The sequence below is a fragment of the Cereibacter sp. Soil_C_27 genome, from assembly GCF_057657095.1.
This window is the reverse complement of sequence record NZ_JBDGJD010000002.1, coordinates 1-54,999: the sequence shown is the minus strand read 5'-3', so window position 1 is coordinate 54,999 and position 54,999 is coordinate 1. Positions and strand designations below refer to the sequence as shown.

The following is a 54,999-nucleotide window of genomic DNA, read 5'->3' as shown; positions in this document are numbered from 1 at the left end:
CTGAAGGCCCGCCACCTCAGGGAAAACTCGCACCCGGCGGCACGGCCCGCCCGCGCAGTCCGCCGATCGCGAGCTCGGGCGTCAGGACCAGCCGGGCCGGAAGCGCCCGCATCTGCCGGAGCCGGCTCCGCCCGACCAGCACCCCGGCCAAGGCGATGAAGAAGACGATGCCCGGGTCGGCCCCGCCCCCGGCAATGGCCGAGGGGATCATGCTGGCGAAGGCGGCGGTGCGCAGGCTGTTGCAGGTCGCCCAGATCTCCCGCGCGCGGGGATCGGCGGCGGGGCGCGGCAGGGGACGGGCGAGATCGGCCAGCAGCAGGATGATCAGCCCGCTGCCGATCACCCCGAGCTGCGACAGGATCGCGATGACCGAGCTCGAGGCGCGCGAACTCCCGAGGCCCACGCCAAGCCCGTAGGTCTCCAGAAAGGCAAGCCAGCTCTTTGCGTTCCAGTAGAACCGCTCGTCCGCCGAGGCCGAGGTGGATTTGCTGATCAGCGTCTCCTCGATCAGCCGCTGCACCGGCTGCATCGCGCTTTCGCTGAACACCAGCACCCCCAGCACCAGCACCGCGCCGATCCCTCCGGCAAGCACTGTCGTCAGGTCGCGCGTGCTGATCCTGTCGCGCAGCAGCCGCACGAACCACGACAGGCCCAGCAGCAGGATCAGCACCGCGAGCCCGGCATAGCCCGTGCTCGAGGTGCAGAGCCCGAGCAGGATCAGGATGACCACCGAGAGCCCCAGCGCCAGCCGGTCATCGGTGGCGCGCCAGTAGCTGAAGCAGAAGGCCAGAACGATGATGCTCGCTCCGCCGAAGGTCGAGGCCTCGGGATAGCCGCCGGTGATGCGCCAGAAGCCCTGCACCTGCACATTCGTCAGCATCGAATAGCTCGCGGTCCGCAGCGGGGCGAGGCTGTCACCGAGCCCCGCCGCCTTGCCCGCCAGATCGATGATCCCCAGCATCGCATGGGCCGTGGCGAAGGCGAAGAAGCCGAGCCGCAGCAGATGGAACCGCCCGTCGCGCGCCAGCTGGCTCGCAATCGCAAAATACGCCAGCACCCCCACGGTGAAATAGGCGCTCTGGTTGATGTTGCCCGAAACCGGCCGCAGCGCCGTCTCCGCGATCCGCCCGCCCATCGGCACGAAGACCGTGGTCGCCCCGGCAAAGAGCCGCGGCATCACGAAGGCGCTGGCGACGGCGTAGAGCATCAGCAGCAGCACGACCGTCGGCGTCCAGTGCAGCTGGAACACCCGTCCCAGATCCCGCCAGAAGGTCCGCCGGAAAACGGCAGCCGCGATCATCAGCCCGGCCAGCGGCACATAGAGCATGAGTGGCGCCCCCCCCAGCATCGTCAGCGAGACGATGGCGGTGGAGCCGAAGGCGAGCGAGGCGAAGAAGGCGACGGCAAGCGGCGCGCCGAAGACATGACCGAGCCCGAGCAGGACCGCCGCCACCAAGATCGCTATGGGCGCAACTTCCATCCGCAGCCGTCCTGTTTGCCGCCTCGAGCCTAGGCCGCGCCGGGTGGCAAAAGGCCTCCTCCTTTCGACAGCGACAGGCGGAAAAGGAGGAGCTGCCGCCTACGCCCCCGACGCCCCGGTGCCGAAGGGCGGTATGGCCGCGCCCCCGCCCCTGCCTAGGCTCGGTGCCACGGGATCGGAAGGAGAGAGACATGCGGCTCGTCGTCATCATCGTCACCGCCGGACGCGCCGGGATCGCGGGCCGGGCGCTGGCGCATCTGGAAGACCAGCGGCGCCGGCCCGATCTCGTGGTGGTCTCCGCCCCCGACGCGAGCCATGTCGAGCCCCCGACCCGGACCTCCTACCCGCTGGCCTTCGCCTTCGGCGCGCAGGGCTGCACCGCCCAGCGCAACAAGGCGCTCGACCACCCGGCGCTTGCGGGCGCCGAGGCCATCGTTTTCTTTGATGACGACTTCCTGCCCGCCGCCGACTACCTCGAACGGGTGGAGCGGGCTTTCGGGCTGCACCCCGACTGGCCTGTCCTGACCGGGCGCCTGATCGCGGACGGGATCAACGGCAAGGGCTTCAGCTTCGACGAGGCGCTGGCCCTGCTCGCGGCCGCAGATCCCGCCGCGCCGCAGGGGCATGAGCCGATCGCCGGGGCTGGTGCCTATGGCTGCAACATGGCCTACCGCGCCGCGGCCATCGGCGCCCAACGCTTCGACGAGCGGCTGCCACTTTACGGCTGGCAGGAGGATACCGATTTCTCGCGCCGCATCGCCCGCGGACGCCCCGTCATTCGCCTGCATGCACTGCGCGGCGTGCATCTGGGGGTGAAGGGCGGGCGGATCAGCGGTGTGCGCTTCGGCTATTCGCAGATCGCCAACCCGCTGTATCTGGTCCGAAAGGGCACCGCCTCAGCCCGCTGGGCAACGCGGTTGATCGCCGGCAACGTTCTGGCCAACGTCGCCCGCAGCCTGCGCCCCGAGGCGCATGTGGACCGTCCGGGCCGGCTGAAGGGCAATCTCATCGCCATCGGCCACGTCCTGCGGGGTCGGATCGAGCCGGAATTCGTCACCCGGCTTCCCTGAAAGCCCCCAACAAAGAGGCACAAATGCCCCCCTCGTCGCACAATGCCGCCCGTTCTACAGCTCTCGACCGCGGAACCATCGTCGGCCTCGATCTGGTCCGCTTCGCCGCCGCGCTCTTCGTGGTGGTCTTTCACTATGCCTTCTTCTCGTGGCACGAGCCTGCCAGCGACACCGGTGTGCGCGCCGCGATCGGCGTGCCGGTGTCCTACCCCCGTCTCGTCTTCGCAAGCTGGTGGGGCTGGGTCGGCGTGCAGATCTTCTTCGTGATCTCCGGGCTCGTCATCTGCCTGTCCGCCGAGCGCCAGTCTGCCATGGCCTTCCTGCGCAGCCGCTTCCTGCGGCTGGCACCGGCGCTCTGGGTCTTCGCCACGCTCAGCCTGATCGTGACGCTGCTCTATGCCTCGAGCCGGACAGAGGAGGTGCTGGCGATGTATGCCCGCTCGCTCGTCCTGATCCCGCGGGGGCCCTGGATCGATGGCGTCTATTGGACGCTGACCATCGAGGCTGTCTTCTACGCCGTCACGCTGCTGCTGATCGCCGCTGGCTGGTTCATCCATCTGCAGGGCATCGCCGCCACGGTCTCGCTCGCGATCTTCGGCTTCTATCTTCTCGTGCTCGTCGCCCGCGTCTGGCCCGAGACCCGCCTGGCCGAGCCGGTGCTCGCCATCCACGGCGCCTACATCTCGCGCGTGCTCCTGCTGACCACCGGCGCCTATTTCCTCGTCGGCGTAAGCCTCTACCTGCTCGACCGGGACGGCTGGAGCCTGACCGCCGCCACGGGGTTCTGCATGAGTCTCCTCTCCGGATCGGTCGGCATCTGGCTCTCTGCCGAGGCGCTGGAGGCCGCCACCCAGCACGGCCGCTCGCCTGCCATCCCCGTGGCTATCTGGCTGGCCGCCGTCGGCCTGCTGGCACTTTCGCTGCGCTGGCACCGTCGCTCGGGCGGTGCACCCCGGCTCCGCTCCTTCGCCCGCTCGCTCGGGCTTGCCACCTACCCGCTCTATCTCGTCCACAACATCGCGGGCGCCTTCGCCTTCGGCCTGCTGCTAAAGGGCGGCATGGGCGCCGGCGCCGCCCTCGTCACCGCCAGCGTGCTCTGCCTCCTCGTCAGCCTCGGTTTCGCCCGCTGGCTGGAGCCCGCCTGCCGCCGCGCCCTCGCGCGGCTCCTCCACCGCCTCGCCAATCTGCGGGGCGCAGTTTCTCTCTCGCACAGCAAAGGAAGGGACCGCACATGACAGCCACATTCCCGATCCATCAGGCAGGCGGCCCGCAGAAGGCGGGTCAGCCGCAGATCGTCCCCGCCATCCTCTGCGGCGGCTCCGGCTCCCGGCTCTGGCCGGTGTCGCGCCGCGACTTCGCCAAGCAGCATGTCCCGATCCTCGATGGCCCCTCGCCCTTCCAGCGCACCCTGTCGCGGCTCGACCCGCAGGTCTTCGCCACCCCGCTCGTGATCAGCGGGGCCGGAGCGCAGTTCATGGTGGCGGATCAGGCGAGCTCCCTCGGCATCGCGGTCGATATCGCGCTGGAACCGGAGGGGCGGGACACCCTCGCCGCCGTCACCCTCGCCGCCTGTCTCGTGGCCCGGCGCGATCCGGAGGCAATCCTCCTCGTGCTGCCCTCCGACCACCTGATCCCCGACGCCGACAGCTTCCACGCCACCGTCACCGAGGCGGCACGGCTTGCCGAAGACGGGCATATCGTGCTGATCGGCCTCGCCGCCACCGGCCCTGCCCCGGGCTTCGGCTATATTGCCCCGGGCGCGGCGCTGACGCCCGGCGCCCACACCGTCGCCCGCTTCATCGAGAAGCCCGAGGCCGACCACGCCGCCCGGCTCGTCGCCGACGGCTGGCTCTGGAACTCGGGCATCTTCTGCTTCCGCGCCAGCGCCGCCCTGGCCGAGATCGAGCGGCACGCGCCCGAGGCACTGATCGCGGTGCGCAAAGCGCTGGAGACGGCCTCGGTCGATCTCGGCGCGCTGCGGCTCGGCGCCGATTTCGCCGCCGCGCCGAAGACGAGCTTCGACCGCGCCGTGCTGGAGCAGACCGACCGCGCCGCCGTAGTGAGGGCGGATCTCGCATGGTCCGATCTGGGCGACTGGAAGGGCATCTGGGACCAGAGCCCGAAGGATGCGCATGGCGTGGCCCGCGAGGGCCGGGTCCATGCCCATGACGTGACCGACAGCTACCTGCGCTCCGATGGCCGTCTGGTCTGCGCGCTCGGCGTCTCGGGGCTCGCGGTGATCGACACGGTGGATGCCGTGCTTGTCGCCCCGCTCGACCGCGCGCAGGAGATCAAGGCGATGGTGCAGGATCTCGAGGCCGCGCGGATGTCCGAGGCGCGCAGCCCCGCGCGGGTGCATCGGCCTTGGGGCTGGTATCAGACGATGGACCTCGGCGAGCGGTTCCGCGTCAAGCGGATCATGGTGAAGCCCGGCAAGAAGCTGTCGCTGCAACGACATCACCACCGCGCGGAGCATTGGGTCGTGGTCCGCGGCACTGCCGAGGTCACCCGCGACCACGAGGTGCTGCTGCTGCGCGAGAACGAATCCGTCTACCTGTCGCTGGGCTGCGTCCACCGGCTTGCCAACCCCGGCAAGATTCCGGTGGAAATCGTCGAGGTCCAGACAGGCGCCTATCTGGAGGAGGACGACATCGTGCGGCTGGAGGATGATTTCGGCCGGGTCTGACACGCCCGGTTTCACGGCAGGGTGGAGGCCGCTGCCCGGCAGACGCAGGCAGCCTTTGCCCCCGCGAATCCTCCATGAGTGCCCCGGGGGAGCCCGGGCATGGCAGACGCTTCCGACCCAAGAGCCTGCGAAGCTTGATGAAACCGGAGGGCAACCGCGCGTCCGGCACAGCAATCTTCGCATTTCGGATAGCCGCATGTTAAATACAACTTAAAGTGTCATTTCGCGACTGCCGGAGCGAATATGCCTTGCCACCCCTCTGCCCCGCCTCTCTCATCCCCGCTCGGCCAAGGTCCTGCTTGGCCTTTCACCAAAGCGGCGGCAATAGGCGTGAGCGAAGCGGCCGAGGTGGCTGATCCCGCTGTCGAGCGCGCTTTCGGTCACGCTGCGCTCGCCCGACAGCAGCCGGACGCGGGCCGCGTCGAGGCGGATCCGCGCCAGAACCTCCTGCGGCGTATCCTTTCCGCACTCCCGGAACGCGACCTGCAGCGAGCGGGTGCTGCAGCCCAGATCGCGGGCAAGCGCGGCGATCGAGATCGGCTCGGCATGATGCGCCTGCATCAAGGCGATGGCCTGCATTACCCGCCGTGCACCGGCAGAGGGGGTGCGACGCTCGGTACCTGCCAGCGCCTGAACCAGATCGGCGGCGAGATCGGCGAAGGCCGCTTCATGCGCGGCCCCCGTCGGCGGCACGCCGTTTTCCGTCCGGGTCAGCAGTTGGCCGATGCCGCTGCGCAGGCGCGCCATGGCCTCGGTCGCTGGGTCCTGCCGTGCGCCGATCCGGCTGATGGCCAGATCCTCGGCCCGCATCATCTGCTGCAGCGCCGCCAGCGGCAGGGTCAGCACATCCGCCTGATAGAGCGGCGCGTGGCGTGGACGCTCCACCACCGTCCGGCGCTGGTTCGGCCCGAAGGCCAGCACGCCCCCCGCCTCGGAGGCGGTCGTCTCCTCGCCCACGCTGCAGCTGATGCGCCCTGCCCAAGGGAACAGCAGCGTCACCCGGTCGGGCTCTTCCAGCGTGATGTCATGCCCGGTGGAGCGCACCCGTGCCAGCACCAGCTCGGCCAGGCCCAGCCGGGTGATGCCGATCCGGCCCTCCGCTGCCAGAAAGCGGAAGCTGTCGGTGCGGTGGAACAGCTGCGGTGCATAGGCATCGGCGCCGCCGCTCCAGCTGATGTTGCGGGGGTGATCCTGCATGGTTCCTTGCCGCTCGCCGCTTTTCATCGCCCAGCCTACCCGCGCCGACGCCCACCGAAAACCGTTTCCTGCATCCGGGACCGCCATCGGCGGGCCACTGCCCGGACCCACCGCTGACTTTGCCCCAGAAAAGGATCAAACCCATGACATTCCGCAGTCTCACACGCATGGCCGCATTGCTTCTGACGATCGCCGGCACCCCCGCCGTCGCCGATGAGATCCGCCGCGAGACCGTGCACTTCGCCCCCGGCACCTCGGGCTCGACCATCAAGAGCCGGGTCAAGGGCTACGACTCGGTGCAATACAGCCTCGGGGTGAAGGCCGGGCAGAGGATGAGCGTGCAGCTCGATTCGAAGAACGCGAGCCTTTACTTCAACATCACCGCCCCGGGCGCCAGCGAGGCGCTCTACAACGGCTCGATCGACGGAAATGGCACCTCGGTTACCATCCCCTCCAGCGGCAAATACATCATCGACGTCTACCTGATGCGCAACGCGGCGCGGCGGGGCGAGACGGCGAATTACACTCTGACCCTTTATGTCGAATAACCCCCAAGACGGAGAAGACCATGAAACATGCAGTCCTGCTACTGTGCGCCCTGACCCTTGCTGCCTGCGACGACACCGGTGTCGGGGGTGTCATGGGGTCTGGCCGTGACGATTTCCCCGAGGATGTCGCAGCCTGTAAACAAGCCATGGCCTTCCGGGAACGGACCACGCCGACCTTCATCGAGGTCGTCAGCGCGGCACCTCTGCGCGACGGGTCGGGTATTCAGATGTTCGTGACGCACAATGGCCAGAACATGACAATCTGCCGCACGAACACCAGCCACCAGGTGAAGGAGCTGTTCCCCTACGGCTGACGCTCTGGCGGGGCATCACGCATGCCCCGCCCCAACCCGCACAAAGGCAGATTTCCCATGCCGGAGAGACCCGACTTCCCGTTCTACGATGGCCAGCCTGTCCGCCTGGGAGGATCGGATTGGCTGATGCTCATGGCCTCGCTGGTGCTGGCGCTCGCGCTGCTGACCCTGATCCCCCTGCGCGATTTCCCGCAGAACCTGATCCCTGCCCTGCTATTCCTGGCCATCCCGCTTCTGGCGCTCCGGCACGTCGCCGGACCGCACTGGACCGCGCTTTTCCGAAGTGTAGGCTTGTGGCAGTGCTGTCAGATGGTTCTCTTCGCGGTCCTGACCTTCGGCGGGTCCATTGCGGTGGGGTTGGTTCTATCACAGTTCCTCACCTTCAACGACAACCCGGTCTCCGACAGCTTCGGCGGCATGACGACCGCGGCGCTGGTGGCCCGGCTGATCCCCACCATCCCGCAGCTGATCGGCGAGGAGCTTTTCGGCATCCTGCCCTTCCTCGCCGTGCTCTGGCTTTGCGTCACCCGACTGCGCCTGTCGAGGCGGGTGGGGATCGTCGCGGGGCTCATCGTCTCGGCGCTTGTCTTCGGAGCGGCACACCTGCCGACCTATGACTGGAACTGGGGTCAGGCGTTGATCGGGATCGGCTCGGCCCGGGTGCTCCTGACACTGGCTTTCATCGCGACCCGCAATCTCTGGGTGTCGGCGGGCGCGCATATCCTGAACGACTGGACGAGTTTCCTCTTTGCCTTCTCCGCGGGCCACGCGCCCATCGGCACCGATCCCTGACCCGAGGACCCCTCCATGGCTCTGTCGCATGACGCCTCCGTTCGCCTGAAGACGCTCGGCTGGGCGCTGGTGCTGCTTCTGTTCGTCATCGGCGCGCCGCTCCTCTGGGCAGCCTCGCCGCTGATCCTCGCAGGCGCGGTCCTTGTCGGCGCCCTGATCGGCCTGATCGCCCACGCCGCCCGCCGCCTGATGCGGCACCCCGCCACGCAACCCGGTACCCGGCTGCGCGCCCTGCCGATCGGCGCAGGCCTCATGACCGGCCTCACTGCGGCGCCGGTCTGGTGGCTGGTGCTGCAGCCCGCGCTGCATCCTCTGGCCGTGCCGCGCGTCACGCTGAGCGACGGCAGGCGGCAGGTGGTGTTTCAGGGGATGGTCCATGTCGGATCCGATCAGTTCTATCGCTCGGTGGTCTACGATCTCATCCGGGCGAAGGACGCGGGCTATGTGCTGTTCTTCGAGGGCGTGAAGCCCGGCACGCCCGAGGCGGACGCCTGGCTCGATGCCGCGACCCAGTCGGGCGGTGACCTGAATGCGCAATATGCCCGGATCGGCGAGGTCTGCGGGCTGACCTTCCAGGGCGATTTCCTCGCCTTCGTGCAGCGCGACGAGGCGCTGGACCCCGAGCATCTGGTCTCCGCCGATGTCTCGGTGACCGAAATGTATGACGAATGGCAACGTCTCGTCGCCAGCGACCCGGGCCTCGCCGCGGCCCTGCCGCAGAACGGGGGCCAGTCGGGCGGGATGTTCGACGTCTCGTCGCTCCTGCAGATGGCGGCGGGGCTGAAGGACAGCCAGAAGGATCTGCTCGCCGCCGCCTGTCGGGGCGTTTTCTCCGTCATCCTCGGCCGGGCCGAAAGCCCCGACGTGTTGAACCGGGTGATCCTCGATTTCCGCAACCGCCGTCTGGCCGAGCGCATCGCCGCCCTTCCCGAGGCAGATATCTACATCACCTATGGCAGCGGCCATTTCCTCGGCCTGTTCCGCACGCTGCAGGCGCAGAGCCCCGACTGGCAGATCGTCGGCACCGCCTGGACGACCGCGATCCTGCCGCCCGACGACGCGGCGGGCCGCCTGCAACTGGACCCACCCTGAGCGTGCTCAGCCAATCGTCACCGGCCCGCTCAGCAGCGACAGCGCGAAGGTGGCGAAGAACGAGACACCGCCCAGCAGGATTGCGAGCACGGTCTGGCCGATCGCGGCAGCCAAGCTGGTGTTGCGGTGGATCATGAAGCCGCGCGTCAGCGCCAGCGCATACCAGCCGAGCCCCACCACCAGAACCGTCAGCGCCACCGGCCCGGCCCAGCCGGTCTCAAGGCTGCTCAGCATCATCGCCAGATCCAAGGCCAGCACGAAGGGCACGGTCACATAGCATTGCGCATAGAACATCGGCCGCAGCGTCTTGCGGCTGAGCACCTGCCCCGAAAGCCGCACATGCTGGATGCCCAGCAACAGCGGGAAGAGGCTGAAGGCGACCGCCCGCAGGATCAGCAGGTTGCGCTGGTCGGCCAACACTCCCTCGAACACCGCGTCATTGTGGAAGATGCCGCTCTGCACCATGTGGGCGATCATCAGCGTTAGGAACAGGAAGATCGGCGGGCTCAGCGCCTCGGCGAACTGGTCCTCGGGCGGGCGGGTCAACTCCTGCTCGGCATAGGCCATCATCGCCATCGGCCGTGTGATGCAGCTCCACAGCGTCAGCGGGAAGAACACCAGCCATGACACCACCTCGTAGAGCAGCAGTTCCGCCGAGCGGAGGAGGTTCATGAAATCCATGGCGGGCCTGTGATCCGGGACGGTCGATCCTAGCGCGGCTCGGCGGCGGAGACCATGCCGCACCCGCCTTCCGGCACCGCCCCGTGGCGCAGTCAGCATGTTGACTAGGAAACACAGCACGGCTAGTTTCCTAGTCAACAACTGGAGCCCGAGTCGCCATGCCCGTTTCCCGCCTCACCGACCACACCGGATACTGGCTGCGCATGGTTTCCAACGCCGTCTCGCAGGATTTCGCCCGCAGGGTCGCGGCAGAGGGCGTGACTGTGGCCGAATGGTCCTTCCTGCGGGCGCTGTTCGAGGCGGAAGCCACAGCTCCCACCGCGCTTGCCGACCAGATGGGCATGACCCGCGGCGCGATCAGCAAGCTGGCCGACCGGCTCGCCGCCAAGGGCCTCGTCGCCCGGACCGAGACCGGCGGGCGCGGCCAGACCCTGTCGCTGACGGAAGAAGGCCGCGCCCGGGTGCCGACCCTCGCGCGCATCGCCGATGAGAACGACGCCGCAGCCTTCGCGGCGCTGAGCGAAGAAGAGCACGACACGCTCCGCCGGATCCTGACAGCCCTGGCCGAGCGGCGCGGGCTGAAAGCCACGCCGGTGGACTGACGCCCCGGCCCCCTCCCCTCACACCTCGAAAGGACCCGCCATGGACGCGGAACGCATCGCCCTTGCCGAAACCTGCCTGACCGCCGCCCATGACGGCAGCCTCGGCTTTCCCGAAATCGTCGGTCGCCTCATGGGGGCAGGCTTCGACGGCTACACGGTCGACTATCGCCGCAACTGCCAGACCTTCTATCTGGCAGACGGCGACAGCGTGACGCTCGACATGCCCCAGGCCCGCACCCCCACGGACCTCGGCTTCGACACCGAAACGGTGGCAGCCCTCGTCCGCTGGGCGCAGGCGAGCCCTGCCGACTACAGCTACGCCGCCTTCTCGACCCGCGCGAAAGCCGCAGGCTGCGCCGGCTACCACGTCTCCTTCCCCGGCCGCCGCGTCCTCTACTTCGGCCGGACGGCTGAGACGCATGTCGAGCATTTTCCGGGGTGAGGACGGCGGTGCGAGCCTCCGACGAAGCGAGGGCCACAGGCGCTGTTCGTGACAGTCGGTCGGGGCATCCCCCGACCGGCCGCGACTGCAGGCGTCACAGCGAGCGTGCATGCTCCAGTGCCGTCATGCAGGCTTCCTCGTCGCCGGCGGCGAGGGCGGTGCGGGCTTTTTCGATCGCGCCTGCCCGGGTGCTGGGCATTTCCTCGGTGCCACCCTCGCCGTCGGCCTCGGCCTGCTCGGCCGCCGTGGGCTCTCCGGCCTGCTGGGCGGCGATGTCCTGGCCGGAGGTTGCGACGGGCGTGCCCTCTCCAGCGGCTTCCAGCGGTGCGGTCGAGCCATCCTTCGCGAGCTTGTTGGCCTCGGCAGCGGCCTGATCGCCCGCCGCATCACCTTCCGCCATTTCCGAGCCAGCCTCGGCGGATGCCGCCGGTGCCGCGCCTGACGCATTTCCGAGCGGCACATGCGTGCCGTCCTTGGCAAACTCGCCCTCCTCGGCTCCGGTCGACAAAGCAGCGAGATCCGAGGCGCAATCGGCTTGTGCGGCCGTGCCGGCAGCCAGCAGGGCGCACGCGATCAGCAGGGTATGGGTCTTCATGGGGTTCTCCTCCTCGACCGCCAGGTTCGTGAGCGGACCGGCCACCAACCGCGATTTCCGCGCGATGTTCCTGCCAAGCCTGCGCGGCCCATGCGTCCGGCGTCCCAGAGCACTGCGCCCGCCCCAGCGATCAGGCCAGTGGCAGGCGGATCCGGACGGTCAGGCCGGGACCCGCGTCCGCCAGTTCCACCGAACCGCCGTGCAGGCGGACGATGGCGAGGGCGAGGCTCAGGCCGAGGCCGCTGCCCTCGCCGCTGCGGCTGCGCTCCAGCCGGTAGAAGCGGCGGAACACGGCCTCCCGCTCGGCCTCCGGTATCCCGGGGCCATTGTCGGTCACCGACAGCAGCGCCTCGGTCGGCAGGCGCTCCAGCGTCACGCTTATGTCGGCGGGGGCCGGGCAATGACGGAAGGCATTTTCGACCAGATTGGTGATCGCCTGCCCCAGGAGATCGCGGTCGCCCGACACCGTCAGCGGCGGGGCGCTGCACCTCAGCCGGTGGCCCAGATCCTCGGCCACGGGTTCGAGCATCTCGTGCAGGTCGCTCAAGAGGGCGCCGAGGTCCAGGGGCGTGAAGCGGGGCCGGGCATTGCCGCCCTCGAGCTGGGCGATGCGCAGGATGGCGTCGAAGATGCGCACCACCCGGTCGCTCTGCTCCATCGCCGCGGCAACCTCCGCCGCCGCATCGGGGGGCAGGTCGCTGCGCAGGGTCAGTGGTTCCAGCCGGGTGCGCAGCCGGGTGACGGGGGTGCGCAGATCATGCGCCACGTCGGAGGACACCTGCCGCAGGCTTTCCACCGTCTGCTCCAACTGGTCGAGCGTCGCGTTTACCGCGCGCGAGATCCGTCCGATGTCGTCGCCGCCCCCCTCGGCGGCGCGCTGCGCCAGATCGCCCACCGCCGCCCGGTCCAGCACCTCGCTCAGCCGTGCGATCCGCCGCTCCGCCCGCCAGGCCAGCACCCCGGCCACCGCGACCGCCAGCGCGATGGCGAGGCCGAGGCCGAGCCCCAGCGTCTGCAGCACGATGCCCTGCACCTCGTCCAGCGCCGATGTCTGCCGCGCCGCCATGATCCAGCCTGCCGGCAGCTTCACCCCATAGGCCGAGAAGCCGAGGCCCGACGGCGCGTCCTGCCCCGGCAGGATCATGTCGCGGCCCGAGACGAGATCCCGCGGGCCGGTGAAGGGTTGGCGCACGCTGAAATTGCCGAAGACGATGCGGCCCGAGTTGTCGATGAAGAGATAGAGGTTGGCAAAATCGCGCGTGGTGGCGATGTTGGTGGCGATCTGGGCGTGCAGGTCGATCAGCCCCGCCACCTGATAGGTCGCCCCGAGAGACTCCGCCATCTGCTGGGCATCCGCCCGGAGCCGCTGCTGCAAGGCGTTGGTCAGCAGCGAGAACGAGACGACGCCCGCCAGCAAGGTCGCACTCACGAAGATCAGCGCCAGCCGCGCCGCCAGCCGCAACGACGACGACCGCAACAGCCTTGTGAGGGGCGCGTCGGTCATGCCTTCAGCATGTAGCCCGCGCCGCGCACCGTGTGCAGCAGCGGCTTGTCGAAGGGCCGGTCGATCTTGGCGCGCAATCGGCTGATATGGGTCTCCACCACGCTGGTGTTGGGATCGAAGTGGAAATCCCAGACAGCCTCCAGCAGCATGGTGCGGGTCTGCACCCGACCCGCGCTGCGCATCAGATGCTCCAGCAGCCGGAACTCGCGCGGCTGCAGGTCGATCTCGGTCTCGCCGCGGGTGACCGAGCGACGCACGAGGTCCATCGACAGGTCGGCGACGCGCAACTGGTCGCGTGCGCCCTCCACCATCACAGGGCGGCGGGCCAGCGCACCGAGCCGGGCCGAGAGTTCGGAGAAGGCGAAAGGCTTCACCAGATAGTCGTCCGCCCCGGCCTGCAGCCCCTCGACCCGGTCGTTCACCCCGCCCATTGCCGTCAGGAACAGGATCGGCACCTTTACCTGCGCCGAGCGCAGCGCCTTGACCAGCGACAGTCCGTCGAGCCCCGGCATCATCCGGTCGATCACCATCATGTCGTAGGGCTGCATCGTTGCCCGCACCAGCGCGTCGCGGCCATCGGGAACGTGATCGACGCTGTAGCCCTCGGCCGTCAGCCCCTGCCGCAGGAACTCCGCGGTCTGGGGATCGTCTTCGGCAAGGAGGATCTTCATGTCAGCTTCCATCATGGCCACAGGTCTGCCAGCACCGTCTTGCCGCCACCTGTCCGCTTTCTCACTGATCGGTAAGGTAGCGCCTCTGCCCGCCTGCCGCATCCCCCGATCACGAGGCCGCGAGGTTACGGAATCGTAAGGCGGCGGTAAACGGCACCACAGGCAACCGCCCCATGTTCACTGCCAAGGCCCGAGCGGCCATCACTGGCAGGAGACCACAGATGTTGCACCCCGTTTTCCGTTCCCCGTTGAAAGCCGCGCTGCTGGCCAGCGCCATCGCCACCGCCGGGATCACCTCGGCAGCCCCGGTTCTCGCCGCCCCCTTCGAAGGCTATGCCGATCTGGTCGAGCAGGTCTCGCCCGCGGTCGTGTTCATCGAGGTGACCGCCAAGTCGTCGAGGCCCGCCGGCCCCGCCGCCGGATCGCAGATGGAAGAGTTCCTGCGCCGCTTCGGCGAGGCGAATCCGCAGTTCCGCATGCCCGAGGCGCCGCAGAACGAGGGCGTGATGCGCGGGCTCGGCTCGGGCTTCCTGATCTCGAAGGACGGGGTGATCGTGACCAACAACCACGTCGTCGCCGATGCCACCTCGATGAAGGTAAAGCTTCAGGACGGACGCGAATATACCGCGGAACTGGTCGGCACCGATCCGATGACCGATATCGCCGTGATCCGGCTGAAGGATGCCAAGGATCTTCCCTTTGTGGAACTCGACGCCGCAAACGACCTGAGGGTCGGCGATGCGGTCGTGGCGGTGGGCAACCCCTTCGGTCTGGGGGGCACCGTGACCTCCGGCATCGTCTCGGCGGTCGGGCGCAACATCAACTCCGGCCCCTATGACGACTACATCCAGACCGATGCCGCCATCAACCGCGGCAACTCCGGCGGCCCGCTGTTCGACACCGAAGGCGCCGTGGTCGGCATGAACACCGCGATCTTCAGCCCCTCCGGCGGCTCGGTCGGCATCGGCTTCTCGATCCCGGCCTCGACGATCAAGACCGTCGTCGCCCAGTTGCAGGAGAAGGGCAGCGTCTCGCGCGGCTGGCTCGGCGTGGAGATCCAGACGATGACACCGGATCTGGCGCAGGCGCTTGGCCTCGACACGCCGGAAGGCGCGCTGGTGGCGGCGGTCCAGCCGGACGGCCCGGCCTCGTCCTCTGACCTCAGGAGCGGCGACGTGATCACCGCGGTCAACGGCACCCGGGTCACCGACAGGAACGGCCTGCCCCTGCTGATCGCCGCGCTCCCGGCGGGCGACACGGCAGAACTCGCCGTGCTGCGCGACGGGTTGGAGCGGACGATCGAGGTGAAGATCGGCGAGCTCTCGCCCGAGAAGCTGCAGACCGCTGCGGCGAGCGACAGTGCCGACACCTCCTCGGCGCCGCTCGGCGTGACGGTGGAGCCGCTGGTGCCGGAACTGGCGCAACAGCTTGGCGTCTCGCCCGAGACCCGGGGCGTGATGATCAGCGCGGTCGCCCCCGACAGCCCCAACGCCGATCGTCTGACCGCGGGCGACGTCATCGAGGAGGTTGCGGGCGAGCCGGTCACCTCGCCGCAGGCGCTGGCCACGGCGATCCGCGAAGCGAAGGGCGACATGGTCCTGCTGAAACTGAACCGTCAGGGCTCTGCGCTCTTCATCGGCGCGGAACTCTCGACCTCCTGACCTCCGGGCCAGGACGACTTGCGGGCGCATCCTCTGGATGCGCCCGTTTTCCTTTCATGCGACCAGTGCTGGCCGCATCGAAAGCGTTTTTCAAAAGCCGGGGGTCAGCACCCCACGCAGCGCAGCCATCCCCGAAGACGTCCTGCCGGGGCCTCCCCTCCCCGGCAGTCCCCCCTCAGCGCAGCGTGTAGTCGATGCGTGAGCCGTCCTCGGCGGTGAAAGCCACATGCACCAGCCGGCTGTCGGCATCGAACCACAGATCGCGCTCCAGTTCGCCGCCGACCCGGTAGTGCGTGGCGGGCACCGTGCCGCTGGCCGTCGTCACCGTCTCGGTGCCGAGGCTCTGCACCGTCACCGCCATCGTCTTGCCGTCGATCGTGTTCACGAGCTTCGACGCCTTGACGATATCCGCATTCCAGAGGCTCGCGGGCAGCACCGCGCTCGGGCCGAGCCGGATCGCCTGATCCTTGCCGTTGTCGTTGGTCGCCGATTGCAGCGCCACCAGCCTGTTGCCTTGCCAGGTCTCGCGGCTGCTCTGGCGGAACACATAGGCGTTCATGCCGAGGATCGGCACCTTCACCTTCACGTCGGTCTCCAGCGAGACGGCCACCGCCTCGCCCTTCTGCTCGAAACGGATCACCTGATCGCCGATATCCTTGCCCTTGCGGATCACGTCGAAGGTCAACCGCCCGCTGGCCGGAACGCTGTCGGGCGCCCCGGCAAGGGCGCCGCCCGCCAGCGAGACGGCAAGCGCGGCGAGAAGGCTGGTGCGGATCATGGTCTTGCTCCTTTTGCGAGGGCTCACAGCGAGCCCATCCCGATGAACAGCTTGCGGTCGGCGTCGGCGATGGCGCGGCGGCCATGCATGACGCGGGTGTTGTCGAGGATGGCGATGTCGCCGTCCTGCCAGTTGATCTCGACGGTCTGCGCCTCGGCCAGATCGCGCAATGCCTCGATCTCCTCCGCCGTGACCGCGCTGCCATCTGCCAGCGTGTAGCGCGGAGGCTCGTAATTGTGCGACGGGCCCAGCACCGCATTGGCAAAGCCGGTCGTCCCGCTGAAGCTGGAAGGGCGCACCGGCGACACCGTCAGCCGGTAGGTCAGAGACCCGTCGTCATGCAGGTCGAACGACTGGCCCGGCACCGCCTGCTGGAACTGCAGCACATGCTCCATCGTCACCTCCTCCGGCTCCGAGATCGCCGGATGCTCGTTGGCGAGATAGCGTTTCCACAGCAGTTCCGGCAGGCGCCGCTCCACCGTCATCGGCTGCGACCAGCGCGCCTTCAGCGGGTCGTCGAAGCTGTCGAACAGCCGCACCCCGTCGCAGATCGTGGTCTGCGACCCCTCGAAGGCGGCGCGCTGCGAGTAGAAGGCGACGATATCGGGGCAGCGCGGGGTGTTGCCGTTCTCGACATGCAGCCCGATGGAGCCAAGCCCCGCATCGACCATCTGGGTCTTGTCGGTGGAATGGACGCGCGCCGGATCGAAGGTCACGGTCCGGCAGAGCCTGCCGACCAGATCGGCGAAGCCCTGCATATCGGGGGCAAAGCCGCGCAGCAGCGTCCAGCCATCGCGGTCGAGATCGGCGCGGATCGAGGTGTCGAGGGCGGCGTCTTCAAGGGCGCCCGCGAAGGCGTCGCGGCGCAGGATGTTGTAGGTCATTGTCTTTCCTCAGGTTTGGATGTCGGTTTGCGCGGCCTTCACCACCAGCGGATCGCCCGCCAGCCTGGAAAGCGCCTTGTCGATCAGCGACGGGGCCACCCGTTGCAGCAGCACGAAGACCCGCTCGCGGGTCGGCGGATATTGCTCGCGCCTGCGCGCCGCGATGGCGAGCCAGGCATGGCGGGCGACGGCCTCGGGCGTGTCCATGGCCATGTCCATCGGCGCGACCAACCGGGCAAAGCGATGCGCGGCCTCGGTCCGCGTCGCGCGCGGGGCAAGGTAGGTCACGGCGATGCCCTGCCCGCCGACCTCGCGGCGCAGCGCGTCGGAAAATCCGCGCAGCGCGAATTTCGTCGCCGAGTAGGCGGCGAAGTAGGGATAGGCGATGTCGCCGAAGACCGAGCCCACGTTGACCACCTGCCCCTCCGGCGCGAGAAGCGGCAGCAGGTCGCGGGTCAGCGCCATCGGGGCCGCGACATTGGTCGCCAGCATCCGCTCCAGCGCCGCATCCTCCAGCGTGGCGACCGGCCCGACCTCCAGCACGCCCGCGTTGTTGATGAGAATGTCGAGCCGCTCCGGCACCGCGGCGCGGATGGCATGCCGCCCCTCCGGCGTGGTCACATCGGCCTGCACGCAGATCGCGTCGGTCGCGGCCAGCCCGTGCCGCGTCATTGTCAGCGCGTCGAGCCGACGCCCGACAAGGATCAGCCTATGGCCGCGCTGGTCGGCTTCATGCGCGAGCGCCCGGCCGATGCCCGAACCTGCACCGGTAATGAGAACAGTCTTGCGGCTCATGCGCTTTTCCTTTCGGGAAGGGGCGGGGTCAGCGGCACCCACCCGCTGCGATCGGCGGCGAGGGTCGCCGCCAGACGACGGTCAGCCGTGCCGGAGGAACGGATCAGCCCGGGGCTGCGCGGGTCCGCGATCAGCAGATGGCTGGGGCGGGCATAGCCGGGCAGCGCGGCGAGCCTCTCCGCCAGCGCCGCCAGATCGGGCGCACGGGCCGGGGCGAGAAGCAGCACCAGCGCCTCCTCCACCGGCACCAGCGCGGCGGCGATCACTGCCGGATCGGCGAGCGCCTCCGCCTCCACCCATTCCGGCGCGATGTTGCGCCCGGCCGAGGTGACGATCGTCGCGTCGCGCCGACCTTCGACAAACAGCAGCCCGCCCTCGATCCGCCCCAGATCGCCGGTGTGCCAGTCGCCCGTCAGCGGCGGCTGGTTCAGATAACCCTGCATCACCGTGGGCCCTGCGACGACGATCTCGCCCTCCTCGATCCGCAGCCTCAGCCCGTCGAGCGGCTGGCCCACGCTGCCCGGACGGTCGTCGCCGATCCGCGACAGCGCAACCACCGAACAGGCCTCCGACAGCCCGTAGCCTTGATGCGCGGGAATGCCCAAGGCCCGCGCCTCGGCCAGCAGCGCGGGCGCCACCGGCGCCCCGCCGACCGCGACATAGCGCAGACTTTCCGGCGCGCGCTGGCCCGAAGCCCTCAGCGCCGCGACCCAGAGCGCGAGCTGCCGCGGCGCAAGCACGGTGGTCGTGGGCTGGATCGCCGCCATGCCCGCGATGAAGGGTTCCACCGGGCCGCCAAACAGCGTGGCAACACCGGCGGGCAGGATGGTCGTCTCGGCGCCGCCGAGGATCGGCAGGAAGATGCCGCAGATCTGCTCCAGAAGCTGCGCCGAAGGCAGCACCGAGGCGTAACGATCGCTCACCTGAGGCGAGATCGCCGCGGCGAGCCCGGTGATCGAGGCGGTCAGCTGCCGGTCGCCGAGGATCACGCCCTTCGGCCGCCCCGTCGTGCCGGAGGTGTAAATCACCCGTTCGGCCCCGCCAGCGTAGCGACCATGGCTGCCGCCCTCGGGCAGTGCAGAAACTTCGGTTGCGCCGGCATCCTGCAGCAGATGCGCGATCTGGCTGTCGGAGAAGAACTCCGGCACCGGCACGATGCGCCGCCCGGCCAGCGTCGCCGCCAGATCGGCGATGACATAGTCGAGCCCGCGAAACCGCAGCGCCACGGTGTGCGGCCCGGCGGCAAAGCCTGCGGCGGCGCCTGTCACCGCCTCGGCCAGCGCCCGCCAGGTAAGGCTGCGGTCGGCCTCGCGGAAGGCCACGGCCTCGGGCCGCTCGGCGGCTTGGCGATGCAGGGCGTCGAAGATCAGGTGCATGGAGAGGCTCCGAAGGTGGTCCGGACACGTCCGGGGGGAAGGAAGGTCAGCGGCACCGCATCGCGGTCGGGCATGGCGCAGACCCAGGGCTCACTGGCGTAGTAGCTGCCCCAGCGCGCAGGATCGGCGACGCGCTCGGGCCGCGCCGGGGCCAGCCGCTCCATCGGCGAGCCGGTGCGGGCCAGCATCGCGACAAGACGGCCGGTGGCGGTGAACACGCCCCAGCTCTTGCCGCGCCGCCGCCCCTCTGCGGTGACCGCCTCGATCAGCGGCATCGTCGCCACCGGACGCGACGCTGCCAGTGAGACCACCTCGATGATCTCGTCCGCCGTGACCGGACCGCGGCCGAGACCGGAAAGCACCCGCTCCACCGGCGCATCGAGATAGACCTGCGAGAAGAACCCGTCCTCGGCGCAGCGCATCCCGGCTGCGGCGATGATCTGGCCGTCTGCCCCGGTGACCACGGCCAGATCCAGCCGCTCCACCGTGATGCGGGCACCGTGGCCTTGGGCGAAGGTAGTGGCGATGAAGGCTGCCGCCTCGTCCCAGCGCCGCATGCCGGGGACCACGAAATCGACCTTCATCGCGGCGTCCGCCCATCCGGCACACCCGCGCCGCCCGCCCGAGCCGTCTGTCTTCTGCCTGCCTGCATCATGCCACCCGCCAGTTTCTTGAGGCCACTCAACCCGGGGAAGCTTGCACCAAGCTGACACCGGGCGAGAAAAGCCGCACGGAGCCGTGAGAATTCGATGTTTTTCCGAGACGGGCTGGCAACGGCCTTCGGGTGGCCGAAGGTCGCCGCGAACAGAGACATCAGCATCCGCTCGTTGCCCCGGCGACACGCCGCAGAGCCCAGAACAACCGCGGCGGGAACACCGGAGGGACTTCTAGGTTCAGTTCACGGCTTTGCGAGGATCAGGGCGGGCATTCGCCCGAACTGCCTTGCTTGGCCAAGGAAGTCGGGCGGCGCTCACCTGCCGATGCCTGCCGCGAAACCGTTTCGGACAATGCGCAGCCGCGCCGATGTCGAAATCGAAGACGACCGCGACGAGACTGCTCGTCCCGCTCGCTGAACTGGACAGCGGCCTCTCCGCGGGCCGCCTCCCCGACCCGGCACCATGGTGGGCCGGGCAAGAATGAGGTTCCGACATGACCGACACCACACTTACCCCCGAGGGCCGTCACCCCACCGCGACCGAGGATGCCCACACCATCATGATCAACCGCGTGTCCTGGGGCGCGATCTTTGCCGGCGTTGTCGTGGCCCTGGTGGTGCAGGTCCTGCTCACCATGCTGGGCGCGGGCATCGGCGCAGCCACGCTCGATCCCGGGACCGCCGACAACCCGCAGGTTTCGACCTTCTCGATCGCCTCGGGCATCTGGTACGCGGTCTCCGGCATCCTTGCCGCCTTCGCCGGCGGCTACATCGCCGCGCGGATGTCGGGCAAGACGGTCGCCACCACCGGCGCCCTGCACGGGCTGACGACTTGGGCCGTGACCACGCTTCTGGTGCTCTATCTCGTCTCCACCTCTGTCGGCAGCATTGTCGGCGGCACCTTCCGCGGCATCGCCGGAGCCGTGGGCGGCATCGGCCAGGCCGCGACCCAGGTCGCCGCGCCCATGCTGCAGGACGCAAATCCGCTGGAAGCGCTGGAGCGTGGCGTGCAGGCGACGGGGACCGACCCGGAAGCGCTGAACGCCGCTGCCGTGAACGCCATGCGCCGCGTCGTCATGGCCGAAGAGGCCGACGCCGCTACCGCGCGGCAGGAGGCGGCTCAGGCGCTGTCGCAAGCCCGCGGCATCCCGCTGCCGGAGGCCGAACAGCAGGTGGCTTCTATGGAGCAGCAATATCGCGAGACCGTCGATCAGGCGCAACAGACCGCCACGGAAGCCGCGGACACTGCGGCGTCCGCCGTGGCGACCGGCGCGCTGGCGGCCTTCGTGGTCCTGCTCCTCGGCGGCATCGCGGGCTGGCTGGGCGGCCGGTCCGGTGTCGTCCACCCGGTGTCCGCCGACCGCTGGCTGCCGAGCCGCCAGCGCCCTTGAGCGGCTTCCAGGGCCCGTGCCCTGGTCGTGATTGACCTTGCCCCTCAGGCACTCGCTGCCTGAGGGGCTTGGGCTTCTGAGCTGTCAGCTTGCAGCATCGGCGCTGCCCGGGGCATGACCTCCCAGGAAGGTTGCAGACCCGGTAGATGGTGGCGGCACCTCGCCTCCCCTTCGCTTCCCGGCAGACGTCAAATCCTCCCACCCCACCCGCAAGCCCTGCTGCGTGAACTTGCCTTGCACAGCGGCGGGTTTGCAGGGACAAAGCCTCCAGGATGACTGCAAGATATTCCCTGGGGCGCTGGATCGCCCGCGCCTTCGGCCCGGCCATTGCCCCCACCCCGCTGCGGGAGGCCACGCGGGCCGGCCTCGGCGCATTGCTTGCCTTGGCAGCCCTCGGCACCTTCGTGCTCGGCCCCGAGAGCAGCCGGCAGCTCGGGCTCTACCTGATCGCCCCCTTCGGCGCGACGGCGGTGCTGCTCTTTGCCGTTCCCAACAGCCCTCTGGCACAGCCCTGGTCCGCCATCGTCGGCAACACCGTGGCGGCGACCGTCGGCGTTGCCGTCTGCCTCGTCCTCGACGATCCGGTGCTCCGCGTCGCCCTGACGGTCGGGCTGGCCATCGCCGCGATGGGGCTGGCGCGGGCGATGCATCCGCCCGGCGGGGCCATCGCCATGACCGCCGCCCTCAGCCCGCTCGAGATCCGCGAGCTCGGCTTCAGCTTCGTCCTCGCCCCCGTCGCCCTTGGCACCGTCGTCCTCGTCCTCGTTGCCATCGCCTATGCGCGGGCCACCGGGCGCCACTACCCGCTCCGCCAGTTCGAGGAGCCAAAGCCGACAGGAACGACCGGGCCCGCCCTTTCAGAACGCCTCGGCCTGAGCGAGGCGGAGTTGAGCGACATCCTGCAGCGCTACAGGCAGTCGCTGAACCTCGGTGTCGAGGATCTCGCCCGGCTGATCGGCGCCGCCGAACTGCAGGCCGCGAGCCACCGGATCGGGCCGCTGACTGCAGGCGATATCATGTCGCGCGATCTCGTCACAGTTGCGCCCGACGCCCCGCTGACGACGGTGGCGGAGCTCTTCCGCCGTCACGGCTTCACCTCGCTGCCTGTGGTGAGGGATGACGGCGCCTATCTGGGGGTGATCTTCCAGATCCACCTCATCCGCCTCGGTCGCGACGATGCGGCCCGGCGGAAGAGCAGCTTCGCATCGGCGATGGCGCGGCTTCTCGACCTGCGCCGCGGCCCCCCTGCCCGCGCCGCCGACATCATGAGCGCCACGACCCCGCGCGCAGAGCCCGCCACCCCGGTCGGCACGCTGCTTCCCCTGCTGTCCGAGGGGGATGGCGATGCCATCCCGGTCCTAACGGACGACCGCCTCGTCGGCATCGTCACGAGGACCGACCTGATCGCCGCATTGGCGCGGGAAAGCCTGAGGTAGCCCCGGCCGACAGGACGCCGGAACGGATGACCGGGCGAGCCGTTGTCCAGATGCCGCCTCAGCGGCGGCTATGGAGGATATCATGGACCATTCGAAGCACACGCCCCTCGCCGCGACCGAACTCGACGGCGCGACCCTGTCGGGCGCCACGATCTACGACAGCAGCGACAGCAGCATCGGCACCGTCTCGCATCTGCATGGCAGCGGAACGATGGCGGAGGTGATCATCGACGTCGGCGGCTTCCTCGGCATGGGTGCCAAGCCGGTCGCGCTTCCGGTATCGCAGTTGAACTTCATGCGCGACGAGGACGGCGTCGTCCACGGCGTCTCGCCGATGAGCAAGGACCAGCTCAAGGAGCTTCCGGCGCACCATCACCACGGCTGACGCCGCCCCTGCCCGCAGCGCCCATCCGGCGGCTGCGGGCGGGACTTCTGGCTGGCTGGGCAGCCGGGCAAGGCCTTTTCCGAAGGCGCGTCACCGATGCCCGGAGGCGCCTTCCGAGCGGGGCACCGCCACCTCATCGAATTCCACAGCAAGCCGATGCAGCGCCGCCGTCATGCCGCGACCACGGGCAGGCCTGCCGTGGCCACTCAGCAGGATGTCGGGCGCAAGCCCAGAAAGCGTGCGGACCGAGGCACCTGCCGCGTGCCAGTCGGGGGTGAAATAGGCCGGCGGCCCATGCATCTCGGCGCGCTGGATCGCGACCGAATAGGCCGACTCCTGCCTCGTGGTGATCACCGCGTCGCCGGAGAGGAGACAACGGTCGGCGTCGCGCCAGAACGAGACATGCCCGGGGCTGTGCCCCGGCGTGTGCAGCCAGCGCCAGCCCGCCGCACCCGGCACCGTGCCATCGCTCGGCAGAGGTTGCAGACGGTCACCGACATCGACCGGCGCAGTGGGATAGAGCGGCGCCAGCGCCGCCATGAGACCGCCGCCGACCGACGGATCGCCCGGCGGATAGGACCGCGTTCCGTTCAGATAGGGCAGCTCCAGCGGATGCGCATAGACCGGGGCATCCCACCTCTGCGCCAGTTCCTCGAGCGCGCCGACATGATCGAAATGGCCGTGGGTCATCAGGATGGCCGCGGGTCTCGCGCCCGGCCCGAAATGCTCCGCCGCGGCTTCCATGATCCGCTCCGCCGTACCGCGCAGGCCCGCGTCCACCAGAACCCAGCGCCGGTCTCCTGCGCCCTCCGGACCGATGAAGCCCACATTCACGATGCCGAGCCGCAGATAGGACACGCCCGGCGCTACAGGCTGCGCCCGATCCGCACCCCGCGGGCGGATGACCGCAGCCGAGGGCAGCGGGATCTGCCGCATCGGTCGCTCCGCCGCCGGCGCCCGCGTCAGGGCCGCGGCTGCCAGGGAAAACGCGCCGTAGCCGGCGAGCGACAGGCGCACCTCGGGCGGGGCCCGCAGCGTCAGCCCTGCCACCAGGAAGCCCAGCCCCTGCGCCGCATCGAGCGCACGGTGCTGATCGAGGCTCAACGCCCCCTCGCTCTCGGCGCTGTAGCGCGTCGCAAGGCTGTAGGCCGCCACCCCCGCACCGGCAGCGAACAGCGGCCCGCGCAGCTCGCGGGGCCAGTTCCGGAGTGTCGGACCAAGGGCCAGCCCGGCGACGGAGAGGCCATCGAGCAGGGCGTGGAGGCGGGGAGAGATCATGACGGGGTTCCGATCTGGAAGCTTCGAGGGCGCGAGGTCGTTGCCCAGCCAACAGGGACTGCACCCGAATGTTCCTGTTGCCTCGGGCAGGCGAAGCCAGCACGGAGCGGTCACGCCGGCGTCAGAAGCTCCGTCACAGGCTTGAACACCTTCCGGACCGGGCTCTTGCCTATCGTGGCACGCAAGCGAGCCACCTCGGCGGCCTGCCCGACAGACGCCCTCTTCCCCAGCAAAACCCCAGCCCCGGGCCTGCTCTGCGCACCCCGGCCGCGCCTCGGCGCCTCGCCCGGAAGGCGCGAATGCTTGCCCATACCGGCCAAAAAGCGTTTACTTTCCGTTCCGACCTGTCACAGGGTCTTTCTTCCCGATGATTGCTGACCAGCGAGGTGACACCCGTGGCGACTCCAGACCAGCCCGGCGGGGGTTACGACTCCCTGCGCAAGGCCATCGACGCGGCGGGCATTTCGATCTGGGAATGGAACGTGGACAGCGGCGCCTTCCACATGGACCCGCAGGGCTATGACCTCTGGCGCCTTCCGACGACGGAGGTTCTCACCTTCGAAGTGCTGAGCGACAGGATCCATCCTGCGGACCGCGATCGGGTGCGCGCCGCCTTCAACGCCACCCGCAGCATCGTCGGCCCGTTCGAGATAGATTTCCGCACCCTGATCGATGGCGACATCCGCTGGATCTCGGCACGCGGCCGCGGCAATGACGAGGATATCTCGCGCCAGATGATGACCGGCGTCTTCCTCAACGTGACCGGCCGGAAACAGGCCGAGGAAAGCAACGAGCTTCTCGCGGGAGAGATGAGCCACCGGGTCAAGAACCTGCTCGCCGTGGCCTCCGGGCTGGCGCAGATCACCTCGCGCTCCTCCTCCTCGGTCGAGGACATGGCCAAGCAGCTCTCGCACCGGCTGATCGCGCTCGGCCGCGCGCAGGATCTCGCGCGCCCCATTCCCGGCAGTCAGAAGGATGCAGCGCTTCTGGGCGATATCTTCTCGGTCCTGCTCGCGCCCTACGATGACCGCAGCGCCTTCGACGGCCGCATCCGCATCGCGGTGCCCAAGCTCGGCGTGGGCGAGGCCGCAGCCTCTGCGCTGGCGCTGATCGTGCATGAGCTTGCGACCAATTCGATCAAATACGGGGCCCTGTCGGTCGCCGAAGGGATGCTCGACGTGTCGGGCGATCTGGAGGGCGACAAGGTGCGGATCGTCTGGACCGAGTTCGGCGGGCCGGAGGTGGCACCGCCGGACAACCACCTCGGCTACGGCACCAGGCTGGTTGCGCACACCATCGAGGACATGCTCAGCGGAACGATCTCCTACGACTGGTCGCGCGGCGGCGCCCTTGTCACCATAGAGGTGGATAGCGAGCTGCTGACGCATTGACGCGCGACGCTCGAGAGTGGCCTCCCGGCATCCGCTCCGTGCGGCTTTGCGCGGCAAGAATCCTCCCCTGCGCCCTCCTCACCCCTCGCGCCGCTGCGCGGCGAAGGCGCCGGGCGGCAGGCCGACACTGCGGGCGAAGGCGACGCTGAAGGCGCTGGCGGAGCCGTAGCCGACCCGGCGGGCGACCTCCTCGGTGCTGCCCTCGCGGCGCAGCAGCAGGGTCTTCGCCAGAGCCATGCGGTCAGACATTCCACCGGCGCCAGACCGGCCCCCGCCCCGAAAGCGGTCGAAGAAGCGCGGGCGACAGTCCCGCCTCCCGCGCAAGCCGCGGCGGGCACGACATGACGCCGGAGAACGCGGCCCGCTTCCCGTGCTTCGACGTCGATTTCGCCCGCCTGACAACACGCAGCCTCGTCGTCTGCGGCGCCGAGGACGATCCGCATTTCACGCCGCGCGGGCCGGAATGGCACGCCGACGCCGATCACGACGGCCCCGGTTCCGCCGCGCTGCGCGGACCCGCCGCGGCGCTTGGGACGGTGGAGCTGCAGGCGGAGGAGGGCGAGGCAGCCGGGCGCAGAGCGGGCGACGGGTGCCGACCGCTCGGGGCGGTCGCCTGCGGGAACAAAGCCCGCCAGCAGCGGTTGCGGACCCCGAGTGCCGGTGGCGCTTGGGCAGTGACGAAGACGGGCGGCGGAAAACTCCTCCCTCGCCCGACCACCGCCCACGAGCGACACTTCCCGCAATCGGACCGGCTGACGCGCCGATCCGCTTCAACCGGCTTTCCGAGGCCACCCTGCCGGACCTCCTCCGGCCCCGGCTGCAAAGGCCGGTCCCCTCGCCCACACGAAGGATACCCGATGACCGATGACACTCCGCAGAACCCCGACCGCCGCAAGATCATGGGAGGTATCGCCGGTGGCGCGACCGCTCTCGGCTTCGCCGGTGCCGCCCGCGCGCAGGAAACCACTGCCGCCCCCGAGGCCGCGCCCCTGACCCGGATGCGCGACCCGCAGACCGCCTATCCGCAACCGCCTTTCGAGGAGCAGCAGCAGGACTGGCCGGGCCTCACCAGCGAGATGACTCCGGTGCCCGATCACGGTGAGGAAAGCTATCGCGGCTCCAACCGCCTGTCCGGGCGCCGCGCGCTGATCACCGGCGGCGACAGCGGCATCGGCGGCGCCGTGGCCATCGCCTTCGCCCGCGAAGGGGCGGATGTGGCGATCAACTACCTGCCCGCCGAAGAAAAGGACGCGCAGGAGGTCGTGGCCCTGATCGAGGAAGCCGGTCGCCGCGCCGTGGCGATCCCCGGCGACATCACCGACCGCGCCTTCTGCGAGCAGCTGGTGCAGCAGGCCGTGGAAGGGCTCGGCGGCCTGGACATCCTGGTGAACAACGCCGGTTTCCAGCAATCCGCCGCATCGATCGAGGAGATCTCGGACGAGACCTTCGACCAGACGATGAAGACCAACGTCTACGCGCCGTTCCGCATCACCAAGGCGGCGCTCTCGCACCTCGAAGCCGGGGCCTCGATCATCATCACCGCCTCGGTCGTGGCCGAGAAGCCGCCGGAGAACCTGTTCGACTACGCCCAGACCAAGGCGGCCAATGTGATCTATGCCCAGATCCTCGCCAAGCAGCTCGCCTCGCGCGGCATCCGCGTCAACGCCGTCGCCCCGGGTCCGTTCTGGACGCCGCTGCAGGTAGTGGGCGGCCAGCCGACCGAGGATATCCCGCAGTTCGGTTCGACCACCGCCATCGGCCGCCCCGGCCAGCCGGTGGAAATCGCGCCGCTCTACGTCCTCTTGGCAAGCGGAGAGTCCAGCTACTCGACCGGCCAGCTGTTCGAAGCGACCGGCGGCTGAGACACGGGGCCTGCAGCTGCGGCCAGCGCCGCCGGCTGAAGGCCCTTACCCCGGCAGGCGTCCCCGCGTGGGGGGCCTGCCGGACGCTTTTTCCGGGTCTTCTGCGCACGGATCCCGCGGTTGCAGGCGTCAACATCCCCTGTGGTTTCATGGAGACGCTGCCGCACGGGGCGAACAGCGGCAGAGACCGCGACCGCTGCCGTCCTCCTCAACGCGAGCACGGCGGCCCCCGCTCAGGCCATCGTCTCCCGCTCCTGCATCCGCGCATTCTCTCCAAGGCGCGCGTGCCGCCGGATCAGCGCCAGAGCCTCAGGCGGCGGGGCACGCTCGATCCGCCGATAGTCGGTGCCGTCGACAGCCCGCCGGAACAGCCCCATGTCGACCAGATCGCGGCGCAGCAGCGCCGGATCGCCGAAGAGATGCAGCGCATTGAGATGCCCATTCACCATGCGCTCGGTCATCGACACGCCCGAGGGCATCCCCGACCACAGCACCCAGAGACAGAGTTCCTGCAGGGCACGCCGCGAAGGCCAGCGCGCCAGCTGCCCGGTCTCCGCAAAGAGCCGCATCGCCCGCTCCACGCGCCTCAGGTCAATTGCCTCTGCCGCAGGGGGCCGTGGCGCCGCCATCTCCGGCTCAAGGAACAGCGCCGTCAGCGCACCGGCGCGCAGGTGCTGGAAGTTGCGATAGCCCGCAGCGCGCGCCAGCATGTTCATCAGCGCCAGATGCGAGGGCGGCCCCTCGGCGGCACGGAGCCGAGTGGCAAGGGCACGGGAAAAGGCGGAAAGATCCGCTATGGAAAGCGGAACGGGGTCTCTGGGCATCGGTCGATCCTCAGGCGCGTCTCGAGATCGTCGGTCGCTGGCTTACGACGGGCGCCGGGAAAAACCGGGGACTGTCATCATGCTTGTGGCAGGTCTAGCTTCCCCTGAGGGACAGCGACGCCTCGGTGAACTGCCGACCGTGCGGGCCAGATAGCACGAATCGCGCCCCCGCTCAAGCCTAGGGCCCTCTCGCGACCGGAGGCCGCAGCGGCCGACCGAGGACTCGCGGTGTTTCAAGCGAGCGGGATGGGACCGAGGGCGCAGGCTCTTTTGCCCGCGTCTGGCCAAGTGGTCGGCCGGCCCGTCATCGCCCAGCCCAGGCCTCACGCCACCCGACACTCCCGGCACGCTCGCCCACCCAGCTCTTGGCTTCCGGCAGCTGACGCATGCGGAAGGTCCGCGCATCCACAGGCATGACCCAGTCGCTGACGTCGATCATGGCCTTCGCCCAGACCGGAGGCTCGACCACCGCATATCTGCGGACCTTGCCCAGCGACAAGACACCGGCCTTCAAGGCCTTCAGATCCACCGCCGCGGCAGGCGTCAGCCCGGTGAACTGCGGCAGAAGCACGAGCATGTCGATTTCATCATACCGCTCGAAGGCGGCAAGCACCGTCGCCGCCATCTCCCGGATCTCCCGCCGTCCCACATGCCCGCCAAGCTCAAACGCCAACACGGATCGCTCGCCGGTATGCAGATGATCGAGCCAACCCTCCGCCCTCCGGCTGCGCGCCAGCCACAGGAGCAGGGCGGCGCCCGCCGCGGTGCCGAAGACTTTCAGAGCCATATTGTTACGCATCGTGTCTCCCAGGGTCGGAACCGCCCAGCGGCGTAATGAACTCGCTCGCTTCAGGAGGTGAAGCCCGCCTGCTTCCGGCGCTGAGGAAGACGCCCCTTGCCTTGCCACTCTCACCGTTCCTGATGCAGCCTTGACCGCGCGCCCTTGCGAGCTCTCACAACGTAGCTAGCGCGGTGACGTCCACCGCCCAGTTGGATGCGATACGCCGCGTCGGCGCCCGCAGCGGCCGTGCAAGGCTGACGCCCTGCTTTATCATTCAGACCAAGCTTCTCAAGACATCAGCGAGCAGTTCCAACGCCTGCTTCGCGACACTGGCCGTCCAGGTAGCCCGACTTTCTTCTTCCTTTGCACCACAGGTCAGATCGAAACAAAGACGATAGTTGCGCGTCAAACAGGCTATTCAACGCTCCCCCCGGGACATCTTCCGCAGGTAGGCGCTCGAGACGAACCCCTTGAGCGCGCGCGCCTGCTTGAGGGAGACCCGGCACCAACTGGTGTTGCCCGACCGCTCGCAGCTTTGCACCCGCAGAACCGTCCCGTTCGGAAAGCCCGCCACGATCCCGTAGTTGACGCCGGGCCCTGTGCGCATTTTCAGCAAGTCCTCGGCCTCGACGCCTGCGACCTCGTAGTCGCCTCTCGCCTGGGCATGCGCGGGAGCCGCGCCGAGAACGGCCCCAAGAGCCGCTGCGGCCAGCAGGTTGAAGTTGACGTTGTGCATCGGCGATCCAGCCCCATGAAGTTCTGCCTCGCCTTGCTTCTAAAGGGCAGCCTGCCTGCTGCGCAACCGAGAGCCGCAACGTGAGACCCGGAACCCGCTCATCCCCTCACGGGCCTCTGTTCCCTAGCCTAGGGCGTTGCGCGGCGGCTTGGCTTCATCGTGCCCCACAAGACGATATTGGGTGCGTAACCTGCCCCACTGGGCTGACCTGCGGAGCGTCAAATGGCGCCGCCGCGAGACCCGGCGACAGATCAAGCACATCCGCCAGAAAGTATCCCTGGCCAGACGCATGAGCATGGACCGCCCGGCCAGCTGCCTTGCTCGACAAGGCGCCTCGGACGACGGGTTTCTCCCGACGGCTCTCAATCCCGCATCAGCTTCCTGAAAACCGGGTCGGGGTCATCGACCTCGATCAGCCTCTTGTCGTCGATCACCCAGATGCGCGTAGCCACAGCCCTGACGAAGGCGCGGTCGTGGCTGACCAGCAGGCTGGCAGCACCCCGGTTGATCAACTCGCCCTCCAACATGTCCTGCCCCTCGATGTCGAGATGGTTCGTCGGTTCGTCCAGCAGATAAAAGTTCGGCTGCGCCAGACGCAGCATCAACAGCGCCAGCCGCGCCCGCTGGCCGCCCGAGAGACGTGAGACAGGGGCCGCCTGAGAATCGATCGCAATGCCTGCTCCTGCGAGAAACGAGCGTGCCTGCTGGTCGGTCACACCACCCGTCTGCTTGACCGCCTCCCAAGGCGTCGGAAAGGCGTCGAGTTGCGACAATGCCTGATTGGAATAGCCGACCCGCAGGCTCGCGGCGCGCCGGATCTCCGGGTCCGCCCCGGAAAGCGCTGCTCGCAGCCGGTCCACCAGAGTGGTCTTGCCGGTGCCGTTCGCGCCCAGAAGCGCGACCCTGTCACCCCTTTCGATCCAGAGCTTGCCGGTGCGGAACAGGCGTCGCCCGTCCGGCGCAGCAATGACAGTTTCCCGGATCGTCACCAGAGCCTGTGCGTGAGTGCCGCTATTGCTCAGCCGGATCGTTCCGGCCGACGCCTCGTTGTGCCCGGGCCGCGCCCTCTCCTCCAGCCTGTCTGCGCGGTCGGACAATTGCTTGGTCTTGACCACAAGCAGATCGGAGCCGGAGTTGATGCCGATATTCTTCAGCTTGGCCGCCTGCTGCCGCAGGCTGCGAACCCTGCGCATGTCATTCTCGAACTGCCGCTCCCGTGCGGCGTCACGCTCCCTGAGGGCGTCGATGGCGCGTGCATATGGCAGCGCGAAATCCGCGCTCTCCTCGGTGCGCAGGAACAGGGTTCGCGTGCAGACATCATCGAGAAAGGCGCGATCATGGCTTGCCGCCACGACGGCGCAATCGCGCGGCAGGGCGCCGAGAAACCTCTGCAGCACGCCGATCCGCCCGAGGTCGAGATGATTGGTCGGCTCGTCGAGCAGGAGCAGATCTGGCTCCACGACCGCGGCCCGCGCCAGCAGCATCGTCCGCTGCCAGCCGCCGGAAAGGTCGCGCACAGCGCGGCTGCGCAGCCCCTCTTCCACGGCGAGATCGTCGAGCAGGACATCGACACGCCAGCCCTCGGTTTCTGCGGTCTCGGCATCCAGGGCGTCGCGCACGGCGTCATGGAGGGTCAGAGGCAGCAGACGGGCGGGTGGATCCTGCGGCGCGATGGCGGCGACAAGGCCACGCGCGCGGATCACGCTGCCGCTCGTGGGCTCTTCCCCACCCGAAAGGACACGGAGCAGCGAGGATTTGCCGCGCCCGTTCGCGGCGACCAAGCCAAGGCGGTCGCCCTTGGCGATGGCGATGTCGAGCCCGGCGAACAGGGCCACACCACGGTTCAGCGACAGGTCTTTGAGGGCGATCAGGGACATGAGGATCTCATCCGGTCAGGAAGGCGCAACAAGGCGCGCCGTAAGAGGCTGACGATGAGACGGCGATGCGTTCCCGGTCAGCCCCGCGAGTCAAGGCGCGGGGCAGAGACAGGTCCTCGGGTGCGATTGCGGAAACGCTGGTGCAACATCAGCCTCCCCTCCCCTGCTGGATCCGAACATTGAGAGCGTAGCTGCTTTGTCCCGCGAGGACAATATCGGCGAGCTGCAGGTCGAAGTCCCTGTTCAACGAAGACAGACTTCCGCACTGAGACCTCGATACCGGTGGAGGCCCCGGCGCTGGGGCTCCGCCCCCCCAGTTGAAACCGCCGGGGAACGGGCCGATCATATATGCCCACCCGCGTGACGGATGGGCGGGCATGGTCATTGCCTGCGGCTGGTCCGAACCCTGACCCGTTGGCACGGGTTCAGATCGCTTGGCCGCCCGAGACCTCGATCCGCTGCGCCGTGACCCAGCGATTGTCGTCCGACAGCAGGGTTGCCACCATCGGGCCGATATCTTCCGGCACGCCCACGCGACCGAGGGCCGTCATTCCCGCATAAAGCGCGTTCACGTCACGGTTGTCGCGCACGATCCCGCCCCCGAAATCGGTCTCGATGGCACCCGGAGCCACGGTGTTGACTGCGATGCCACGGGGGCCGAGCTCCTTTGCCAGATACCGTGTCAACACCTCGATCGCGCCCTTGGCCGAGGCATAGGCCGAGAAGCCCTCGGCCGAAAACCGTGTCAGCCCGGTCGAGAAGTTCACGATCCGCCCGCCGTCCGCGATCAGCGGCAACAATGCTTGGATCAGGAAGTAGACCCCCTTCACATGCACGTCGAAGAGCCCGTCGAACTGCGCCTCGGTGGTCTGGGCGAAGGGCGTGAACTCGCCGTGCCCGGCGTTGTTCACCAGGTGGTCGAAGCTGTCGCGCGCCCAGGCATCGCGCAGGCACTCCTGCAGCGTCGCGGCAAAGGACGGGAGATCCGACACCTTCGACACATCGAGCCGGAGCGCCACGGCCTTGCTGCCAAGCGCTTCGATTTCCCCGACGACCTCGGCGGCCTGGGCGGCATTGCTGCGATAGGCGACGACGACATCTCCACCGCGACGGGCGATGGAAAGGGCGGTATGGCGGCCAAGGCCACGATTGGCGCCGGTGACCAGTGCGATCTTGCTCATGTCATTTTCCTTAGCTTGAGAGGATGAGGGGAGGATGGCTCAGGTCGGCCGGTCCCGGTTGCCTGTTCCTCGGCCTCTCTTGCCTGTTTCCGCGAACTTCGGCGGGAGGCCTTGCGCGAAGGCGGTATTTCTTGCCTGATACTGCAAGTCTCTTTGTCTGGAGTCTGCCGATGCCCAGCCTTCTCGCCCTTGTCCGCCGTCATGCCGATGCCCATGCCGACCGTTTCGGTTATGCGTCGACACCGTTTCGCGGCCTGGGGGTGGTGCGGCAACTGCATCGGGGCGAGCTGCAGGTGGCCGTGCAGAAGCCTCTCATCGCCATCTGCCTTCAGGGCCGCAAGCGCGTGACCATGGGCACGAAGAGCTTCGACTACGGCCCGGGCGAGGCGCTGGTGATCACCGCGGATGTGCCAACGATCAGCGAGATCACCCAAGCGAACCCCGCCGCCCCCTACTATGCGTTGGCCCTGGAACTGGACCCGGCTCTGCTGCGCGCGCTTGCGGTCGAAGCCGATCTGCGCGCAGGCGATGCCGCCCCGGTCAGGATCGAACCTGCCGACCCGGATGTGACGGATGCCGCCTTGCGGCTGATGCGCCTTCTGGACCGGCCCGCCGCGCAACCGGTCCTGAGCGAGGCCCTTCTGCGGGAGATGCACTATTGGCTGCTGACAGGCCGGCATGGCGCAGCGATCCGTGCGCTCGGAGCGGTCGACAGCCATGCGCACCCTATCGCTCGAGCGGTCGCCCTGATCCGCCAGGACTATGCGAGCACGTTGCGCATCGCAGATCTGGCCGCGGTGACCGGGATGAGCGAGTCCTCCTTCCACCTGCATTTCCGCGCGATCACCACCCTGTCGCCCCTGCAGTTCCAGAAGCAGTTGCGGCTCATCGAGGCGCGCCGACTGATGCTGGCGCAAGGGGCCCCGATCAGCCATGCCGCCCATGCCGTAGGATACGAAAGCGTCCCGCAGTTCACCCGCGATTATTCCCGCCTGTTCGGCACGCCGCCGGGCCGAGATATGCGGGATGCCCGGTTGAGCGCGTGAGGGGGCACTGCGGGCCAAGGAAGCCAGAAGGGCCTGCCGCGTGGGGGTGCGGCGGCGACAGGGCCACCCACTGTCCGCCCAGCAGATGCACCTGAGGACTGCCCGCAAGTAAGCTATCATGCATGAGGCGATGATCTCCGCATGGTGGGCCCGGAAGATCTGCCGCTGCATCGCCCGCCAGTGACCGAGCTGGGGGCTGCGGTTGAGCGCGGTTCCTTCGAACCAATGCGCCGACCCACATGCTCAACAAATGCTGCAGCTTGCTGAGCGCGGCGCCAAGGCGAGAAAGACCAGCACCCCCCTACTTTGCATAGGGGAGGAAAGGCCGCCTCGCCCCGTGCCACACACGCAGCCACCCCATCATCTGGATCGTCAGCGAGGATCTTTTGCCTGTGGGCAATTACCGTTTCCACGCGAAATACCACGGCCGCTCCAACGGCCTCTTCAGCAGCAATGCTCTAGACCTTGGTCGAACCGACACAATCGGTTCCTGCGCGGGGCGGCAGCAATCCGCGGCGCGCGGTCGTTCATTCAACGGAGATACAGATGGATCGGATAAAAACCATTGTTTTTCTGCGAGACCCGCTCGGCTGCGGGATCGTTTCGGACATGTTCGGCCAAGCTGGGGGGGCGACACCATGACCGCGCCCGACGAAGACAAGCTGAACACCCTGATCGGCCGCGTATTAGGCGATCTCGGCGGCGCGGTCAGCGTTCCTCTGGTCAGGATCGGCGATCAGCTCGGCCTCTACCGCAAGCTCGCCGAGATCGGGCCGACATCCTCCGAAAGCCTTGCGACGAGCACGGGCTGCGCTCCGCGCTACGTGCGGGAATGGCTTTCTGCGCAAGCGGCGTCCGGCTATGTGACCTATGAGGCCGGGCAGTTCTCCCTCTCACCGGAGCAGGCGCTGATCTTCGCTTCGCCCGACAGCTCGGCCAGCCTTGTCGGCGCCTTCGACACCGCAGCAGCGATGGTGGAGAACCAGCCCAAGGTCCAGGCCGCCTTCAAGACCGGCAAGGGCGTCGCCTGGGGCGACCAGGCGACCTGCCTGTTTTGCGCCGTGGCCCGGATGTTCTGGCCGGGCTACGTCAATGCACTGGTCCAAGATTGGCTGCCCGCGCTCGACGGCGTGGTGGACAAGCTGAAAGCGGGCGCAAACGTGGCGGATGTCGGGTGTGGCCACGGCCTGTCCACCATTCTCATGGCGCAGGCGTTTCCTGCATCTAATTTCGTGGGCTACGACTTCCATCCGGCCTCGATTGCGGCGGCAGAGGCGCATGCCCAGTCGCACGGCCTGACGAACCTCCGTTTCGAGGTGGCGAAGGCGCAGGATTTCGCCGGGCGGGGCTTCGATCTCATCACCTGCTTCGACTGCCTGCATGACATGGGCGACCCCGAGGCCGCCACGGCCCATGTGAAGACCGCGCTCAAGCCGGATGGCACGTTCATGATCGTCGATCCCCGAGCTGGCGACACTCTGGAAGACAATATCAATCCCATCGGCCGTCTCTTCTATTCCGCCTCGACCATGATTTGCCTGCCGACCTCGCTCGCGCAGGAACGGGGGCTTGCGCTTGGCGCGCAGGCCGGAAGCGCCCGATTGACGGAGGTGATCCGGTCGGGTGGCTTTGCCCGGGTGAGGCAGGCCGCGCAGACCCCGCTGAACATGGTGTTCGAAGCAACCGGCTGATCGAGCGTAGCCGCGCCCTATGACGGGGCGCGGCTACAGGCACGCGATGCCCCCCCGCGCGCCGACATCACGGAACACCGGACCGCGATTTCGCCCATAGTCCTCAAAGCCCGTGCTCCTTCAGGAACCTGCGGATCTCCGCCATTGCGACCGACCACGCCGGTTCATGTCCGAGGATGATGTGGCTGCTGCTGTCGAGCACCACGAGCCGGGCTTGCGGGATGCCTATGGCCAGTTCGCGCCCCTGCTCCAGGGTGATGCGCTGGTCGTGGCGCGCGTGCAGCACGAGCGTTGGCACCCTCACCTGCCCCAGCATGTGACGCACGTCGATCTCGCCGAAGGCCTGCTGGAACCGCACCGCATTGGCGGCCGAGGTGGTTTGCCGCTGAAACTCGTCGAACCACGCCAGTTCATCCGGCGTGCCGTCCGGCATGAAAGTCTGCGAGAAGATGTGCCGGTAGGCGGCGTTGTGGGTGCCCCAGCCGAGGCGCGTCAGCGTCAGCACCGCCTCGCGGCGTTCGCGCTCTTCGGCCGAGGCGCCGATCCGCCAGCCAGCCGCATAGCCGCCGATGAAGATCAGCCCGGACACCCTTTCAGGATGCTGCACCGCATAGGCGACCGACACCGCACAGCCTTGCGACAGGCCGATCAGCGGGAACCGCTCCAGCCCCATCGCATCCACGACTGCCTCCAGATCGCGGACAAAGCAGCTCAGGCTGATCTCGTCCACGTCCCAGTCCGACAGGCCGTTGCCGCGTTCGTCGTAGCGGATGAGGGCCCGTCCCTCCGAGAGGGTCTGGAAGGTCTTCGACCAGATCGGGCTCTGCCAGTCCAGCTCCAGATGGTTGAGCCAGTTCGCCGCCTTGACCAGCGGCGGTCCGCTGCCGGTGATGGCATAGGCGATCCTGGCCCCATCCACCGACTGACAGAAGCGAATGGTCTGATGGCGCAGCAAGACGCGCGCCGCCGCATCGTCGCTCTGCCGGCGCGGGTCGGCCATCAGATCGGGAGCGGGCGGCAATCCGGCCTCGATCCGCGCCCTGCGGAAACCACGCACCACCTCTTCTGCCTCGGCGGGCCGGCCGATCTTCTTCAGCGTCCGGGCAAGGATGCCCGCCGCCTCGACCGATAGCGGATCCGAGACATGCCAGGCGCGCACCCAGCGGATCGCTTCCTGATCCGACGTTTCGGGATGGAGGGTGATCCGCTGCAGTACCCGCATGCGCAGCAGGGCGGCCTCCTCGCGCTCCGCTGTCAGCCACTGCTGGTAGCCCTCGCTCTGCGGAAGATCGAGCCCGTCCAGCAACGGCTGTGCCAGCGCCCGCGCCATGCCGTGCATGGCCGATAGCGGCACGTCGGCCTCCGGGTTCTCCAGCCGCTCGCGGATATCCAGGATGTCGACGCGCGCCTGCGCAAGATCCAAGGACACCCGCTCGCGGTCGGCCTGCACCCGTGCCACGTCGTCATTCACCACCCGGCGGAGCTTGCTCAGCGACCAGCGAAGCGAGCCGCGCGGATCGTCCGGAAGATCCCAGAACGTCTCGCACAGCCGTTCACGCCGATGTGGTCGCGCGGTCAGCGCCAGATAGCCAAGCAGGGCACGGGTCTTGCGCGAGGCGGGCAGAGCAACGGCAAGGCCGTCCCGCGACACGCGCAGCTCTCCCAGCAGGTCGATGTTCAACGCTGGTGCCATGCCGCGGCCCCCTCCGGGGCCGGAAAACACACGGTTCATCGGAAATTTACCACGGTCACTACCACGCTCGCAACAACAGCGGCGGGCAATATTCTTCGGACGGGACGCAGCGCCGGATTGATGGCCTGCATCGACCCGCATTTTCACTCGGCATCACGCCTTCATTTCAGATCGTCCTCCGCCACCCGTCTCGACCGGTAGCGGTATTTTAGGGAGAGACCCCCCATGAAATCCTCCGTCATCGCTTCGATCAGCGGTGCTGCAACCCTGTTGCGATCCCTGCGTGACTGGCTCCGCCGCGAGAGGCTGCGGCACAAACAGGTCTGCGAGCTGACCCGCATGGCTCAACTGGACAACCACATGCTGCGCGACATCGGCGTCAGCCGCGACGACGTCCGCTATGCGCTGCACCAGTTGCGTCGTCGGGAGTGACCCCCTCCGCTGAGAAAGACATTGAGCACGAGGGCCATGGCACCTGACCGGCCAAGTGCATCCACAGAGACCCATGCCACGAAGGAAATTCGAAATGCAGTCACTCCGGACTCTACGGCTTGTGGACGCGACAGACTCGGAGCCGCGCGACATCCCTTCGGTCGTCGCCGAGCTCGTGGAGCGCTCCGCCACATCCAACGCCTTGCTGATGCAGGGCGATGTCGAAGGCCATCGCGCCCTCGTGACCTATGCCGATGACTTCACCCTGATGTCCCCCTTCGGCGGCACCCCGACCCACCGCGCCCATTTGACTGACAGCCGGTGGGAAGACATCGGCCGCTTCTTCCGGAATGGGACCTTCGAGCAGGAGGTGGTGCAGACCTATGCGACTGCCGACATGGTCGTCCTCGTTCTGATCGAGCGGCAAAACGTCGAGGTCGGCGGCCTCCCTGCCCAGGACTGGGCGCTGCGGGTCACCCTGGTCTACCGTAAGGATGGCGGTGACTGGCGCCTGGCCCACCGCCACGCCGACCCCCTGTCTGCCCGCATAACCGTGCCCAGGGCCGCCGAACTTGCAGGCGCCGAGACGTAGGGCCGTCTTGCCTGACAACCCTCTGACTTGATGCTGGCATTCGGCAGAGCGAAGCGCGTCCTCGCTCGGGAACCCGGCGCGGCTCACTTTCAGCCCTGAGGAAGGGTCGCACCATAACTGTGAGATCGGCACCCAGTCGAGGCCGCGCCTCAGCCGGTCCCCGGCGAGCCGTTCGCAAGGCGCAGATCCATCAAGACAAGGTCGGGTCGCTCTTCCCTTGCGGCTCTCGACGTCACGCGCGACGCCCGTCACCGCATGGCCCAGTCCTCCACGTGATCCTGCAAATCGAGCGTGATGAAGAACTCTTCCTCCACGATCAGACCGCGCAAGCTCATTCGATCTGGAGCGGCACCCGGATGACCACGCGATGCCCGGGGTCCGCATGGCCTGCCTTCAGGGAGGCGCCGAGCTGCCGCACCAGGCCCTCGATGATGCGCGTGCCCTGGCCCTGTTCGACACCGTCAGCCTTCCCGGCTCCATTGTCGGCCACTTCGAGCACCAGGTCTTCAGCTTCCAGACGCGTTGCGACCTTGATGATCCCATCCGGGACGCCCGCCAGCCCGTGCTTGATCGCGTTCGTCGCCAGCTCGTTCACGATCAACGCGAGTGGAATCGCCATGTCAGCCGGCAAATTCACCTCGGCTGGATCGCAGTGCACATCCACACCGGCGGTCCCGGCATCGCCGGACGCAAGGTTCCTGCACAGCTCGCGGAGATAGTCTCCGAACGCGACGCTTGTCACCTCGTTCGAGCGGTGGAGCATCTCATGCACGGAGGTGACCGCCCGGACCCTCGCCGCCGCCGCTTCGAGCCGTTCGCGCACTTCGCCCGCGCCGGCCCGGCGCGCGTCCGTGTTGAGGATGCTGGCCACGAGCTGAAGGCTGTTCTTGATGCGGTGGTTCACCTCTCCCAGCAGCGTCTCCTTCTGCGCGAGCAGGCGGTCCCTTTCTTCCAGCGTATCCGCCAGTTTTTCCTCGCGCTCCTTCGAGGCGGTGATATCGAGGCTGACGACAACGAAGCGGGGCAGCGCGTCGCGATGATCCCGCACGAGCTCTCCATGCGACGACAACCACCGCGTGGTGCCATTCTCCTGCGCCAGACGGTGCGTGAAAGCCACGGCCGTATGTTCCGGCGCATACATTTCCTGTTCGAATACGGCGTGAAGGTCGGCCCGCTCCTCGACGTGGACGAGCGCGAAGAAGTCGCGTGCCGGCAACGTGCCTTCTCGCTCTGGTAGGCCCAGCATGATCGCAAACGCACGCGAGAGGTAAATGGTCTCCGTGCTGGAGCGACTTGTCGACGCCGGTCAAACCTGTGCGACTTCCGCGCTCGTCTTCCCGTCAACCGCCGCAGGATCGCCTCGACTTCGTCATCGCAGCGCTGATCCGTCTCACCTGAAACGCTTTCTAGGAGCCCATCATGCAGCCGATCGAAACCGAGCGCCTCAGGCTCAGAAACTTCCGTCCCGGCGACGCGGAGGCCCTCTTCGCCTATCTGCAGTCGCCCGTTTCCGGCTGTTTCCTGTCGCTGACCCTGGCGGACATGGATGCAGCCCAGGCCGAGGCGGCACAGCGCAGCCAGGACGATGCGCAGATCGCGGTCAGCCTGAAGGAAACCGATCTGCTGATCGGCGATCTCTTCGCGCATCGCGAAGAGGAGGATACGGTCTCGGTCGGCTGGAACTTCAATCCGGCAGTTTCGGGACAGGGCTACGCGCTTGAGGCGTCGCGGGCGCTCTTCGCGCATCTATTCAAGGACGCGAAGGCGCGTCGGCTCTATGCCTATGTCGAAGATCACAACCTGCCGTCGCAACGGCTTTGCGAGCGGCTCGGCATGCGACGGGAGGGGCTGTTCCTCGAATATATCTCGTTCAAGACGGATTCCTCGGGCGAGCCGATCTACGAGAACACCTTGCAATACGCTCTCCTTCGGCGGGAGTGGGACAGCTGTCCCAGCTGACCCTCCGCGGTCTTCTCGGGACCCTGTCGAATGCTCGAACGCCGCCGGAGTGCGGCCGCGGGCAGCACCGGCTTGACGCAGGGCTTCGTGTTGCTCCGCGCGACGCTCGGCCACTCTGGCTTGCATGTGCTTCCAAATGGCTCGGCTGCGGTGCATGCCGAGCCGCCCTTCCGCAGTCAACTGCCCTGTTCAGCAGCGGGCACGGTTCGAGCCTGAAGACTCAATCCTGCCGTGGCGCAGACCCTGCGGATATGGGCCGCTGATTGCTGGATATAAAGGATGGCCGCATCGACTGGGTGGCGATCAACAAGCACCGCGCCGCCTGGACCGACACGTTCGACCGTATCATCGTCGGCTGACCCTGCACCAAGGATGGCCGCGATGATCCGCAAAGACACGCTTCTTGCCTGGCCCATGATCCTGTTCATGGTGCTGTTCTTCCTGTCGCCGCTGCTGGTCCTGTTCGGGATCAGCCTGCGGGTTGGCGAGGACGGCTGGGGCTTTGGCAATTTCGTAGCCTTCCTGTCCGACCCCTTCGCGCGCGACGTGCTGCTGAACACTCTGCTGCTGGGGGTGAAGGTCACGTTCTGGGTCAGCCTGCTGTCGCTGCCCTTGGTCATGCTCTACTGGCATGGCGGGCGGCGGTTGCGCGGGCTGATTCTGATCTGCACGCTGCTGCCGATGCTGACAGCGAATGTGGTGCGCACCTTCGCATGGGTGGTGATCCTGGGCCGCAACGGCCCGATCAGCCAGTCTGTGCTGGGGCTTGGGCTGACCGAACGACCCATGTCGCTGCTGTTTTCCGAACCGGGGCTGATCATGGCACTGGTGCAGATTGAACTGCCGCTGTTGCTGCTGCCGATATTCTCGGTGCTGAACCGCGCCGACCGCAAGACGCTGGAGGCCGCCGAGGTCCTGGGCGCTGGCCGCTGGCGCGCGTGGTTCAGCGCAATCTTTCCGCAGATCGTGCCCGCCGTGCTGGCAGGCTGGGTGCTGGTCTTCGCCTCTGCGACCACATCCTACGTCACCCACACCGTGATCGGCGGCGCGCGCCTGATCTACCTGCCACAGTTCGTCTACCGCGAGGTGGGTGTGCTGTTCCAATGGCCAATGGCGGCGGCAATCTCGATCATGCTGTTGGCCTCCACGGGTGTCATCATGCTGGGGCTGACGATGCTGGCCCGCCACGAAAGGTTGCAGGGCCATGGCTGATCTCCGCGGCCGCATCTTTACCGGACTGTACTGGGCCTTTGTCTGGGGCGGGGGGCTCTCGGTGCTGGCCTATATGATCGGACCGATCCTGCTGGCGCTGTTGATGTCGTTCAACGATGGGGCGACGCTCGCCTTCCTGCCCAAGGGGTTCTCGCTGCGCTGGTATGCGGCGCTGCTGGACCCGGTGCAGTCCGAACCCATTCACACCGCCGCACGCAATTCGTTTGAAACGGCGCTGGCCGTGGTGGTGGTCACCGTGCTGACAGCCCCTGCCGCCTTTGCGCTGGCCCGCGCGCCCCACCGCTTCGTCGGCACGGTGGAGCCGATCCTGCTGGCGCCCTTGGTCCTGCCCAGCCTCGTCTACGCCCTGTCGGCGCTGCTGGCGCTGAGCTTGCTGGGGCTGGGGCCGTCGTTCTGGGCGGTGCTGATCGGGCACAGTGCGGTGTTTGCCCCCCTGATGTTCCGCACCGTTCTGGGTCTTGCGCAGCGGATGAACCCGTCGCTGGAAGAGGCGTCTTCTACCCTTGGCGCATCCCGCGCCCGCACCTTCCTGCGCATCAGCCTGCCGGGGATCATGCCGGGCATCGTGGCCGGGGCCTTCCTCGTGTTCATGCAGTCGCTGGATAACGTGTCGGTCACGCTGTTTCTGGGCGAGCCGGGGCGGACCATGCTGCCCCTGCGCCTGTTCGCCATGCTGGAGGAAAGCCTCGATGGCCGCGTCGCCGCCGTTTCCGGCCTGCTGATCCTTGCCGCGGCGCTCCTCCTCATCATGCTTCAACGCTTTGGGCCGCGCAGCACCCGCTGACGCCCAAGCCCAAGGAAAGGACTTCCCATGAACGCGCACCAGGGCGCCCCGGCGACGATCGAACGCCTTCTGGGCGATTTCGTCCCGGATTTCGATTTCAGCCCCGCGCCGCCGATTCCGGTGGCGGAATATGCTGAACGGATGCGCAAGTTGAAGCGCGAAGCGGTGGCGGCCGGTCTCGATGCCGTGGTGGTGCATTGCGACACCGTGGGCTGGTTTCACGCCGCCCATGCCTATCTGCGCTATCTGTGCGACTGGATGCGCGAGGGCGTGCTGATCATCCCCATGGACGAAGGGGCTGAGCCGGTGCTGCTGTCCTTCTTCACCCAATCGGTGATCCTGCCCCCGGGGGGGGAGCCCGTGGGCGTCGAGCGCATCCTGCAGATCGGGGCGTTGGGGCGCGAGTATGCCGACATCCCCGGCGATTCCGGGCAGAAAACTGTAGAAGCCACGGCAAAGCTGCTGACCGATGCCGGAGCCCTGCGCGGCAGCATCGGCTTTGTCGGAGACAAACGCTCCGCCGGCTTCCGCGCTGCGCTGACCGCCGCGATGCCGGGCGCCAAGTTCTCGGACCAGCACGGCATCCTCGACCGGATGCAGCGCAACCGCACCCCGGCGGAAATCGCGCTGTTCCGCACGGCCGCCCAGTTGATCAGCATTGCCACGCAAGCCGCTTATCACGTCGCCCGCACCGGCGTGACGGATTACGAGATATTCGGCGCCTTCACGATGGCGCAGATGGCGCGCGGCGGGGAAACCGGCGATGGCTATCAGATCGGCGCAAACGAATGGGGCACCCATTGCGGCAAGCCCTACGGGCGGCGGATGCGAAAGGGTGATCTGGCAAACCTCTATGTCTCCAATGTCACCTATCAGGGCTATACCGCCCAGACCGCCCGCATGTTTGCCTTTGGCGACCTGACCGCCCGGCAGGAGCTGGTGCTGGACGCCTGCACGCGCGGCATCAAGGCGGCGGAAAAGCTGATCCGCCCCGGCACCCTGATCCGCGACCTGAACAACGCGGCTTTTGAGAGCTACATCGGAGCAGGTCTGCTGAAAGACCCCGAGGCGCGGACCATGCCCTACAACTGGAGCACCGCCGATGATGGCGGACCGCGAGAGGTTCCGCGCCAGTATGTGCCGGATGCCGATTACGAGGCACAGGGCCGCCGCCTGATGCACATCTACCCCGCGACCTTTGGCCCGCATAACCCCAATCTCGGCCATTCGGTCGGCATGGCGGGCGGGCAGAACGCCTTCAACATCTCCTCCCACAACTATGACCGGTTGGAGGAGGGGATGGTGTTCGTGCTTCACACCCAATGGCTGGAGCCGATGTCGGCCGGTTGCAACATCGGCGACATGTATGTCGTCACCGCCGACGGGTTCGAAAACCTGTCGCGCCACACGCCGCTTGAAACCTACCGGGTGCCCGCATGACGTCCGTCTCCTTCGACTTCGCCGACCTGAGCCCGAAAGAACGTTACAAGCTGCTGATCGGCACCGTAATCCCGCGCCCCATCGCGCTGATCACGACGATGTCGGCAGATGGCATTCCCAATGCCGGATCGTTCAGCTTCTTCAACATACTGACCCATGATCCGGCAATCATGGCCGTGGGCATCGAATACAAGCCCGACGGCACCCCGAAGGACACGGCAGCGAATATCCTCGCCACCGGCGAATTCACCGTACACATCTCCGACTACGCGCTGGTGGACCAGATGGAGATCTGCTCGATCAAGTTCCCGGCGGATGTGGACGAGCTGTCCATCGCAGGATTGGACACCACCCCTGGCGAAACCGTGCGCAGCCCCCGCATCCTCGCCGCACCTGCCGCCTTCGAGTGTCGCCTTGTGCAGACCGTCCCCATCACGCCCGCCCGCGTCATCGTGCTGGGCGAGGTCAAGCGCATGTTCGTGCGCGAGACGTTGGTGGATCGTGAGACGCTGTATGTCGACCAGATCGGCATCGACGCCGTAGGACGTCTGGGTGGCCACCTCTATTCCCGTCAGCTCGACCAGTTCGAACGTGTGACCCCGACCGTGGAGCAGTTCATCGCAGCGTCGGCAGTGAAGTGAGCAGCATTTTTCCGATACCGTTCTCCAGCGAAGGAGTGGTGCACCGCACATGCGTTCAGCGCGACCAGGGTGGACGAGGGCCATGACACCGACCCGATTGCCTGGCAACGCGGTGCCCTGCCCTGCGGGCATGATCATCCATGTGACCTCCGGCGGGATGCACAGGCTCTACGGCCGTGCCGCGGACAGCTTCCGTCGCGCCCAGTGCATTTCGCGCGGCAAGGGTCGAAACAGCACGGACAGCGCCAAGGCGAGAAGCAGGGTGAAGAGCACCGCAAAGACGGTATCTGACAGGAAATGCCGACCGGCGGCAACGCGCTGCAACGCGACGGCCGGCGGTAAGCACCAGGCGGCAGCCATCAGGAGGATCGACACACTCTTGTGGACCCGGTGCTTGAGGTAGAAGTGTAGGAGCATGAGTGCCACCGCCGTCGCAGTGGCACCCGAGACTTCTCCCGATACGAACGAGCAGTTGCGCGCGCAGACGTCGACCAGTTCGTTCGGTGGGCTGAAGTCGAGGGGTCCGCCGAATTCGGCAACTTGCGCGGGTCTTGCCCGGCCCCAGAGCGGCTTCGTGATCATGTCGACCATAAAGCCCGGGCCAAGGATGTAGAGCGTCAGGATAAAGCCCCAGGCGCGGGGCGGCAGAATAAACGCACGACCAATTATTCCGGTAAAAGTGCCGAATGCGGCCGTGATGCAAAGCAGGATGGCGGCGTTCCAGATGGCCATGCGGAGTGCTTCGGTAGTCGGATTGCCTTCGATTGCGAACCCGCTTGTCGGATCATGGAAGGCTTCTGAGACGCGAAGGTCGATCTCCGGCAAGATCGCGAAGACTGCGAAGCTGAAGAGTATGCACCCAAGGATCCGGGCTGCACTACGGTCGGTGCTGGAGACGGGGAGGCCAAGACCGGCCTCGGCAGCTGCGGCACCGTTTGCCTCAAGCATCCCGTTTCTCGCGGTATGTGACGAGCCCGAGAGCCTTGATCCGGCCCCTTGCCCAAGCTTGCGACACTTCGGATCGACCGCATCGCTCGACGACGGTCTCGCGTGCAGCGGTGGATTCGGGCGCAGCCAAGGGGAGAGCGACAGGAAGTGCCCCTCCCATCCGCCGGTTGTCCAAGACTGGCGCTGGAACCGGCCGGGCAAGAAGGGTGGCGATCGTGGCGTCCACGCTCCTCGCCACCCGGCGCAATGGCCAAGCGGCTCCCAGCAAGGCAGAACGCAGGGGGTTGGTCTGCATCATCGTTCAGGGCACCAAGGCAAATGTGTGGGTGTGGTCCTGCGACCTTTCGCACTGGTGCTGCACGCACTGGCCCGGAGCCAGCCGATCTGCACGAACGGACATCGTGGCTGCATGAACGGCCGATTTGGTGGTTTGAAACCGACAGGTGGTCAGCTAGCTTTCGGGAGGCGCAGATTACCAGTAGGTCACCTTGTCCAGCAGATCACGCTTTCCGTTGCTTGGTGACCTCGCGGTGCACGTGGATCCGCGTCACTCCTGGTCGGGTTACCTGGTTACCGCAGGCACCATTCTATCCTTCGGTCTCGCCCTGAGCGAACCTTCGGCGTCGAGCGGGCTTGGCCCGCCTGCGCGGTTCGTATTCTGGCTTGCCCATGTTGCTTCGGCTTTGATCTTGTATGAGCTGACTCAGATCGCCCTCGGCCGCATTGCCATGTTCGGGCGCTTGCCTCCTGTCTTTTTGGTCACAGTGGTTGGCGTGGTCGGCGCCATCCTGTTTTCGATCTTCAATCTTCTCCTGCTGGACAGGATTGCCTTCCTGATCGGCGATCTGCTGGACCGTGAGCCGATCTCCATTCGCGGTTTGATGGACGAACTGCGTGACAGCGGCGCAGTGTCCGTTTTATTCTGGGTGCTTCTGAACAGCCCGCGTCTGATCATGATCGCGCAGCAGAAGGATGCGGATGAGACGGTGAAGCCACCGCCGGCCGAGGTCGCGTCCACGCCACCCGATGCAGCAGACGCTCCGTCCGAGGCAAGCAGGCTGTTACTCGACCTGCTGTCGCGTCTACCCCGGCGCATCGGGACCGACATCGTCGCAATCTCGGCCGAACTGCACTATCTGCGGGTCTACACGCGGACCGGAGAGGCCCTGATCTTGATGTCCTTCGGCCGTGCCGTCGAAGCGCTTGAAGTGATCCCGGGGCAAGCGATCCACCGCTCGCACTGGATTGCGCTGGCGCATGTTGCGATGCTCGAAAGCGATGGAAACCGTGTCATCTGCCGTCTGGATACAGGTCTGGAACTGCCGGTCAGCCGCACCCACCGTACGAGGTTGCGCGCTGCCCTTGCCAGCCGCGACCATCAACGGGTGCTTCAAGCCGCCCAAAGGATAGCACCGGCGCCGAACCCCAACCGATGATCCAAATGCGTGCCTAACGCGATGGCTTGACTGGGTCAACCGCACACGACCACGACAACCTGAGGATATCTCGAACCCAGAGCCCTTGGTCGCTGATGTGCCAGTCGAGCAAGTCTGCTGAGGTGTGGTGATCTGCCGCGGGCAATGGGGCTGTCAGGCCCGCTGCCCCTGCGCCTGGCCTGTGCCTCCAGCACAGGCTATCGCATGGTTCGAGCAGCGCTTCTGGCACCCGACATGACCCTCTGCCCGAGTGTCTCTATGGTGTCGTCGCGGAGCTTGGGGATGATCCGGTAAGCTGCATTTACAAAGCAGAAGAGCGCGAAGGCCAGAAGTCCGGCCGCCAGTGCCGAGACGAGCCACGTCCCGAACATTTGCTCCCTCAGCCAATCGAAGGCTGCGCCGAGACCGCCAGCCTCATCGGGATTTGATCGCCATGCCGCCAGAATGAAGAGGAAGCCGATCACAGCAATGACCACACCTTGCGCAACAATACCCGCGGTCAGCACCGGCTGAAGGCGGAGTGTGGCGCTGGTTGCCCGGAGTTCCTGCATGTATTTGTGTGTCAGGCCCTTGTGGATGTAGTAGCCACCCGCTCCGATCTGGATGGCGCCTACCAGTCCGACAAGAATTCGCCCGAAAGGCATGGACATCAACCACGCTGTCCCCTTGGCGATCGAAGAACCCTCTCCGCTGCCGGATCCGATGAGGACGATGATCGCAGCAAATGCCAACCCGACATGGATCACGGCAGTGACGATCTGACCCGCCCGGGAGACCATGCCTTTTCCGTCTGATCCGTAGTCTTCAAGATCCCACACAGCCGCCACGCCCCGCCAGACAGCATAGGAAAAGAGGCCCAGGGCGATCAGCAGAAGAAGGGCAACGCCCCACGGCTCCGTCTCGATGGCCTCGAGTGCAGCGGTCGTGCCCTCGGGGGTGCCGCCCCTCCAGATGGCGAATGAAGCCAGGATCGCTATCACGACGTAGATCAGGCCGCGACCGATGTACCCGACGCGCATCACCGGGCCGGCCCATTGGAGATCTTGCTGTGTCATCTTCGGTCCGGTCACTCTGTTGCGGTTTCGGGAAGGTATGCAAGCGTGGGAGAGCCTGACTCGACCCGGACGGAGCTTCAGAACACGCCGAGCAGCCAACGCAAGACGATCAGGACGCCAGGCAATCCGACAAGCCAAAGAAGGACAGGCATGGCGCTTCACTTTCGGAGCGCCCACATCTTCGGACGGCCGAATTGCTGCTCTCCGGGCCAGTGGAAAGCCGCACGGCCCATCGTGTGGAAAGGGCCCTTTGCCACCCGACAGTTGAGCAACGCACGCTTGTCCCCGCAGTTCCCTCTAGGTCGGGCAGCGCATGCAGAGTCAACCGATTGCCGAACTCAGAAACGTCACCAAGCGCTACGGCGTGGTCACGGCGGTCGTGAGGCGACGGCCCTGCCAGCCTGGCAGCGTCCGGTGAACGCGGTGTTCCAGCAATACGCCCTGTTCGCGCATCGTCCGCGGGACAGAACGTCGGCTACGGGCCGAACCAGTGGCGCCCGAAACCGCCCAGTGCCGAGGTCGCCGCAGCGGTCGATGAGGCGCTCGCCATGGTGTGGCTCTCTGGCTTCGCCGCGCGCCGGACCTAGGAGTTGTCGGGTGGCCAGCAGCAGAGGGTCGCGCTGGCCCGTGCCGTCGTCACCAAGCCCGAGATCCTGCTGCTCGACGAGCCGATGGCCGCGCTGGACAAGAAGCTGCGCCACGAAATGCAAATCGCATTGCGATGGTCTAGGAAGACGACGGTCATGCGCTGGACAAACTTCGCAGCCATTAAGGCGGCCCGGCGGGCTTGGCGGGTGCGCTGACCGGATAAGGGCCCGCTAACTGCGGACCCTGTGCAACGGTCGTTGAGTCTGCCCGATCCGGCCCAAGGAGAAGGCGTGAACCGCCCCCCCCCCCCGACCGTCGCCCGTGCCCGGCCCGTCAGAGATCCCAAGTCTCGGTTCCAGCCTGAAGGAACGTCCTGTCCGCGCCGTTGACCTCGCCGTTCAGCCTGACCTCGTCCACGTACAGGTTGCGGTCGCGGCCGGGCCCTGCGTAACGGTCCTCAAGGAACCTGACGCTGACCTGGTCGCTGCCGTCGAGGTCCCAGTCGCCCGTAAAGGTGAGCGTCTGCCACTCCCCCGCCGCGCGGTCCGCCGTGACGATCGTGGACGGGGCAACCGTCACGCCGTTGACGAGGAGCGCGAACGCGGGGTCGCCCTCCCACGCGTCGCCGCTGACCCGGACCGACACGGTGTCGGGGGCCGTGCCGCCCGTCGTCGGGGCCCCGGACCGGACGAGCACGAAGTCGTCGATGAGGGCGCCCAGGCCGTCGCCGCCCTGAGAGGCCACCTCGCGGATGACGAGCCGGTCGGTGCCGGCCGCGCCGGTGACGGTGGTCGTGAACGTGCCCCAGTCCGTCCCCGGCGTGGCCGTGGCCACGACCCGGTCGTTCCACACCACCTCGACGCCCTGGCTCGAGACGGGCGCGCCGGGCCGCGCGCGCAGGTCGAAGCTCAGCGTATGGCCCTGGCCCGTGGCGGCGTCGACGTCCTGGAAGAAACCGTCGCGCGCGCCGTGGAAGTCGAGCTCGGCGAACTGCGAGCCGTTCGTGGCCGTCACGCCGCGGTGGGCGTCCCACACCTCCATGCGCCCGCCCGCGATGGCCGTCCAGCCGGCGGTCGAGCCGAGCTCGGCCCATTTACCGGTCGCGACGGAGGGCCCCTCGAAGGACGCGTCCTTCAGGAGGTTGCCGGCTGCCGGCGGGGGGGGCGTGGGCGTGGGCCCGGGCGCCTCGCCCTTGTCCGGGGCCGTGCCGCCCGTCGTCGGGGCTCCGGACCGGACGAGCACGAAGTCGTCCAAGAGGGCGCCCAGGCCGTCGCCGCCTTGGGAGGCCACCTCGCGGATGATGAGCCGGTCCGTGCCGGCCGCGCCGGTGACGGTGGTCGTGAACGTGCCCCAGTCCGTCCCGGGCGTGGCCGTGGCCACGACCCGGTCATTCCACACCACCTCGACGCCCTGGCTCGAGACGGGCGCGCCGGGGCGCGCGCGCAGGTCGAAGCTCAGCGTGTGCGCTTGGCCCGTGGCGGCGTTGACGTCCTGGAAAAAGCCGTCGCGCGCGCCGTGGAAGTCGAGCTCGGCGAACTGCGAGCCGTCCGTGGCCGTCACGCCGCGGTGGGCGTCCCACACCTCCATGCGCCCGCCCGCGATGGCCGTCCAGCCGGCGGTCGAGCCGAGCTCGGCCCATTTACCGGTCGCGACGGAGGGCCCCTCGAAAGACCCATCCCTCAGGAGGTTGCCGGCTGCCGGCGGTATGGGCGTCGGCGTCGGTGTGGGCGTCGGTGTGGGCGTCGGTGTGGGCGTCGGCGTGGTGGTGGGCGTGGGGGTCGGCGTGGGCGCGTCGCCTTTCAGCCAGTCCAGGCGCGTGGCGAAGTCCGCCAGCCAGGCCGAGCGGTCCTCGTAGACCGTCATGGCGCCGTCGGTGTCGGGCCGGTTGAAGTCGAGCGCGTCGTCGGGGTTGTCGGTGTAGTAGCGCCCCGGGCCGCCCGAGGGCTGCTGGACGAACTCGCCGCCCCAGCTTTCCTTTGTGGGGTCGTTCTGATCGCCGCTGAGGAAGCGGAACACCGTGGGGCTGTCGCCCATCTTCACGCCCGAGACGTTGAAGATGTCGCCCGACAACTCCGAGAAGAAGTCCCCGAGCGCGCCGTGGCCGCGCGCGTTCACCTCATGCCAGCCCTTGATGATGTCCTGCGTCCACTCGCCCCCGGCCGGGCTGGCGTGGGTGCCCTTGAAGGTCGACAGGTTGTCCACCCACATGTCGAAGGCGCCCTTGAAGTTCGCCTTGATGTAGGCGTAGGCAGCCTCGTCCTGGTCGTCGATGCTGAAGAAGCGGATGTGCGGCGCGATGGACGGGTCGTCGTGGAGGGCCTGCGCGAGGTCGGTCTCGCCGCCCCAGGTCAGCACGTTGAGCTTCTCGCCGGCGGCCGCAGCCTTCTTGGCCTCGGCGATGATTGCGCGGGAGGAGTCGGTGGGGTTCGACCAGCCCTGCCCCGGCGCGGTGTCGAGCGCGCCTTGCCAGCTGACGGCCTTCAGCTGCTCGGCGGTCTTGAAGTCGCCGCTGTGCGCCGCGAGCTTGGCGTAATCGAGGCCATAGGTGTCGATGATGCGGTCGATGTCGCCCACGAGGCCGTCCTGGGCGTTCCACTTGGACGGGGTGGCGGCGATGCCGACGATGTTCATCTTGTCCTGGTAGAGCAGTGCATGGATGAGCGACTGGGAGTCGTCCTTCTCCTCGGCGGCGAGCCTGAGGTCGGTCGATATGAAGACTCTGGGAAGTGGCATGGCGGTTGGGTCTCCGTTGTCGGTGCCTAAATCAGACTGCTGGCTTCGCAGCGGCGGCGCCGCGTGCTTCTTCGATGATCGCCTGGGAGGCGTCGGTCGCTTTTAAGTATCCCGCTTCAAGCGCCACTGACGTTGCGCCCCGCCACGAATTATCGCGCAATTCGCCTGCGTCCTTGAGCTTGTCACTTTTCGCCTGATGCTTTGACTGGTAGCTCTCGTGGGCGATGATCCTTCTGACATCACCACCCCGACCATCCTCAATACCCCGCTTCGAGGCAGTGACGGATATTCCGACCATGTCCATCTTGTCCTGGCACAACAAAGCGGGGATCAGCGACTGAGCATCATCCTTCTCCACGGAAGCAATCTTAAGATTGGTGGAGATAAAAACTCTGGGCAAGGGCATTGGGTATTGCCTTCTACAAAGATGCGTCTTGAGTCATCGTTTTCGAGTCAGCTTGCCGTTTGACATGCCTTATTACCTGGCGAGATGCGGATCCAACTCAGCAGCCATAAGGCTTTTGAGCACGGACTTCATCGGTTGGGGTGGGAATTGGACCTGAAGAAGGAGCCTCGGATCGTCTTGGAACAAGGAGCCCCCCGCTATTAAAAGCAGTCAGGAGCCAGTGAAGACCCATCTATACTTTGGTTCCCTCGGATCTCAAGAAAAATCTACCTATGGTAGTATACCGCTAGGCCATTTCGCGCCTAGGTTGCACTTCTTCCTTCTAGGTTTCTCCTTTTGAACAAGGGCAGTAGCATGGCCGCATCGGACAACATGCGCCACCCGCCTGTGTGCTTTGGCGGCAACAAACCGCTCAAATCGCCCATCCGACAGCACTGTGGGGCGCCTCGGAACGGGGCAGAGGCGATCCGGCCGAGCATCTCTCCAAGGATGAAGGAATGGTCGGCCGCGACGTCGCAAGATGCGAGGGAGGTGCCTGAGGCAGGGGTCTGACCGGACCAAGCCGGCGCGATGTGGCACAGCATTCAATTCGGGTGCTTGGGCTCCCTCGGCAACGGCGCTACCTTCTCCTCATGGAACATTCCCCACCGTCGCCGCTTTCACAGAAGCGCGGGTAGCTTCCGTCTCGTCAGGCGTCCCGGCTCACCGCCCCGCGGCTTGAACGGGATGAGGGCAACCGCCCCGCATGGGTGATGTTGAGGGAAGCACGCCTAGCCGCTGCAGACAGAAGGCAACACCTACAGGCGCCGAGGGGGAGCGTGATGATCGACCAGACCCCACCCAGCGATGCCATCAGGGGCCCAAGCTCCGATGTGCAGGCGCTGCTGGACACCGCCACGGCGCAGAGCAGCGCCACCCGCGCGGAACGCCGCAAAGCATCCAGAGCCAGCGCCGATGAAACCTGGCTGACGCGGAAGCGTCGGCACGCGCGTTTCAACCTATGGGCCGACCGCTGGCTCGTCGGCCTTCTCGCGACATGCTGGATCGGAGCAGCGCTGGTCTGTTGCTTCTTATAGCTGGCGCGCCCGACGCTCTCCCCCCGAGACGGATAAAGCAAACGCCTCTTTGACATCCGTGCCGTCCGCATCCTAGCAGTGCGGTGGAAGGAGACGCAGGAGAAACGCGTGTGTTTCGGCATGCAATTTTGATGTGGTGGACGGTCCCTGTCCCAGCCGCGGCGCCGGTAGGCGGCGTGGTATGATCGGGGCAACAATATAGGGAGGTGCCACCATGTCAGATGTCGTGACTGTCGGTCTCGATCCCGCGAAGAACGTCTTCCAGGTTCACGGAGTGGATGGCGGTGGGCGGGTTGTCCTGCGTCGCAGGCTACGACCCGCGGAAGTGTTGAAGCTCTTCAGCTCGCTGTCCCCGTGCCTCGTCGACATCGAAGCCTGCGCTTCCTCGCATTACTGGGCGCGGGAGATCGGTCGGCTCGGCCATGAGGTCAAGATGATGCCGCCAGCTTGCGTCAAACCCTATGTGAAGCGTGGAAAGACAGATGCGTCCGATGCCGCGGCCATCTGCGAGGCGGCTATGCGACCGACGATGCTGTTCGTGGCGGTGAAGACCGAGGACCAGCAGGCGATATTATGCTGCACTAGGCCCGCGAGCTTCTGGTGCGCCAGCGGACGATGCTGACGAATGCGCTGTGTGATTAGGCGTGCAAAATTGACCCCCTTGGCGGGGTGATCGGCGTTCAATTTTGACCCCCCTCGGGTTTCGTCGGACCGTCCGTTGCGAGGCAGCGGACGGAGGGGGAGTTGAAGCGGGTGGATACGATCGGGCGGGTTCGCCGGGCCTTCTTCGTGCAGGGCTGGTCGGTGAAGAAGATCGTTCGGGAGCTGCATGTCTCGCGCAACACGGTGCGCAAGATCCTGCGGTCGGACGAGACGGATTTCAGCTACGAGCGAGAGCGGCAGCCGATGCGGCGGATCGGGCCGTGGCAGGATCTGCTTGAGCAGATGCTGCTGACGAACGAAGGGAAGCCCTCACGGGAGCGGCTGACCCTGATCCGGGTTTTCGAAGAACTCCGGGAGGGCGGCTATGAGGGCGGCTACGACGCGGTTCGCCGCTATGCCCGGAGCTGGTCGAAGACCCGCGGGGCGGTGGCGGCCGAGGCCTATGTGCCGCTCTATTATGCGCCGGGCGAGGCTTACCAGTTCGACTGGAGCCACGAGGTCGTGCGGATTGACGGCGTGACAATCACTGTGAAGGTGGCGCATGTCCGGCTCTGCCACAGCCGAATGATGTTCGTGCGGGCCTACATGCGCGAGAGCCAGGAGATGGTGTTCGATGCGCATGACCGGGCCTTCGCCTTCTTCCACGGCGCCTGCACGCGCGGCATCTACGACAGTGAGGCTTGGCCGCCATGGGTCCGAGGCCAGGCCGAACGAAGACGGCGGTGGAGACGGTCTTCATCGGCAAGGAGCGGCAATACAATCGCCGCTTCCTGCAGATGTGCGGCCACTACCTGGTCGATCCCGTCGCCTGCACCCCGGCCTCGGGCTGGGAGAAGGGCCAGGTCGAGAACCAGGTCGGCCTTGTCCGGGAGCGCTTCTTCACCCCGCGCCTCAAGGTTCGGAGCCTTGATGAGCTCAACGCCTGGCTGCTCGACAAATGCGTCAGCTATGCCAAGGCCCACCGGCATCCGGACGAGACCGATCGGACGATCTGGGAGATGTTCGAAGCCGAACGGCCTCATCTCGTGCGCTATGCCGGACCGTTCGACGGCTTCCACAGCGTGTCGGCCTCCGTCTCGAAGACCTGCACTGTCAGGTTCGACAACAATAAATACTCGGTGCTCTCGACGGCTGTCGGACGCCCTGTCGAGGTCCGCGCCTATGCCGAGCGCATTGTCATCCGGCAGGACGGTGTGATCGTTGGCGAGCATGCTCGGGTCTTCGGGCGCGGCCAGACTGTCTATGACCCCTGGCACTATGTGCCTGTTCTGGCGCGCAAACCGGGGGCGCTGCGCAACGGCGCACCCTTCCGCGACTGGGTGCTGCCGGCGGCGATGAACGCCGTGCGCCGCAAGCTGAAGGCGGTCAGCGATGGCGACCGACAGATGGTGCAGATCCTCAGCCATGTCGCCGCAGATGGATTGGCGGCCGTCGAAGCCGCCTGCCGCGAGGCGATCGACCAGGGCGTTCACTCGGCCCCTGTGATCATCAACATCCTCGCCCGCCGCCAGGACGCGACGCCCCCACCGCTCCTTCTCACCCCGGCCACTCTGCGCCTGGCGCATGAACCGGTGGCCGACTGTGCCCGCTACGACAGCCTCAGGAGGACCAGCCGACA

General features: G+C 67.2%; 51 protein-coding genes and 3 pseudogenes (1 of these 54 only partly in view). 30 read left to right on the top strand and 24 right to left on the bottom strand.

Annotation, left to right across the window (positions count from 1 at the left end; translation table 11 throughout):
• Positions 1-4, top strand: the 3' end of a protein-coding gene (locus AC3A5Z_RS07205) for a glycosyltransferase family 4 protein (protein ID WP_487518704.1). The gene continues 1,094 nt to the left of window position 1, outside the view; 4 of the gene's 1,098 nt are visible here — the last part of the coding sequence; the start codon falls outside the window, past its left edge; the stop codon is at positions 2-4.
• A 12-nt stretch (positions 5-16) separates the two neighbouring features.
• Here AC3A5Z_RS07205 and AC3A5Z_RS07200 read toward each other — a convergent pair whose 3' ends face one another.
• Positions 17-1,480, bottom strand: a complete 1,464-nt coding sequence (locus AC3A5Z_RS07200; RefSeq protein ID WP_487518703.1) for a hypothetical protein — start codon at positions 1,478-1,480, stop codon at positions 17-19.
• A 191-nt stretch (positions 1,481-1,671) separates the two neighbouring features.
• On the opposite strand from AC3A5Z_RS07200, the gene AC3A5Z_RS07195 reads away from it, so the two are divergent.
• The 3 genes from AC3A5Z_RS07195 to AC3A5Z_RS07185 are packed head-to-tail and all read left to right on the top strand — an operon-like array spanning position 1,672 to position 5,236.
• Entirely contained in the window at positions 1,672-2,550 is an 879-nt protein-coding gene (locus AC3A5Z_RS07195) for a glycosyltransferase family 2 protein (protein ID WP_487518702.1), read from the top strand.
• 23 nt (positions 2,551-2,573) lie between these two features.
• Positions 2,574-3,785 (top strand): acyltransferase family protein, encoded by a 1,212-nt coding sequence (locus AC3A5Z_RS07190; protein WP_487518701.1) that lies wholly within the window; start codon positions 2,574-2,576, stop codon positions 3,783-3,785.
• A complete protein-coding gene (locus tag AC3A5Z_RS07185; protein ID WP_487518700.1) occupies positions 3,782-5,236 on the top strand; it encodes a mannose-1-phosphate guanylyltransferase/mannose-6-phosphate isomerase in 1,455 nt (484 codons plus the stop codon). Before AC3A5Z_RS07190 ends, AC3A5Z_RS07185 begins: the two co-directional genes overlap by 4 nt.
• A gap of 273 nt (positions 5,237-5,509) precedes the next feature.
• On the opposite strand, the gene AC3A5Z_RS07180 is transcribed toward AC3A5Z_RS07185, so the two are convergent.
• Entirely contained in the window at positions 5,510-6,433 is a 924-nt protein-coding gene (locus AC3A5Z_RS07180) for a helix-turn-helix transcriptional regulator (protein ID WP_487518699.1), read from the bottom strand.
• Positions 6,434-6,576: 143 nt separating this feature from the next.
• On the opposite strand from AC3A5Z_RS07180, the gene AC3A5Z_RS07175 reads away from it, so the two are divergent.
• Genes AC3A5Z_RS07175 through AC3A5Z_RS07160 form a run of 4 tightly spaced genes read left to right on the top strand, consistent with a single transcriptional unit; the run spans position 6,577 to position 9,179 of the window.
• Positions 6,577-6,981 carry a DNA breaking-rejoining protein gene (locus AC3A5Z_RS07175; protein ID WP_487518698.1) on the top strand — a complete coding sequence of 135 codons (405 nt, stop codon included), beginning with the start codon at positions 6,577-6,579 and terminating at the stop codon, positions 6,979-6,981.
• Between the two features lie 20 nt (positions 6,982-7,001).
• On the top strand, positions 7,002-7,295 hold the full coding sequence (locus AC3A5Z_RS07170; RefSeq protein ID WP_487518697.1) for a hypothetical protein: 294 nt from the start codon (positions 7,002-7,004) through the stop codon (positions 7,293-7,295).
• A gap of 57 nt (positions 7,296-7,352) precedes the next feature.
• Positions 7,353-8,087 carry a CPBP family intramembrane glutamic endopeptidase gene (locus AC3A5Z_RS07165; RefSeq protein ID WP_487518696.1) on the top strand — a complete coding sequence of 245 codons (735 nt, stop codon included), beginning with the start codon at positions 7,353-7,355 and terminating at the stop codon, positions 8,085-8,087.
• Between the two features lie 15 nt (positions 8,088-8,102).
• Positions 8,103-9,179, top strand: coding sequence for a hypothetical protein (locus AC3A5Z_RS07160; protein ID WP_487518695.1), 1,077 nt, complete (start codon positions 8,103-8,105; stop codon positions 9,177-9,179).
• A 6-nt stretch (positions 9,180-9,185) separates the two neighbouring features.
• On the opposite strand, the gene AC3A5Z_RS07155 is transcribed toward AC3A5Z_RS07160, so the two are convergent.
• Positions 9,186-9,851, bottom strand: coding sequence for an MFS transporter permease (locus AC3A5Z_RS07155; RefSeq protein WP_487518694.1), 666 nt, complete (start codon positions 9,849-9,851; stop codon positions 9,186-9,188).
• A 167-nt stretch (positions 9,852-10,018) separates the two neighbouring features.
• Between AC3A5Z_RS07155 and AC3A5Z_RS07150 the strand changes: the two genes are divergently transcribed.
• Positions 10,019-10,462 (top strand): MarR family winged helix-turn-helix transcriptional regulator, encoded by a 444-nt coding sequence (locus AC3A5Z_RS07150; protein WP_487518693.1) that lies wholly within the window; start codon positions 10,019-10,021, stop codon positions 10,460-10,462.
• A 40-nt stretch (positions 10,463-10,502) separates the two neighbouring features.
• Positions 10,503-10,904: a DUF1398 domain-containing protein gene (locus AC3A5Z_RS07145; protein WP_487518692.1), complete on the top strand. Its 402-nt coding sequence runs from the start codon at positions 10,503-10,505 to the stop codon at positions 10,902-10,904.
• A gap of 94 nt (positions 10,905-10,998) precedes the next feature.
• On the opposite strand, the gene AC3A5Z_RS07140 is transcribed toward AC3A5Z_RS07145, so the two are convergent.
• The 3 genes from AC3A5Z_RS07140 to AC3A5Z_RS07130 all read right to left on the bottom strand — a co-directional run bounded on the left by AC3A5Z_RS07140 (position 10,999) and on the right by AC3A5Z_RS07130 (position 13,674).
• Complete coding sequence (locus tag AC3A5Z_RS07140; protein ID WP_487518691.1) at positions 10,999-11,499, bottom strand: hypothetical protein; 501 nt, start codon at positions 11,497-11,499, stop codon at positions 10,999-11,001.
• A 130-nt stretch (positions 11,500-11,629) separates the two neighbouring features.
• Entirely contained in the window at positions 11,630-13,003 is a 1,374-nt protein-coding gene (locus AC3A5Z_RS07135; protein ID WP_487518690.1) for a sensor histidine kinase, read from the bottom strand.
• On the bottom strand, positions 13,000-13,674 hold the full coding sequence (locus AC3A5Z_RS07130) for a response regulator (RefSeq protein ID WP_487518689.1): 675 nt from the start codon (positions 13,672-13,674) through the stop codon (positions 13,000-13,002). The genes AC3A5Z_RS07135 and AC3A5Z_RS07130 overlap by 4 nt, the downstream gene beginning before the upstream one ends.
• A gap of 221 nt (positions 13,675-13,895) precedes the next feature.
• Between AC3A5Z_RS07130 and AC3A5Z_RS07125 the strand changes: the two genes are divergently transcribed.
• Positions 13,896-15,335 (top strand): Do family serine endopeptidase, encoded by a 1,440-nt coding sequence (locus AC3A5Z_RS07125; RefSeq protein ID WP_487518688.1) that lies wholly within the window; start codon positions 13,896-13,898, stop codon positions 15,333-15,335.
• Between the two features lie 175 nt (positions 15,336-15,510).
• Here AC3A5Z_RS07125 and AC3A5Z_RS07120 read toward each other — a convergent pair whose 3' ends face one another.
• From AC3A5Z_RS07120 to AC3A5Z_RS07100, 5 genes are read right to left on the bottom strand one after another with little or no spacing between them, the layout of a single operon-like run.
• Positions 15,511-16,113 (bottom strand): DUF6134 family protein, encoded by a 603-nt coding sequence (locus AC3A5Z_RS07120; protein WP_487518687.1) that lies wholly within the window; start codon positions 16,111-16,113, stop codon positions 15,511-15,513.
• 23 nt (positions 16,114-16,136) lie between these two features.
• Positions 16,137-16,997 (bottom strand): TauD/TfdA family dioxygenase, encoded by an 861-nt coding sequence (locus AC3A5Z_RS07115; RefSeq protein ID WP_487518686.1) that lies wholly within the window; start codon positions 16,995-16,997, stop codon positions 16,137-16,139.
• Between the two features lie 9 nt (positions 16,998-17,006).
• Entirely contained in the window at positions 17,007-17,792 is a 786-nt protein-coding gene (locus AC3A5Z_RS07110; RefSeq protein WP_487518685.1) for an SDR family NAD(P)-dependent oxidoreductase, read from the bottom strand.
• Entirely contained in the window at positions 17,789-19,168 is a 1,380-nt protein-coding gene (locus tag AC3A5Z_RS07105; protein WP_487518684.1) for an AMP-binding protein, read from the bottom strand. The genes AC3A5Z_RS07110 and AC3A5Z_RS07105 overlap by 4 nt, the downstream gene beginning before the upstream one ends.
• Entirely contained in the window at positions 19,159-19,752 is a 594-nt protein-coding gene (locus AC3A5Z_RS07100) for a thermostable hemolysin (RefSeq protein WP_487518683.1), read from the bottom strand. The genes AC3A5Z_RS07105 and AC3A5Z_RS07100 overlap by 10 nt, the downstream gene beginning before the upstream one ends.
• Positions 19,753-20,317: 565 nt before the next feature.
• Between AC3A5Z_RS07100 and AC3A5Z_RS07095 the strand changes: the two genes are divergently transcribed.
• The 3 genes from AC3A5Z_RS07095 (at position 20,318) to AC3A5Z_RS07085 (ending at position 23,035) form a co-directional block, all read left to right on the top strand.
• A complete protein-coding gene (locus AC3A5Z_RS07095) occupies positions 20,318-21,214 on the top strand; it encodes a PhnA-like protein (RefSeq protein ID WP_487518682.1) in 897 nt (298 codons plus the stop codon).
• Between the two features lie 272 nt (positions 21,215-21,486).
• Complete coding sequence (locus AC3A5Z_RS07090) at positions 21,487-22,650, top strand: HPP family protein (protein ID WP_487518681.1); 1,164 nt, start codon at positions 21,487-21,489, stop codon at positions 22,648-22,650.
• Between the two features lie 82 nt (positions 22,651-22,732).
• On the top strand, positions 22,733-23,035 hold the full coding sequence (locus AC3A5Z_RS07085) for a PRC-barrel domain-containing protein (RefSeq protein WP_487518680.1): 303 nt from the start codon (positions 22,733-22,735) through the stop codon (positions 23,033-23,035).
• A 90-nt stretch (positions 23,036-23,125) separates the two neighbouring features.
• On the opposite strand, the gene AC3A5Z_RS07080 is transcribed toward AC3A5Z_RS07085, so the two are convergent.
• Entirely contained in the window at positions 23,126-24,313 is a 1,188-nt protein-coding gene (locus AC3A5Z_RS07080; RefSeq protein WP_487518679.1) for an MBL fold metallo-hydrolase, read from the bottom strand.
• A 395-nt stretch (positions 24,314-24,708) separates the two neighbouring features.
• Between AC3A5Z_RS07080 and AC3A5Z_RS07075 the strand changes: the two genes are divergently transcribed.
• Positions 24,709-25,704, top strand: coding sequence for a sensor histidine kinase (locus tag AC3A5Z_RS07075; RefSeq protein ID WP_487518678.1), 996 nt, complete (start codon positions 24,709-24,711; stop codon positions 25,702-25,704).
• 78 nt (positions 25,705-25,782) lie between these two features.
• Here AC3A5Z_RS07075 and AC3A5Z_RS07070 read toward each other — a convergent pair whose 3' ends face one another.
• On the bottom strand, positions 25,783-25,953 hold the full coding sequence (locus AC3A5Z_RS07070) for a helix-turn-helix domain-containing protein (RefSeq protein WP_487518677.1): 171 nt from the start codon (positions 25,951-25,953) through the stop codon (positions 25,783-25,785).
• 608 nt (positions 25,954-26,561) lie between these two features.
• On the opposite strand from AC3A5Z_RS07070, the gene AC3A5Z_RS07065 reads away from it, so the two are divergent.
• Complete coding sequence (locus tag AC3A5Z_RS07065) at positions 26,562-27,566, top strand: SDR family oxidoreductase (protein WP_487518676.1); 1,005 nt, start codon at positions 26,562-26,564, stop codon at positions 27,564-27,566.
• A 233-nt stretch (positions 27,567-27,799) separates the two neighbouring features.
• On the opposite strand, the gene AC3A5Z_RS07060 is transcribed toward AC3A5Z_RS07065, so the two are convergent.
• The 5 genes from AC3A5Z_RS07060 to AC3A5Z_RS07040 all read right to left on the bottom strand — a co-directional run bounded on the left by AC3A5Z_RS07060 (position 27,800) and on the right by AC3A5Z_RS07040 (position 32,965).
• Entirely contained in the window at positions 27,800-28,390 is a 591-nt protein-coding gene (locus tag AC3A5Z_RS07060; protein WP_487518675.1) for a DUF2087 domain-containing protein, read from the bottom strand.
• A gap of 304 nt (positions 28,391-28,694) precedes the next feature.
• Positions 28,695-29,177, bottom strand: a complete 483-nt coding sequence (locus AC3A5Z_RS07055) for a SpoIIAA family protein (RefSeq protein WP_487518674.1) — start codon at positions 29,175-29,177, stop codon at positions 28,695-28,697.
• Between the two features lie 412 nt (positions 29,178-29,589).
• Positions 29,590-29,907 carry an SH3 domain-containing protein gene (locus AC3A5Z_RS07050; protein WP_487518673.1) on the bottom strand — a complete coding sequence of 106 codons (318 nt, stop codon included), beginning with the start codon at positions 29,905-29,907 and terminating at the stop codon, positions 29,590-29,592.
• A gap of 362 nt (positions 29,908-30,269) precedes the next feature.
• Positions 30,270-31,784, bottom strand: a complete 1,515-nt coding sequence (locus tag AC3A5Z_RS07045; protein ID WP_487518672.1) for an ATP-binding cassette domain-containing protein — start codon at positions 31,782-31,784, stop codon at positions 30,270-30,272.
• A gap of 425 nt (positions 31,785-32,209) precedes the next feature.
• Positions 32,210-32,965, bottom strand: coding sequence for an SDR family NAD(P)-dependent oxidoreductase (locus AC3A5Z_RS07040; protein WP_487518671.1), 756 nt, complete (start codon positions 32,963-32,965; stop codon positions 32,210-32,212).
• A gap of 170 nt (positions 32,966-33,135) precedes the next feature.
• On the opposite strand from AC3A5Z_RS07040, the gene AC3A5Z_RS07035 reads away from it, so the two are divergent.
• Positions 33,136-34,011 carry an AraC family transcriptional regulator gene (locus AC3A5Z_RS07035; RefSeq protein ID WP_487518670.1) on the top strand — a complete coding sequence of 292 codons (876 nt, stop codon included), beginning with the start codon at positions 33,136-33,138 and terminating at the stop codon, positions 34,009-34,011.
• Between the two features lie 392 nt (positions 34,012-34,403).
• On the top strand, positions 34,404-35,702 hold the full coding sequence (locus AC3A5Z_RS07030) for a class I SAM-dependent methyltransferase (RefSeq protein ID WP_487518669.1): 1,299 nt from the start codon (positions 34,404-34,406) through the stop codon (positions 35,700-35,702).
• Between the two features lie 103 nt (positions 35,703-35,805).
• Here AC3A5Z_RS07030 and AC3A5Z_RS07025 read toward each other — a convergent pair whose 3' ends face one another.
• Positions 35,806-37,383 (bottom strand): bifunctional AfsR/SARP family transcriptional regulator/alpha/beta hydrolase, encoded by a 1,578-nt coding sequence (locus AC3A5Z_RS07025; RefSeq protein WP_487518668.1) that lies wholly within the window; start codon positions 37,381-37,383, stop codon positions 35,806-35,808.
• A gap of 237 nt (positions 37,384-37,620) precedes the next feature.
• Here AC3A5Z_RS07025 and AC3A5Z_RS07020 point away from each other — a divergent pair, with 237 nt between their 5' ends.
• Both AC3A5Z_RS07020 and AC3A5Z_RS07015 read left to right on the top strand, forming a co-directional pair.
• Positions 37,621-37,827 (top strand): YjiS-like domain-containing protein, encoded by a 207-nt coding sequence (locus tag AC3A5Z_RS07020; protein ID WP_487518667.1) that lies wholly within the window; start codon positions 37,621-37,623, stop codon positions 37,825-37,827.
• A 94-nt stretch (positions 37,828-37,921) separates the two neighbouring features.
• Entirely contained in the window at positions 37,922-38,419 is a 498-nt protein-coding gene (locus AC3A5Z_RS07015; RefSeq protein ID WP_487518666.1) for a YybH family protein, read from the top strand.
• A 331-nt stretch (positions 38,420-38,750) separates the two neighbouring features.
• On the opposite strand, the gene AC3A5Z_RS07010 is transcribed toward AC3A5Z_RS07015, so the two are convergent.
• A complete protein-coding gene (locus tag AC3A5Z_RS07010) occupies positions 38,751-39,692 on the bottom strand; it encodes a sensor histidine kinase (protein ID WP_487519592.1) in 942 nt (313 codons plus the stop codon).
• A gap of 146 nt (positions 39,693-39,838) precedes the next feature.
• Between AC3A5Z_RS07010 and AC3A5Z_RS07005 the strand changes: the two genes are divergently transcribed.
• The 5 genes from AC3A5Z_RS07005 to AC3A5Z_RS06985 all read left to right on the top strand — a co-directional run bounded on the left by AC3A5Z_RS07005 (position 39,839) and on the right by AC3A5Z_RS06985 (position 44,476).
• Positions 39,839-40,378, top strand: a complete 540-nt coding sequence (locus tag AC3A5Z_RS07005; protein WP_487518665.1) for a GNAT family N-acetyltransferase — start codon at positions 39,839-39,841, stop codon at positions 40,376-40,378.
• Between the two features lie 381 nt (positions 40,379-40,759).
• On the top strand, positions 40,760-41,590 hold the full coding sequence (locus tag AC3A5Z_RS07000) for an ABC transporter permease (protein WP_487518664.1): 831 nt from the start codon (positions 40,760-40,762) through the stop codon (positions 41,588-41,590).
• Positions 41,583-42,395: an ABC transporter permease gene (locus AC3A5Z_RS06995; RefSeq protein WP_487518663.1), complete on the top strand. Its 813-nt coding sequence runs from the start codon at positions 41,583-41,585 to the stop codon at positions 42,393-42,395. Before AC3A5Z_RS07000 ends, AC3A5Z_RS06995 begins: the two co-directional genes overlap by 8 nt.
• Positions 42,396-42,422: 27 nt before the next feature.
• The gene (locus AC3A5Z_RS06990; RefSeq protein WP_487518662.1) at positions 42,423-43,835 is read left to right on the top strand and encodes a M24 family metallopeptidase; all 1,413 of its coding nucleotides are present in this window, start codon (positions 42,423-42,425) and stop codon (positions 43,833-43,835) included.
• Entirely contained in the window at positions 43,832-44,476 is a 645-nt protein-coding gene (locus AC3A5Z_RS06985; RefSeq protein ID WP_487518661.1) for a flavin reductase family protein, read from the top strand. The genes AC3A5Z_RS06990 and AC3A5Z_RS06985 overlap by 4 nt, the downstream gene beginning before the upstream one ends.
• Before the next feature lie 168 nt (positions 44,477-44,644).
• Here the strand turns inward: AC3A5Z_RS06985 and AC3A5Z_RS06980 are convergent, their stop codons facing one another.
• Positions 44,645-45,424 carry a phosphatase PAP2 family protein gene (locus tag AC3A5Z_RS06980; protein ID WP_487518660.1) on the bottom strand — a complete coding sequence of 260 codons (780 nt, stop codon included), beginning with the start codon at positions 45,422-45,424 and terminating at the stop codon, positions 44,645-44,647.
• 488 nt (positions 45,425-45,912) lie between these two features.
• Between AC3A5Z_RS06980 and AC3A5Z_RS06975 the strand changes: the two genes are divergently transcribed.
• Positions 45,913-46,860 carry a LytTR family DNA-binding domain-containing protein gene (locus AC3A5Z_RS06975; protein ID WP_487518659.1) on the top strand — a complete coding sequence of 316 codons (948 nt, stop codon included), beginning with the start codon at positions 45,913-45,915 and terminating at the stop codon, positions 46,858-46,860.
• Positions 46,861-47,057: 197 nt separating this feature from the next.
• Here AC3A5Z_RS06975 and AC3A5Z_RS06970 read toward each other — a convergent pair whose 3' ends face one another.
• Entirely contained in the window at positions 47,058-47,915 is an 858-nt protein-coding gene (locus AC3A5Z_RS06970) for a DUF1206 domain-containing protein (RefSeq protein WP_487518658.1), read from the bottom strand.
• A 313-nt stretch (positions 47,916-48,228) separates the two neighbouring features.
• Here AC3A5Z_RS06970 and AC3A5Z_RS06965 point away from each other — a divergent pair.
• A pseudogene (locus AC3A5Z_RS06965) lies at positions 48,229-48,637 on the top strand (ATP-binding cassette domain-containing protein); the annotation flags it as partial.
• A 199-nt stretch (positions 48,638-48,836) separates the two neighbouring features.
• Here the strand turns inward: AC3A5Z_RS06965 and AC3A5Z_RS06960 are convergent.
• Positions 48,837-51,236, bottom strand: coding sequence for a nucleoside hydrolase-like domain-containing protein (locus AC3A5Z_RS06960; RefSeq protein ID WP_487518657.1), 2,400 nt, complete (start codon positions 51,234-51,236; stop codon positions 48,837-48,839).
• Between the two features lie 31 nt (positions 51,237-51,267).
• Positions 51,268-51,642 carry a nucleoside hydrolase-like domain-containing protein gene (locus AC3A5Z_RS06955; protein WP_487518656.1) on the bottom strand — a complete coding sequence of 125 codons (375 nt, stop codon included), beginning with the start codon at positions 51,640-51,642 and terminating at the stop codon, positions 51,268-51,270.
• Between the two features lie 821 nt (positions 51,643-52,463).
• On the opposite strand from AC3A5Z_RS06955, the gene AC3A5Z_RS06950 reads away from it, so the two are divergent.
• The 3 genes and pseudogenes from AC3A5Z_RS06950 to istA all read left to right on the top strand — a co-directional run.
• Positions 52,464-52,718, top strand: coding sequence for a hypothetical protein (locus AC3A5Z_RS06950; protein ID WP_487518655.1), 255 nt, complete (start codon positions 52,464-52,466; stop codon positions 52,716-52,718).
• A 214-nt stretch (positions 52,719-52,932) separates the two neighbouring features.
• A pseudogene (locus AC3A5Z_RS06945) lies at positions 52,933-53,351 on the top strand (IS110 family transposase); the annotation flags it as partial.
• 111 nt (positions 53,352-53,462) lie between these two features.
• Positions 53,463-54,999 (top strand): annotated as a pseudogene (gene istA / locus AC3A5Z_RS06940) (IS21 family transposase); the annotation flags it as partial.

Bases quoted from the DNA above. Each gene is read 5' to 3' on its own strand.
- AC3A5Z_RS06950 (WP_487518655.1), top strand. From the start codon at position 52,464: ATGATCGACCAGACCCCACCCAGCGATGCCATCAGGGGCCCAAGCTCC.
- AC3A5Z_RS07175 (WP_487518698.1), top strand. From the start codon at position 6,577: ATGACATTCCGCAGTCTCACACGCATGGCCGCATTGCTTCTGACGATC.
- AC3A5Z_RS07005 (WP_487518665.1), top strand. From the start codon at position 39,839: ATGCAGCCGATCGAAACCGAGCGCCTCAGGCTCAGAAACTTCCGTCCC.
- AC3A5Z_RS07110 (WP_487518685.1), bottom strand. From the start codon at position 17,792: ATGAGCCGCAAGACTGTTCTCATTACCGGTGCAGGTTCGGGCATCGGC.
- AC3A5Z_RS07060 (WP_487518675.1), bottom strand. From the start codon at position 28,390: ATGCCCAGAGACCCCGTTCCGCTTTCCATAGCGGATCTTTCCGCCTTT.
- AC3A5Z_RS07085 (WP_487518680.1), top strand. From the start codon at position 22,733: ATGGACCATTCGAAGCACACGCCCCTCGCCGCGACCGAACTCGACGGC.
- AC3A5Z_RS07165 (WP_487518696.1), top strand. From the start codon at position 7,353: ATGCCGGAGAGACCCGACTTCCCGTTCTACGATGGCCAGCCTGTCCGC.
- AC3A5Z_RS07180 (WP_487518699.1), bottom strand. From the start codon at position 6,433: ATGCAGGATCACCCCCGCAACATCAGCTGGAGCGGCGGCGCCGATGCC.
- AC3A5Z_RS07140 (WP_487518691.1), bottom strand. From the start codon at position 11,499: ATGAAGACCCATACCCTGCTGATCGCGTGCGCCCTGCTGGCTGCCGGC.
- AC3A5Z_RS07065 (WP_487518676.1), top strand. From the start codon at position 26,562: ATGACCGATGACACTCCGCAGAACCCCGACCGCCGCAAGATCATGGGA.
- AC3A5Z_RS07190 (WP_487518701.1), top strand. From the start codon at position 2,574: ATGCCCCCCTCGTCGCACAATGCCGCCCGTTCTACAGCTCTCGACCGC.
- AC3A5Z_RS07170 (WP_487518697.1), top strand. From the start codon at position 7,002: ATGAAACATGCAGTCCTGCTACTGTGCGCCCTGACCCTTGCTGCCTGC.
- AC3A5Z_RS07090 (WP_487518681.1), top strand. From the start codon at position 21,487: ATGACTGCAAGATATTCCCTGGGGCGCTGGATCGCCCGCGCCTTCGGC.
- AC3A5Z_RS07000 (WP_487518664.1), top strand. From the start codon at position 40,760: ATGATCCGCAAAGACACGCTTCTTGCCTGGCCCATGATCCTGTTCATG.
- AC3A5Z_RS06985 (WP_487518661.1), top strand. From the start codon at position 43,832: ATGACGTCCGTCTCCTTCGACTTCGCCGACCTGAGCCCGAAAGAACGT.
- AC3A5Z_RS07160 (WP_487518695.1), top strand. From the start codon at position 8,103: ATGGCTCTGTCGCATGACGCCTCCGTTCGCCTGAAGACGCTCGGCTGG.
- AC3A5Z_RS07130 (WP_487518689.1), bottom strand. From the start codon at position 13,674: ATGAAGATCCTCCTTGCCGAAGACGATCCCCAGACCGCGGAGTTCCTG.
- AC3A5Z_RS07150 (WP_487518693.1), top strand. From the start codon at position 10,019: ATGCCCGTTTCCCGCCTCACCGACCACACCGGATACTGGCTGCGCATG.
- AC3A5Z_RS06955 (WP_487518656.1), bottom strand. From the start codon at position 51,642: ATGCCCTTGCCCAGAGTTTTTATCTCCACCAATCTTAAGATTGCTTCC.
- AC3A5Z_RS07155 (WP_487518694.1), bottom strand. From the start codon at position 9,851: ATGAACCTCCTCCGCTCGGCGGAACTGCTGCTCTACGAGGTGGTGTCA.
- AC3A5Z_RS07045 (WP_487518672.1), bottom strand. From the start codon at position 31,784: ATGTCCCTGATCGCCCTCAAAGACCTGTCGCTGAACCGTGGTGTGGCC.
- AC3A5Z_RS07145 (WP_487518692.1), top strand. From the start codon at position 10,503: ATGGACGCGGAACGCATCGCCCTTGCCGAAACCTGCCTGACCGCCGCC.
- AC3A5Z_RS07125 (WP_487518688.1), top strand. From the start codon at position 13,896: ATGTTGCACCCCGTTTTCCGTTCCCCGTTGAAAGCCGCGCTGCTGGCC.
- AC3A5Z_RS07080 (WP_487518679.1), bottom strand. From the start codon at position 24,313: ATGATCTCTCCCCGCCTCCACGCCCTGCTCGATGGCCTCTCCGTCGCC.
- AC3A5Z_RS07100 (WP_487518683.1), bottom strand. From the start codon at position 19,752: ATGAAGGTCGATTTCGTGGTCCCCGGCATGCGGCGCTGGGACGAGGCG.
- AC3A5Z_RS07015 (WP_487518666.1), top strand. From the start codon at position 37,922: ATGCAGTCACTCCGGACTCTACGGCTTGTGGACGCGACAGACTCGGAG.
- AC3A5Z_RS07200 (WP_487518703.1), bottom strand. From the start codon at position 1,480: ATGGAAGTTGCGCCCATAGCGATCTTGGTGGCGGCGGTCCTGCTCGGG.
- AC3A5Z_RS07105 (WP_487518684.1), bottom strand. From the start codon at position 19,168: ATGCACCTGATCTTCGACGCCCTGCATCGCCAAGCCGCCGAGCGGCCC.
- AC3A5Z_RS06990 (WP_487518662.1), top strand. From the start codon at position 42,423: ATGAACGCGCACCAGGGCGCCCCGGCGACGATCGAACGCCTTCTGGGC.
- AC3A5Z_RS07195 (WP_487518702.1), top strand. From the start codon at position 1,672: ATGCGGCTCGTCGTCATCATCGTCACCGCCGGACGCGCCGGGATCGCG.
- AC3A5Z_RS07185 (WP_487518700.1), top strand. From the start codon at position 3,782: ATGACAGCCACATTCCCGATCCATCAGGCAGGCGGCCCGCAGAAGGCG.
- AC3A5Z_RS07050 (WP_487518673.1), bottom strand. From the start codon at position 29,907: ATGCACAACGTCAACTTCAACCTGCTGGCCGCAGCGGCTCTTGGGGCC.
- AC3A5Z_RS07115 (WP_487518686.1), bottom strand. From the start codon at position 16,997: ATGACCTACAACATCCTGCGCCGCGACGCCTTCGCGGGCGCCCTTGAA.
- AC3A5Z_RS07095 (WP_487518682.1), top strand. From the start codon at position 20,318: ATGACCGACACCACACTTACCCCCGAGGGCCGTCACCCCACCGCGACC.
- AC3A5Z_RS07040 (WP_487518671.1), bottom strand. From the start codon at position 32,965: ATGAGCAAGATCGCACTGGTCACCGGCGCCAATCGTGGCCTTGGCCGC.
- AC3A5Z_RS06980 (WP_487518660.1), bottom strand. From the start codon at position 45,424: ATGCTTGAGGCAAACGGTGCCGCAGCTGCCGAGGCCGGTCTTGGCCTC.
- AC3A5Z_RS07020 (WP_487518667.1), top strand. From the start codon at position 37,621: ATGAAATCCTCCGTCATCGCTTCGATCAGCGGTGCTGCAACCCTGTTG.
- AC3A5Z_RS07055 (WP_487518674.1), bottom strand. From the start codon at position 29,177: ATGGCTCTGAAAGTCTTCGGCACCGCGGCGGGCGCCGCCCTGCTCCTG.
- AC3A5Z_RS06960 (WP_487518657.1), bottom strand. From the start codon at position 51,236: ATGCCACTTCCCAGAGTCTTCATATCGACCGACCTCAGGCTCGCCGCC.
- AC3A5Z_RS06995 (WP_487518663.1), top strand. From the start codon at position 41,583: ATGGCTGATCTCCGCGGCCGCATCTTTACCGGACTGTACTGGGCCTTT.
- AC3A5Z_RS06970 (WP_487518658.1), bottom strand. From the start codon at position 47,915: ATGACACAGCAAGATCTCCAATGGGCCGGCCCGGTGATGCGCGTCGGG.
- AC3A5Z_RS07135 (WP_487518690.1), bottom strand. From the start codon at position 13,003: ATGACCGACGCGCCCCTCACAAGGCTGTTGCGGTCGTCGTCGTTGCGG.
- AC3A5Z_RS07120 (WP_487518687.1), bottom strand. From the start codon at position 16,113: ATGATCCGCACCAGCCTTCTCGCCGCGCTTGCCGTCTCGCTGGCGGGC.
- AC3A5Z_RS07035 (WP_487518670.1), top strand. From the start codon at position 33,136: ATGCCCAGCCTTCTCGCCCTTGTCCGCCGTCATGCCGATGCCCATGCC.
- AC3A5Z_RS07070 (WP_487518677.1), bottom strand. From the start codon at position 25,953: ATGTCTGACCGCATGGCTCTGGCGAAGACCCTGCTGCTGCGCCGCGAG.